The sequence below is a fragment of the Bacillus sp. BHET2 genome, assembly GCF_005938125.1.
GTDB lineage: Bacteria > Bacillota > Bacilli > Bacillales > Bacillaceae_B > Rossellomorea.
In genome coordinates, this window is sequence record NZ_VCQN01000004.1 from 173015 (window position 1) to 230685 (window position 57671).

The window sequence follows — 57671 nt, forward strand, 5'->3', positions numbered from 1 at the left end:
TAAAGAATTACATACATTTAATACACGCCCACCAACTACCAACAAGTTCCCATTAACGAACCACCTATTTTAATGTAGAATAAATAAATGGGAGGTTACGAATTATGAATTTGAAAGCAGGATTATTTCAAACCCAACAATTAAAACTTCAAATGACGCAACAGCTTTCACAAGCGATTACCATCCTCCAATATTCTACGATGGAACTGAATGCTTACTTAGAAGCGAAGCAATTAGAGAATCCCCTCATACAACTGGAAGCACCTAAGCAAGACCATCTTCATCATCGTGACCCTCATACGTATAAGCGGACTGCCGGCAAAAGCCATGACAATACAGTAGATTGGTATGAATATGTATCTGTACCAAAGGGATCGATTTCAGATGCACTAACTTCTCAATTACATTTGAAATCGCTTACTTATTCAGAACGGAAGATAATGGAAGAATTAATATACAGTTTGGATGATAACGGGTACTTAAGGATCGATGAAGAATCGTTTATCAGAAAACACCATCTCGAAAGCAATCAACTAGAACGCTATATTAACAGCTTGCAGCAAATGGAGCCGGCAGGGATTGGAGCCAGGTCATTACAAGAGTGTATATCTCTGCAACTCAAGAAAAGGGCAAACGTTCCATCATTAGTTATGTCGATTGTAGACGATTATTTTCAGGCGCTCGCAGAAAAAAAGTGGAAAAAGATCGCAAAAGATCTGTCCGTTGAGCTAAAAGATATTCAGCAGGCAGCGGATTTCATTCAGCATTGCAATCCGAGACCTGGGTCAACATATTCTCAACATGTTTCGGAGTACATTATCCCTGAACTTGTGGTGAAAGTGCTCAATGATCGGAGGATATCTGTCTCCCTGAATGACGGGACGACAATCAACGTCACCTATAATGAAGAATACACGGATTTTCTGAACCATCATCCCGATAAGGAAGTCCGGTCTTATCTCCAGGAAAAGGAGCAGGACTTCAAGTGGCTGCTGCAAAGCCTAAGGCAAAGAAAGCAAACGATTCTGAAGGTAGGGAAGATGCTTGCTGAAAAGCAGAAAGCATTCTTTTTTAAGGGTCCATCAGCCATTCAGCCCCTGACCTTGAAGCAGGTGGCAGACGAAATCGATGTTCACGAATCCACCATCAGCCGTACCGTAAAAGGTAAGTATATGCAAACCCCTTATGGGATTTTTGAGCTAAAGTATTTCTTTACCTCGGCCATCAAATCGGTCAAGACCGATGATTTAGAAACAGCATCTGCTACCACAGTGAAAAATGAGCTTCAACAGTTGATAAATGAAGAAGATAAGAAAAAGCCCCTTTCAGACCAGAAAATCGTCAATCTACTATTAGATAAAGGCTATGATGTTTCAAGAAGGACAATTGCCAAATACCGTGATCAATTGGGGATCGCTTCTTCTACGATGAGGAAAAGGTATGAATAGAACAGTTTCTGTTGGTGCCTGGGACTAAAACAGTGTTAGGTGCCTGGCACCAGGTTGTGAAAAAGTGTCAGGCACCGGACAGAATCGCCGACAAAACCGACCAAACCAACCTAATATAAAGTGAGGTATGTACATGAACTCTGTTATATTCTACACCCGCACTCAATGCGGACTATGCGAAGACGCAAAAATCACCTTAAAACTACTTCAGGGTGAACTTGGATTCGAAATAACGGAAATCGATATCGATGATAGTGATGATCTTACAGAACGTTTTGGATTGATGATTCCTGTCGTCGAACGAGGCGGAGAGATCCTCCAGTATGGGCAAATTGATTATTTTACGCTTAGCAAGCGTTTACATGATAAAACTCGATAGTTTCTAGTTGTATTACGATTCATACCCTGATAAAATGAACTTTGAAAGCAGGGATGAATTTTTTTGGAGCTGGTGGGACATAATATGTCTATGTGGGACTTTTAAAGTCCATCATACCCACGCACTTCATTTGAAGGAGCTTTTAACTATGGAATCTTTCATTGACATACAAAAGCGATTATTACCTGACCTGCTTGAAGTTATGCAAAAAAGGCATCAAATTCTTCGTTCTATCCGGTTCATGCAGCCTGTCGGACGCAGAAGTCTTGCCCAGAATATGGGCCTGACTGAACGCGTACTGAGAAGCGAAGTGGAGTTCCTGAATAATCAAGATCTCATTGATATCAAAACCTCTGGCATGATCATGACGAAAGAGGGTATTCAGCTTCTAGAAAAGCTTGAAAGCATGATGAGAGAGATTTCAGGAATCAACGCAATGGAACAGGAATTAAAATCTTTACTAAATCTTCATCAAATTGTAATCGTTCCTGGGAATAGTGATGAGTCTCCTTGGGTAAAAGAAGAATTAGGACGTGCATCAGCTTCTAGTATGAAACGTCGCCTGAAAGGAAATACTATCATCGCTGTGACTGGAGGCTCGACGATGGCCGCTGTAGCAGAGATGCTGACACCTGATTTATCCGATGATACCTTGTTTGTTCCTGCACGGGGTGGAATTGGAGAAGACGTTAAAAACCAGGCCAATACGATATGTGCCAAGATGGCTGAGCATACAAAAACGCGTCATCGTGTTTTATATGTGCCCGATCAGGTTAGTAAAGAAGTATATAAGTCCTTCTTGAAGGAACCGATGATTAAAGAAGTTCTGAATCTGATCAAATCGGCAAACATGGTTCTCCATGGAATTGGAGATGCTATCACAATGGCTGAAAGGCGAAAAACCACTGATCAAGACTTTGAAAAGATCACAGATGGTCATGCAGTCGGAGAAGCGTTTGGTTATTATTTTAACGAAGCGGGTGAAGTGGTACATAAGGTGCCGACGATCGGTCTGCAATTAGAGGATTTAAGTCATATCGAGAACGTCATTGCCGTCGCAGGCGGCAGCTCGAAAGCGAAAGCGATTCGGGCGTATATGAAAAGTGCTCCACCGAAAACCGTACTTATCACGGATGAGGGAGCAGCGAGAGAGCTTTTAAAAGGGTAAGCCCTTTTGAAATATAAAAAAATCATCCTTAACATCTAAAGGAGGAAATTATTCATGGCAACAAAAATTGGTATTAATGGATTTGGACGTATCGGACGTAACGTATTCCGTGCTGCGCTTAAAAATAATGACGTAGAGGTAGTAGCAGTTAATGACTTAACTGATGCAAACATGCTTGCTCACCTTTTACAATATGATACAGTTCACGGAACTCTTCAAGAGAAAGTAACTGTTGACGGTGACTACCTTGTAGTTGGCGGTAAGAAAATCAAAGTATTAGCAGAGCGCGATCCTGCTCAACTTGGTTGGGGAGATCTTGGTGTAGATATCGTTGTTGAATCTACTGGACGTTTCACAAAGCGTGCTGACGCTGCGAAACACATCGAAGCTGGTGCGAAGAAAGTAATCATCTCTGCTCCTGCATCAGATGAAGATATCACAGTCGTTATGGGTGTTAACGAAGATAAATATGACGCGGCTAGCCACGATGTTATCTCAAACGCATCTTGTACAACAAACTGCTTAGCGCCATTCGCGAAAGTACTTAACGATAAATTCGGAATCAAACGTGGAATGATGACAACAATCCATTCTTACACAAACGACCAACAAATCTTAGACTTACCACATAAAGATTACCGTCGTGCTCGTGCAGCTGCTGAGAACATGATTCCGACAACGACAGGTGCTGCGAAAGCTGTATCTCTAGTTCTTCCTGAACTTAAAGGGAAACTAAACGGTGGAGCGGTACGTGTTCCAACTCCAAACGTTTCACTAGTAGACTTAGTTGCTGAACTTGACAAGAACGTAACAGCTGAAGACATTAATGCGGCTTTCAAAGAAGCTTCTGAAGGCGATCTTAAAGGAATTCTTGCATACAGCGAAGAGCCTTTAGTATCGACTGATTACAACGGTAGCCCTGCTTCTTCTACAATCGATGCACTTTCTACTATGGTTCTAGAAGATAACATGGTAAAAGTAATCTCTTGGTATGATAACGAGAGCGGATACTCTAACCGTGTAGTTGATCTTGCAGGTTATATCGCTTCAAAAGGACTTTAATTTATAAAGTTTTGTAAATTGACATCATTAGCATGGTGATTGATGGATAAATTTTGTCCCACCATCTATAATGAAGATGTGTTGAAGGGGAGCGGGGAAGATTCCCCTCTCCCTTTTCTTGTTGTATTTCTATTTATTTGAAAAAGATGTAGAAATTAAGAAACTAAAGGAGGCCTTTTACGATGAACAAAAAATCGATCAAAGATGTCGATGTAAGAGGAAAACGCGTATTTTGTCGTGTAGACTTCAACGTACCAATGTCTGAAGGCAAAATTACAGATGAAACTCGTATTCAAGCTGCTCTCCCTACTATCAAGTATTTAGTAGATGGCGGTGCTAAGGTCATTTTAGCGAGTCACTTAGGCCGTCCTAAAGGTGAAGTGGTAGAAGAACTCCGCTTAACACCAGTAGCTGAAAGACTTTCCGACCTTCTTGGGAAAAATGTAGCTAAAGCAGATGAAGCATATGGTGAAGCTGTTCAATCCAAGATCAGCGACATGGCTGAAGGCGACGTCCTTGTATTAGAAAACGTTCGCTTCTATCCTGGTGAAACCAAGAATGATCCTGAGCTTTCAAAAGAATTTGCAGCGCTTGCTGATCTTTATGTGAACGACGCATTCGGTGCTGCACACCGTGCACATGCTTCAACTGAAGGAATTGCGAAGCACCTTCCTGCCGTTTCTGGCCTTCTAATGGAAAAGGAGCTTGATGTTTTAGGAAAAGCGCTTTCCAATCCGGAACGCCCTTTCACAGCCATCGTTGGTGGAGCAAAGGTGAAGGATAAAATTGGTGTCATCGACCACCTATTAGATAAAGTGGACAACCTGATTATTGGTGGGGGACTTGCTTACACATTCGTGAAAGCCCAAGGCCATGAAGTAGGAAAATCCCTTCTTGAAGAAGATAAAATTGATTTAGCGAAGCAATTCATGAAAAAAGCAGAAGACAAAGGCGTTAAATTCCTTATGCCTGTTGATGTAGTCGTTGCTGATGACTTCTCAAATGATGCAAATACAAAGGAAGTGGATATTGATTCAATTCCTTCTGATTGGGAAGCCCTTGATATTGGACCGAAGACGAGAGCTCTATTCCAAGACACGATCAAAAGCTCTAAGCTAGTAATTTGGAACGGGCCGATGGGTGTATTCGAATTAGAAACATTTGCAAATGGAACGAAAGCCGTAGCAGAGGCGTTAGCCGATGCAACAGATACATATTCTGTTATCGGTGGCGGTGACTCTGCAGCAGCCGTTGAGAAATTCGGATATGCTGACAAGATGAGTCATATTTCTACGGGTGGTGGAGCATCACTCGAGTTCATGGAAGGAAAAGAACTTCCTGGAGTAGTCGCTCTTAACGATAAGTAATCGCTTTGTCAAAGACCAACATTTTTGAACAAACCGATAGAAAACAGAAAGGATGAGTATAATGCGTAAACCGATTATTGCAGGTAACTGGAAAATGAACAAAACATTATCAGAAGCAAAAGCCTTTACTGAAGAAGTGCAAGGACTTGTACCTGGTCAAGAGGTTGTCGATTCCGTTATTTGTTCACCAGCCCTATTTTTAGAAAGCCTAGTGAGTTTAACAAAGGATTCAAAAGTGGCAATTGGTGCTCAAAACATGCACTTTGAAGAAAATGGAGCGTTCACAGGGGAAGTTAGTCCTGTAGCCCTTACTGACTTAGGCGTACAATATGTCATCCTTGGACACTCAGAGCGCCGTGAAATGTTTAATGAAACAGACGAGTCAGTGAACAAAAAGACTCTTGCTGCTTTCAAACATGGATTGACGCCGATCGTTTGTGTTGGAGAGACGCTCGATCAACGTGAAAACAATGAAACAAAGGATCTTGTCGGAAATCAAGTGAAAAAAGCACTTGCAGGTCTGACAGAAGATCAAGTGAAACAAACGGTTATTGCCTACGAACCAATCTGGGCAATCGGAACAGGTAAATCGTCTACAGCTGAAGATGCGAACGAAGTATGTGCTCATATTCGTCAAGTTGTTGCAGGAGAATTTTCTGAGACAGTAGCAGAGACAGTAAGAATTCAATACGGCGGTAGTGTAAAACCAGCTAACATAAAAGAATACATGGCTCAATCAGATATCGATGGTGCCCTTGTAGGTGGAGCTAGCCTTGAACCACAAAGTTTCTTGCAGTTGTTAGAGGGAGCAAGTAGCAATGAGTAAGTCACCAGTAGCGTTAATCATCTTAGATGGTTTTGCTTGCCGTAACACAACAGAAGGGAATGCTGTGGCCCAAGCAAACAAACCGAACTTTGATCGCCTGTGGAATCAGTACCCTCACAATCAACTGACAGCAAGTGGCGAAGCTGTAGGGCTTCCCCCAGGTCAGATGGGGAACTCTGAAGTAGGTCATTTAAATATCGGTGCAGGACGCATCGTGTACCAAAGCTTAACACGTGTGAACCTGGCAATCCGTGAAGGTGAATTCGAACAGAATACCACTTTCCTTGATGCCATCAATCACGCGAAGGAAAAAGGCACGAACCTTCATATCTTCGGACTGCTTTCGGATGGCGGAGTGCACAGCCATATCGAGCATCTTTATGCCTTACTTGGTTTAGCGGCCAGAGAAGGAATGAAAGATGTCTACGTCCACGCCTTCCTTGACGGTCGAGACGTCGGCCCTCAAACGGCGAAGAAATATATTGAAAATGCTGAAGCAAAAATGAAAGAAATCGGAGTAGGTCAGTTCGCTACGATATCCGGGCGTTATTACTCAATGGACCGTGATAAGCGTTGGGAACGTGTGGAAAAATCCTACCGTGCAATGGTGTATGGAGAAGGTCCAAGCTACAATGACCCGATTGAACTCGTAAACGATTCATATGAAAAAGGAATCTACGATGAATTCGTACTTCCGTCTGTGATCACGAAGGAAAACGGGGAGCCGGTTGCAACGATTCAAGATGAAGATGCTGTTATCTTCTATAACTTCCGTCCGGACCGTGCTATCCAGATCTCGAATACATTCGCGAATGCAGATTTCCGATCATTCGATCGCGGGGACAAATTCCCGAAAGACCTTCACTTTGTGTGCTTAACACGATTCAGTGAAACAGTTGATGGATTTGTTGCCTTCAAACCAACAAACCTTGATAACACTCTTGGAGAAGTCCTTTCACAAAATGGACTGAAACAATTACGCATTGCCGAAACGGAAAAATATCCTCATGTCACCTTCTTTATGAGTGGTGGACGTGAAGAGGAATTCCCGGGTGAGAAACGGATTCTGATCGATTCTCCTAAAGTGGCAACGTATGACTTGAAGCCTGAAATGAGTGCGTATGAAGTGACGGATGCTTTACTGGAAGAGATTCGCGAAGATCGTCAGGATGCGATTATCCTGAACTTTGCAAACCCGGATATGGTTGGTCACTCAGGCATGCTTGAGCCAACGATTAAAGCAATTGAAACGGTGGATGAATGTCTTGGGAAGATCATTGACCTTATCACCGAAAAAGGTGGTTCAGCCATCATTACAGCGGACCATGGGAATGCGGATGAAGTACTGACTGAAGAAGGTAAGCCTATGACAGCCCACACAACGAACCCAGTTCCTGTCATCGTGACAAAAGAAGGAATTGAGCTTCGTGACGGCGGGAAACTCGGTGACCTGGCCCCAACAATGTTAGATTTATTGAATGTTAATCAACCAGAAGAAATGACTGGAAAATCATTAATTAAAAACTAAGGAGAGATTCTAAATGCCATTTATAACAGACGTATACGCACGTGAAGTATTGGATTCACGCGGAAACCCAACAATCGAAGTAGAAGTTTATACACAATCTGGTGCTTTCGGACGCGCGCTTGTTCCATCTGGAGCATCAACTGGTGAATACGAAGCAGTTGAACTTCGTGACGGTGACAAAGACCGCTACCTTGGTAAAGGGGTACAAAAAGCAGTCGATAACGTAAACAATGAAATCGCTGAAGAACTTATCGGTTACGACATTACTGAGCAAGTAGCAATCGACCAAGCAATGATCGCTCTTGACGGTACAGAAAATAAAGGGAAACTTGGTGCCAATGCAATCCTTGGTGTATCCATGGCTGTTGCACGTGCAGCTGCTGACTTCTTCGGAGTAGAATTATACCAATACCTTGGTGGATTCAACGCGAAACAGCTTCCAGTACCAATGATGAACATCGTTAACGGTGGAGAGCACGCTGACAATAACGTAGACATCCAGGAATTCATGGTTATGCCTGTAGGTGCTCCTACATTCAAAGAAGGCCTTCGTATGGGTGCTGAAATCTTCCATAGCCTGAAATCAGTTCTTAAAGAAAAAGGTTATAACACGGCTGTTGGTGATGAAGGTGGATTCGCTCCAAACCTTAAATCGAATGAAGAAGCACTTTCAACAATCATCGAAGCAATCGAAAATGCTGGATACAAGCCAGGCGAAGAAGTTCTTCTTGCAATGGACGTTGCAGCGTCTGAAATCTACAACAAAGAAGACGGTAAATATCATCTTTCTGGAGAAGGCGTTGTTCGTACTTCAGCAGAAATGGTTGATTGGTACGAAGAAATGTGCAATAAATATCCAATCATCTCGATCGAAGACGGTCTTGACGAAAACGACTGGGATGGTTTCAAACTTCTAACTGATCGTATCGGTACGAAAGTTCAATTAGTAGGGGACGACTTATTCGTTACGAATACGACTAAGCTTTCTCAAGGTATCGAGCAAGGAATCGGTAACTCGATCCTGATCAAAGTGAACCAAATCGGTACACTGACTGAAACATTCGACGCAATTGAAATGGCGAAACGCGCTGGTTACACAGCAGTCATCTCTCACCGTTCTGGTGAAACAGAAGACAGCACAATCGCTGACATTGCTGTAGCAACAAACGCTGGTCAAATCAAGACAGGTGCTCCATCACGCACAGACCGCGTAGCGAAATACAACCAACTACTTCGCATCGAAGACCAATTGGCTCACACAGCTCAATATCTTGGCGCGAAAACATTCTATAACGTAAATCGCTAATATGTAATGATTAGGCAGCCCCGTCTTTAGACGGGGCTGTTTTTTATCTAACGATGTCCATGCTGCGCTTTGGACTCAGAACATTCCAATCTCCATCCAACTCTTTCCACAATTCAAACAATATTACCTTGTCCACTCCATCTTTCCTATGGTAAACTAGTAGTAATGTTATGTTCGTATCAGGAGGTGGGACTCATGCACACAATACTCGTCACTTTACTTATTATCGTATCCATTGCACTTATTGCTCTTGTATTACTTCAATCAGGTAAAAGTGCTGGACTTTCAGGGGCCATCTCTGGTGGTGCAGAACAACTTTTCGGAAAACAAAAAGCGCGTGGTATTGACTTAGTACTTCACAGAATCACAATCGTATTATCAGTACTATTCTTCGTACTAACCATTGCTATCGTAGCTATCTAATACGGACAAAAACCTGATCATTAAGGTCAGGTTTTTTTATTTAAATAGATTCCTGCTTTCTTCAACCATTTAAAGAGCTGCGGTTATGGATTAGCAAAATCGACAGTTTCTTTCTTCTCTAGCTCATTAATAATAGGGGTGAGAAACTGAATATGCTGTTTACCAATATCTATTTTTCGACAAAAGGCTCAAAAAGATTGAAAACCGGCTCATAAAAGAGTGTGGACCTTTATAAAGTCTTCATGTGGATCATTAGGGGAGATATGTCAGCTGAAAATGGAACAGGTTTAACTTATTTATATCAAAATCAAGTAAAAATTGAAGATAATCTGTACAAAATCAGAAGAACCCTTCCTTTCAGGGGATTCAAATATGTCAGAATAACGATTCAATTAAGTGAGTGCTAAGTGAAGATTAATTGCAACAACCTTTGCAAAAACAGTCTTTAACCAAACATTTTCAAGCGAAATATTGGATTGTCTGACCAATGTTTGCTAAAAATAAAGATGAAGAGTGAACTAAACGATCGTTTAATAGAAAGAAGCCTATGTTATCAAGCTTCTTAGTTCCTAATCAAACGTTTGTTTAACCAAAAAACAATGAAAATCCGAATACATACCAAAAACATTTAAACAACTGTTTAACATGATTGAGCCCGTTAAATTGAGCTTTCTACTAGTTAATCAAACGTTTGTTTAAAATGAGCTAAAGGAGTCACTAGATATGAAAACTGTATTACCCAAACCATTTACATTTGAAGCAGGCCCACGTGCCGTTCTTTTGCTGCACGGATTCACTGGGAACTCAGCTGACGTCCGGATGCTCGGACGTTTCCTTGAGAAGAAAGGCTATTCAACCCATGCCCCTCACTATAAAGGACATGGTGTCCCACCTGAAGAATTAGTCCATACTGGACCTGTTGATTGGTGGCAGGATGTCATGGACGGCTATGAGCATTTAAAGAGTAAGGGATACGAAGAGATCGCTGTAGCCGGGCTCTCGCTGGGAGGGGTATTTTCTCTTAAATTAGGTTACACTGTACCTGTAAAGGGTATTGTCCCTATGTGTGCGCCTATGTATATAAAAAGTGAAGAAATCATGTATAAAGGGGTAGTAGACTACGCCCGTGAATTTAAGAAATTTGAAGGAAAACAAGAAGAGCAAATTGAAAAAGAAATAGAAGAGTTCAAGAAAACACCGATGAATACATTGCAGGCCCTGCAAAAATTGATTGCGGATGTCCGTGAAAACGTGGACATGATCTATTCACCGACGTTTGTGGTACAGGCAAGACATGACCATATGATCAATACGGATTCTGCGAATATCATTTATGATAACGTTGAGTCCGACGATAAAGAGATTAAGTGGTACGAAGAGTCTGGTCATGTCATTACATTAGATAAAGAAAAAGAACAGCTTCATGAAGACGTCTACGATTTCTTAGAGAAATTGGATTGGACGGTTTGATGAATTCGATGATCAGGAGGGATTATCATGGACGAAAATATTAAAGAGCATGTGGATAGGCTCCTTTCCTACATGAAGGAAGAAGCATATAAGCCATTGACGGTACAAGAGTTAGAAGAAGCATTCGGAATTGAAGGATCTACGAACTTCAAGGATTTTGTAAAGGCTCTTGTCGTAATGGAAGAGAAAGGGTTGGTTGTGCGCACAAGAAGCAATCGCTACGGCCTGCCTGAGAAAATGAATCTGGTAAGAGGGAAAATATCTGCACATGCAAAAGGATTTGCGTTTGTGATACCTGAAGAATCCGGAATGGATGACATTTTCATCCCTCCGAATGAAACAAATAACGCCATGCATGGTGATATTGTATTAGTGAGAGTTTCTACATCTTCTTCAGGTTCACGACGAGAAGGAACCGTAGTACGCATAGTAGAACGTGGAGTAGACCAAATGGTTGGTACGTTCACTGAGAGTAAACATTTCGGCTTCGTTATTCCGGATGATAAGAAGTTTGCCAGTGATATCTTTATCCCTAAGTCAGCCCAAATGGGTGCCACCGAAGGACATAAGGTTGTCGTGAAATTAACCTCCTATCCTGAAGGACGCAAAAGTGCAGAGGGTGAGGTCATCGAAATACTTGGTCATAAAAATGATCCGGGAGTCGATATTCTATCCATCATCCATAAACACGGGATCACCGTTGAATTCCCGGAAGAAGTAATGGAGCAGGCGAATAACGTACCAAGTGAAATCGATGAATCAGAAATTCCGAACCGGAAAGATCTTCGTAACCAGACGATCGTTACAATTGATGGGGCAGATGCAAAAGATCTGGATGACGCCGTGACGGTTACGAAACTCGACAATGGAAACTATAAGCTTGGGGTACATATTGCTGACGTCACCCATTATGTCACTGAAAGCTCTCCTATCGATCAAGAAGCATTTGACAGAGGTACCTCTGTCTACCTGGTAGACCGTGTGATTCCAATGATCCCCCATCGACTGTCTAACGGGATTTGTTCTTTGAATCCTCAAGTGGATCGCTTAACTCTTTCATGTGATATGGAAATTTCACCTGAAGGGGAAGTAGTCAAACACGAGATATTCCAAAGTGTCATTAAGACGACGGAAAGAATGACGTATTCAGACGTGAACAAGATTCTTGTCGATAAAGATGAAGAACTCCGCGGGAAATATGAGCCATTGGTGCCAATGTTCGAGGAAATGGAAGACTTAGCCCAGGTTCTCCGTACGAAACGGATGAAGCGAGGAGCTATCGATTTTGATTTCAAAGAAGCGAAAGTGCTTGTCGATGAAGAAGGCACACCTACGGAAGTCGTCCTCCGTGAAAGGTCAGTTGCAGAAAAGTTGATTGAAGAGTTCATGCTGGTGGCTAACGAGACGGTTGCAGAGCATTTTCACTGGATGGAAGTTCCGTTTATTTATCGTATCCATGAAGATCCGAAAGAAGACAAGCTCCAACGTTTCTTTGAGTTCATTACAAATTTCGGCCTAATCGTAAAAGGCACATCCAATTCAATTCATCCTCGAGCGCTTCAGGAAATTGTTGAAGATGTTCAGGGAGAACCGGAAGAAATGGTCGTTTCGACGATGATGCTCCGTTCCATGCAGCAGGCGAAATATGATCCTGAAAGCCTGGGTCACTTCGGACTTGCCACAGAGTTCTATACTCATTTCACATCACCGATTCGCCGTTACCCTGACTTGATTGTTCACCGATTGATCAGAACTTACCTGATTGAAGGAAAGATTGATCAAGCCACCCGTGATAAGTGGGGAGCCCAAATGGGCAACATTGCACAGCATACGTCAAGCCGTGAGCGCCGTGCAGTGGATGCGGAGCGTGAGACCGATGAGTTGAAAAAAGCAGAGTACATGGAAGATAAGGTAGGCGAGGAATACGACGGGATCATCAGTTCCGTAACGAATTTCGGACTGTTCGTCGAATTGCCGAATACCATTGAAGGTCTTGTCCATGTGAGCTATATGACCGATGATTACTACCGGTTTGATGAGCGTCACCTTGCTATGATAGGGGAAAGAACCGCTAACGTATTCCGGATTGGAGACGAAATCACGATTCGTGTCGTGAGTGTCAACAAAGATGAACGTGCCATCGATTTTGAAATCGTAGGAATGAAGAATAATCGCAAGGAGCGTGAAGGTCGCGTTCGCTCAGTTCAGTCCGACAAGGGGAAATCAGACCGGTCGAATTCAAATCGATCATCATCCCGTAAAAAGGATGGAGAGTGGTCAACACGCCCACCTAAAAATAACAAGAAGAAAAAAACGAATAAAAAACATTTTGAAAATGCACCTAGGAGCAAGCGTAAAAAGAAGAAATAACAGATCAGGAGCATTGGGACATCCTTTGCTCCTTTTCTTTTCCAAGTGTCCCAATACAATTTTTCTTCAATATATGAGATAATAATAACTAAACGAATGGAAAGTAACTAGGGGGATTCCAATGCCAAAGGGAGAAGGCAAACTTATTGCCCAAAATAAGAAGGCACGTCATGACTATGCCGTAGAAGAAACCTATGAGGCAGGACTTGTGCTTCAAGGAACAGAGATTAAAGCGATCCGAGGAGGCCGCGTAAACTTAAAGGATTCCTTTGCCCGTGTTCAAAATGGAGAAATATTCATACACAATATGCATATCAGCCCATACGAGCAAGGAAATCGGTTTAATCACGAACCACTAAGAACACGTAAGTTGCTTCTTCACCGTAAACAGATCAATAAGCTAATCGGTGATTCCAAAGAAGCAGGGTATTCCATCGTACCATTGAAGATGTATATCAAGAATGGTGTGGCGAAGCTTCTGATCGGTCTTGCTCGTGGTAAGAAGAAATATGATAAACGGGAAGATCTGAAGCGAAAAGAAGCGAACCGTTCCATTCAAAGAGAACTGGCTCAGCGTCAAAAAGGAATGTAACGCTACAGATTTCCGGAATATGGCATTTGCAATTATCTCTGGATTTGTTATACTAGTAGATGTCGCGATGATATTGCGACTGTAAGGACAATTGAATAAGTGACTTACACGCTGAACTTATTCTTTCCCGTTCTTCCCTTTCTATCATGGGGACGTTACGGATTCGACAGGGATAGTTCGAGCTTAGGTCGCGAGCCGTAGGGATCGTCTACGTTAAAACGTCAAAGCCAATATAACTGGCAAAACTAACAATAACCTAGCTTTAGCTGCATAATAGCACTTTAGCTGTTCCTCCCTCCATCGCCTATGTGGTAGGGTAAGGGACTCACTCTTAGTAGGCTACGCCGGAGTCCACCGTCTGAGGACAAAGGAAGAGATCAATCAGACTAGCTACACGGACGCCCGTCGATAGGCAGAAGCTGTAGCGAACTTGCGAATATATCGACTACGCTCGTAGACGCTTAAGTGGCGATGTTTCTGGACGTGGGTTCGATTAGTTAATAGTCGCCTTATGTGGTAACACGTAAGTGAAAATTTGGCTTTATCGGTGAAACCTAAGTCACACATTGTGTGATATGGCAATGCCGAGCGGTATGTGGAGCAATCCAACAGCCGTGTATCGACTTATAGACTGCCGAAACTCGGTAGTACTAGGATGCGGAATCCTATCTGAATTTAGATAAATATATATTTCGCATAAGACGCCAAAGGACCTAAAACTACAAGGTTCAAGATATAGTCAGTGCCATGTCGAAAGCATGGAATTGCACGTCCCACCGTCTCCACCAAATACATATTTGGTGGTTTTTTATTTTGTGTAACAAAATTGTTCAAATTAAAGCGATGTATTTGCAGTAATGCAAAACATGGCTTTTTTTCGTATGGATTTAGAGTTTTAAAAGAAAATACTTTTGATAAATAGTGATTAAAATTCAAAAAACTTATCCTCAAAAGCTAATTTTTGTTTTAGCATATCTACACTGTACTTTCCATTTCTAATCGTTACACGATCATAATGTTTGAGGATCCAGGCAGCGCGTTTTCTTTTTTTCTGTACTCTCAAAAAAGGAAGAGTGTAATTTAATGTATCTAAAACTTGTTTTTTAGTCTTTATAGATAGTGTAAATGAATTTTGGTGACGGTCTGGGTGGTAGTTTTTCTTTTTAGTGATGTGTCCGTTTGTTAGCATTTTGAGGTATTCCAAAAGTTCAAGATCTGTAGAGGCAACAGTGATACATGGGCGTCTATGTTCTTTTTCATGCAACCGAGTTAATGTTATAGAACCTTCTCCATCAATAATCCCTGCTAAATACGCTGCTTCCCAATCCTTCATCATTTACAACTCCTAATTGTTAATATTCGGACAGTCCCTAGTTAACTATACCTTCTTTATATTAATGAATAACCTGAAAAAAGTCCTTCAAAAAGACAGTGTTGTTTCTAAGGCTAGGTTTAGGAAGGAATTGTGAGATAAAGCAAATGGTTTCCTAAAATAGAATTCTCCTAGATTAAAAGAAAGGCCATCAACCCGTTATGGATTAGAGTAAAAGGGTATAAGATAGCAAATTTTCAACAAAATAATTTCAAAATGATGATGATAATTAGAATATCCCGCTTATTTTTATTTTTGCATTGTATTTGCACATTTTCTGGGTATTGTATTATAACACTAATATAAAAGGAGATGATTTTTTTGTTAGATCTAATCGGGGAATCAGCCAAGACCTCCCTGGGGTACTTTTGGAAATCGGGATGGGCATTTGTCCTGGGTTATTTGATTAGCTCTATGATCCAAGCATTTGTCCAAAAGGATAAGATGGTGAAGTACATGGGAAATCCTAGCTTGAAATCAGTGGGATTATCCTCACTTTTCGGTGCGATCAGTTCCTCTTGTTCCTTTGCGGCACTGGCTGCTGGAAGGAATTTATTTAAGAAAGGAGCCCATTTCATACCTACACTTGCCTTTTTATTTGCATCAACAAATTTGGTGATAGAGTTAGGGATCCTTATTTACATCTTTCTCGGCTGGCAGTTTGTTGTAGCGGAAATGATTGGCGGTATCGCACTCATACTGATTACGTGGGTTTTAGTGAAAGTCACTTTCCCGAAAAAATTAGTGGAAGAAGCGAGAGAACATGTGGATGATGGGGATGAAGAAAACGAAGAATTTGATTGGAAAGAGAAGATAAGATCCAAAGAAGGTTGGCTCCAAGTCGGCCATGAATTCGTCATGAACTGGAAGATGGTATGGAAGGAAATTACGATTGGGTTCACGATTGCCGGCATGATGGCTACGTTTGTATCAAAAGACACATGGAAAAGCTTCTTTCTCGCAGATCATCCTGACTCGTTCTTAAAGGTATTGGAGAACGCACTCATAGGTCCACTGGTTGCCATGCTTACTTTTATTGGATCGATGGGGAATATTCCGATATCCACGATATTAGCCTCAAGTGGAGTAGCATTCGCAGGCATCATGGCATTTATTTATTCAGATTTGGTTGTTCCGCCTATTATAGCCGTTCATAAAAAATATTATGGACTCAAAACGGCCCTTTACATTGCAGGCGTATTTTATGTCTCCATTATTTTAACCGCTTTAGGGATGCATTATGGTTTTACAGCGATCGGGCTGCTTCCTGAGGATGCGAAGCAAGTGATGAACGAAAATCCTTTCAAAATAGACTATACGTTCTGGCTGAATATCGTCTTTGTGATGGTGGCTGGTGTGTCCATCTATTTAAATAGATTATTTAAAGAGTCGGATGTGAAGGTTCCGATGATGATGATGGAAGGGGATTCGAAGTTTAAGACCATTTTTACTTACTTGTGTTTACTATATCTAGCGATAGGGACAATCATTTTTATTATGTAGTATCTCTCACTTCCCGATAAAGATTGTTTCATCACTTTTGGACGATTATTATTGCGTTTTAGAGTTTAGAGAAAGAGTTGAAATTATTCTTTATTCCCATAAAATATGCACAACCTTTGCAAATGAAAATATACTTTCTACCATTCATAAAAATGTTATTTATCCGTTTATTGGTAGAATTACTGGATATAGTAATGAGGTAACCAATAACTTAAATACTAGGAGGAATATAAAATGTCACACGAAAAGTACCAATCCGCGATCAAAGCACTGCACGAATGTATGGAGGCTTGTAATCACTGTTTCGATGCTTGTCTAAAGGAAGAAGATATTAACATGATGAAAGAGTGTATTAGGTTAGATCGTGAATGTGCGGATATTTGTGCATACTTAGAACAATCACTAGTAAGGGGAACACCATTTGCGTCTGAACTGGCCCAAGTGTGTGCGAAGATTTGTGAAACATGTGGAGAAGAATGTAAGAAGCATGATCATGATCATTGTCAAAAATGTGCCGATGCTTGCTTCAATTGTGCAGAAGAGTGTAAAAAAATAGCGTAAACAAAGAAAAGTGGTGGCAATTCGATTGTCTCCACTTTTTTTAAATGTAATGGTTTCCTAATAGCCTATTTCATTATCTTTCCTTCATCTACAATTTCATCCCATGTTCCGCCATTATCAGTCGTGGTATATATATCATTGTCGTATGTCACGATTGTCCACTCACCTGAATGAGTAAGGTTAGATGAAATGTACATAATTGGATTATTTTGAGATAAATCTGGAGTAGGATAGGGCTGAATCTGATTTGAATTAAGCTTTAGCTCATATAATTGTATTTTTCCTTCTTCAATACTGGCGAAAAGCCCTTTCTTTTCAGTTAAATAAATACTTGTTGTAGCCTTAGTATTATCCACCTTTTTAAAGGAGTCGCCACTATCCTGTGATACAAATACGCCATCCTTACTGGAAATAGCCAGCATTTCTTTATTGGAAGGATGGACGGCAATATTTCCGATCGAAGTAGAATCGAATCCCTTCATATCGCTCTTTTCCCAATTTTTCCCCTCATCCATCGTTCGATAGAGTCCAGTATCCAGTTTCGAATTGGGCTCTTGATTAAGGGCATATATGACCTTTGATTGGTAGCCGGCTGCGAGATAATGGAAGTCTGTTTCTCCATAGAATGCCAACTTGTCCAATGACTTGCCTCCATCAGTACTCTTGACTAATCCCAGAGGGTTTTCTAAATCTGACCCTTCTTCGGGATGTCCACTGGAATAGAATCCATCTTTATAAGATTGAAATCCCATATAATCATGCTTTTGACTATTCGCTTCGTACCAGGTAGAATCTTTGTATTTCATTAATCCATCATGAGTGGCAATGAATAATTCTTCTTTATTGTTTGGATATCCAATTCCATGAATGTGGTCGATAGTCGTATTTTTTGCTTCAGTAAATGTATATTTTGTATCTTGAGAGCACCCTGATGCTATGATCCCAAAAGAAGTTATTAGTGATACCAATCTCAACCTTTTCATCGTTTCTCCTGCTTTCCATTTAAATTTTCCATTGGTATCCGATGCCCCAAATGGTCTTTAAGTGGTCTTCGATCGGGAAACCGGCTCTTTTAATTTTATCTCTTAGGTTGCGGATATGGGAATCAACGGTTCTGATATCGGTTTTGGAATTGATATCCCACACCATTAGAAGGAGTTGTTCACGAGTGTAAACACGCTCTGTATTTTTCATTAAGGAATGGAGAATGCTATATTCTTTTAACGTGAGGGACAGGATATCATTTTTATATTTTAACGTGTAGGAATACCCATCTAACGTGAATGAACCCCTGTTCAGGTGGAGATCATCTTCTATCTGATCAAATCGTTTATTTCTTCTGAAAAGGGCATTTACCCGTGCGACAAGTTCTTCTTCGTCAAACGGTTTCGTGATATAGTCATCTGCTCCCACGTTTAAACCTTTCACGATATCATCTTTATCTCCCCTGGCTGTTAACATGATTATGGGGACATGTGAAAACGCCCTGATTTTTTCACATGTCTGCCAACCATTTAATTCTGGCATCATGATGTCTAATATGACCAATTCAATCGAATGATCTTTCATATACTGTATGGCGTCATAACCATTATTCTTCTTCTCGCATTGATACCCGTGAGGAGTAAGGTAAAGCTCTAACAGATTTAACATTCTTGATTCATCATCAATTAATAAAATCGTATTCACTAGTCAAACCTCCAAATATTAAAGTATGATTTTAATCGATGTTCCGTTACCCACTTCACTTTCAATAGAAATATAGCCACCATGCGCTTCTACCAATTCTTTCACAATCGCTAACCCTAGACCCGAACCACCCAATTCCCTAGAACGTGATTTCTCTACTCGATACAGCCTGTTAAATACAAGAGGAAGCTCATCTGGTGGAATGCCCATTCCTTGATCGTGAATTGTAAGGACCACTTTATCTGCCTCATTTTGTTCAATGGTGACAGTGGTCGTTGAACTAGCTTTCGAGTATTTCAGGGAATTATCTAACAAGTTCATGATGATTTGTTCCAGACGTATAGGATCTGCCTGGAATGAAAATTCGTCGTTGATAGATAAGACGAGGTGTATTCCCTGACTTTTAAAAGCAGGAGTGAATCTGCTGACAATCTTCTGGAAAAATGGGGTGGAGACGATTGTTTCCATATGAATAGAGAAATTGTTTTCATCAATCTTCGCCAGATCAAATAAATTTTCGATTAATTTTACAAGGGTTTTAGATTCTTCTTGGATAATCTTTAAATGTTCCTTCCTTTCAATCTCTAAAATGTCACTTCGAAGTGCGACATTCGTATACCCTTGGATGTATGTAAGAGGTGTTCTGAGCTCGTGAGAAATATTGGCCAAAAATTCATTGCGGTCATTTTGAATCGTTTCTAAATCATTGGCTAATGTTTGGATAGAAATGGAAAGATCCCCAAGCTCATCCTTCCCCAGTAAAGGAAGCTTCACCTCAAAGTTTCCTTTACTCAATTCCTCAGTAGCCTGCTTCATTTTGATTAATGGACGGGTCAACATTTTCGATAGCAGAAAATGGATACAAGCCAATATTATGAGGCTCATAATTCCTGCCAAAAGAAAATGTCCATTTAATTTACTGATTAAATTCCGTAATGGAGAGGCGCTCTTGAACATATAAACATATCCTTCATTGCCATCTTTTTTAAAAGATGTAACGGTAGCTAAATAGTTCACGTCCCTCCAGTTTGCTTCGATGACCCTTCCTTCACGGGGGAAGGATTCGGGGCTGTCATTTATTAATTCACTCATTCCATCCGTTAATTTCTTTGAGCTGATAATGACGTGATGATTCTTATCTGTGATCACGACTTCCGTTTCTGTTTTGGATTCCATGAGGGCGATATGATGCAGGGTCGTTTTGGAATAACGGTCTTCCAGTACATCACGATGGCTGTTACCTCGGGATAGAATTGATTGAAACTCCTCTTGTATCCTGGAATCAATAATATTGTCATGGAGGTAAAGCATCAATAGCCCTTCCATGATGAATACCGCAAGCGTAAAGTAGGCAGCTAACTTTGTTGAAATTTTATTCATAGTGGATACCTCATTTTGGGATTTTCTTTCTCTAGTTTACCGTGAAAATATGAAAAAAGTATGCACAAAGGTACGTTTAAGGCGTTTTCATCACATACAAGAATTCTTCCACGTAGCATTTGTCATGAAAATATCACACTTTTACACACTTTCTTCATAGAATCTGCAATTTTACAGGATAAAATTATGGATATATTACTCGAAAGGAAGGGACTACCATGATGAAACATAGAATTAAATCGTTCCTTTTCATCCTAACACCATTATTTCTCATACTGGGTGCTTGCTCAAATATTGAAAACAAACATGATGGTGAGATGGCGGAAGAAATGGAACACGGTGAAATGAATCACTCTAGTTCAGGAGATGTACCAGATGGCTTGAAAGAAGCATCAACTCCCAAATATGAACTAGGAAGCAAAGCAATCATTAAAGTTGATCATATGGAAGGGATGAAGGATGCGAAAGCCACCATTTCAGGTGCTTATGAAACAGTTGTCTATACCGTTACTTATACACCAACTACGGGTGGAGAAAAGGTGGAAGACCATAAATGGGTCATTCATGAAGAGCTGAAAGATTTCAGTGATCAACCATATCAACCTGGTGAAGCGGTTGTCATAAATGCCGATCATATGAAAGGGATGAATGGGGCGGCAGCTACGATTGATTCTGCAGAAGATATGACTGTCTATATGGTAGACTACATGCCCACTACAGGTGGAGATGAAGTCAAGAATCATAAATGGGTAACTGAAAGCGAATTAGAGCCAGTTGAATAATAAATAATAAAGTGATGATCTGTGTTTCTGCGGATCATCCATTTTATTGACTAACCCCGTAATTGTCGAGTCTATTCAGTGGCTAAAGAAGTTTATAGAATATCGCCAGTGGTACAGAATAAAAAACATGTGACAAGGAAAAAGGTCCATTATATTAAAAATCCAGCTCAATAAGTTGACTATAATCGATTACAGTTGTAAACTAAAAGCATAAAACGATTACAAGCGTAAACGATAAGGAGATGATCACCTTGCCCAAAGAAGAAAAACCGGAAATTACAGATTCCGAATGGGAGGTCATGAGGGTGGTTTGGACTCTTAAAGAAGTGACCAGTAAGGATATAAGCTCTATCCTGCAGGAAAAGAAAGAGTGGAAGCCGGCCACGACGAAAACGTTTATTGGGCGCCTGGTCAAAAAAGGAATGCTGACAACCGAGAAAATCGGCAACCGGTTCATCTACAGGGCAGGAGTTAGTGAAGAAGAAAGCCTGAAGACACTGAAGTCAGGATTATTCGCTCATATATGCAGCCGGGCAGTCGGAGGGACGATCGCGGACCTGATTGAAGAAGCTACGCTGAGTCATGATGATATTGCCCTGCTCCAGCAAGCATTACAAACCAAGAAAAAGGATGCTGTCGACCACATTCCATGCAATTGTGTGCCTGGACAGTGTACTTGCAAAAAAGATCACGGCATAGACTGCCAACATTAAAAAATCTCAAGGAGTGTTGAACAATGGAAAAAACATTATTAAACGTATCTGGAATGACCTGTGGAAATTGTGTGAAAAAAGTAGAGACGGTTCTGAATGAACTGGACGGAGTCGAAAAAGCAAAAGTGGATCTGGAAAATGGAGCGGCAAAAGTAAAGTATGACGAAACCAAGCAATCACCTGACAGCTTGAGCAAAGCGGTTACGGATGCGGGATACGAAACAGAACCAACGAAATAATAAAAGGTGGTTGGCACAATGACGGACAAAACGTTAAGCATCGAAGGGATGACCTGTGCCTCATGTTCCCAGGCCGTTGAGAAAGCAACGAAGAAATTAGCTGGTGTTCAACAAGCAAGCGTAAACCTCGCAACGGAAAAATTAAATATAACCTATGATGAAAATGAGCTATCCCTTGAAGAAATCAAGAAAGCCGTCGATGACGCAGGCTATAAAGCGGTCACAGAAATGGAGAAAAAGACATTCAGTGTGACGGGCATGACCTGTGCATCCTGTGTGCAGTCTGTAGAGAAGGCGACAAGGAAGCTTGATGGCGTTAAGGAATCGACGGTCAATATGGCGACAGAGAAAATGGTCATTGAGTACGATCCTGCTGTTGTATCGGTTTCTGATATCAAGGATGCGGTTTCCGATGCCGGATATGAAGCGCATGAGGACACCGACGCAGAAGATTCAGTGGACGAAGACAGAGACAAGAAAGAGCAGCACATCAAGACCATGTGGAAACGCTTCTGGGTTTCAGCTGTCTTCACGGTGCCCTTGCTCCTCGTTTCTATGGGGCATATGTTCGGCATGCCGCTGCCACAAGCCATCGATCCGATGGTGAACCCGTCCGGATTTGCATTACTGCAACTCGTACTGACGATTCCTGTCATGATGATGGGGAAACCTTTCTTTACTGTAGGGTTTAAAACATTGGCAAAACGACATCCTAACATGGATTCATTGGTGGCACTCGGGACAGGTGCTGCGTTCTTCTACAGCTTGTTCGCAACCATTATGATTATAACGGGTAGTGAAAACTATGCCCAGGATCTCTATTTTGAATCGGCAGCTGTCATTCTAACCCTCATTACATTAGGGAAGTATTTCGAGGCTCTTTCGAAAGGGAAAACGTCTGAAGCGATCAAGAAACTGATGGGCCTCGCCCCTAAAACGGCCACAGTCGTAAGAGATGGAGAAGAAGTGGAAATCTCAATCGAAGAAGTGGAAGTCGGAGACATCATCATCGTCAAACCTGGTGAGAAGATTCCTGTGGACGGAGAAGTGATAGAAGGAAAAACATCCGTCGATGAAGCGATGCTGACCGGTGAAAGTATCCCTGTTGAGAAGACGCCGGGTTCTGTCATTATCGGTGCAAGTATCAATAAAAACGGTACCATTCGATACGAGGCTACGAAGGTCGGGAAGGACACGGCATTATCGCAAATCATCAAGCTCGTTGAAGATGCCCAAGGATCAAAAGCCCCGATTGCCAAAATGGCGGATATCATTTCAGGTTATTTTGTCCCCATCGTCATCGTTCTTGCCATTCTATCTGGTCTTGCCTGGTATGTTGCAGGGGAGTCAGGACTCTTTGCCTTTACGATTGCCATTTCGATTCTCGTCATCGCCTGCCCATGTGCCTTGGGGCTTGCGACACCTACAGCGATCATGGTTGGTACTGGGAAGGGTGCTGAAAACGGCGTCTTGATTAAAAGCGGAGGCGCCCTTGAAACAACACATAAAGTAGACACCATCGTGTTCGATAAAACGGGGACCATCACAGAAGGAAAGCCTGTCATGACAGATATCGTGACGTCAGGCGACATGTCCGAAGAAGAACTACTGACCCTTGCCGCATCAGCTGAAAAGGGATCCGAACATCCCCTGGGAGAAGCGATTGTCAGGGAAGCGGAAGAGAGAGGACTCACTATCCGCAAGACCGACTTCTTTGATGCCATTACAGGACAGGGAATTGAAGTGACGGTCGAAGGAGACGATCTTCTCCTTGGTAACCGCAAGCTGATGGATGAAAATAACGTCGAAGTCGGTGAACTCGCGAAAGTCTCCGACCGGCTTGCAGCCGAGGGGAAAACACCGATGTTTATCGCGGTGGAAGAAGAAATCGCGGGTATCATTGCCGTCGCCGATACGGTAAAAGAAACAAGCTTCAAAGCCATTGAAAAGCTTCACAGAATGGGGATTGAAGTGGCGATGATCACGGGAGACAACAAGCGGACCGCAGAAGCGATCGCCAAGGAAGTCGGGATTGACCGCGTGCTGAGTGAAGTACTGCCGGAAGACAAAGCAAATGAAGTCAAGAAGCTTCAAGAAGAGGGCAGGAAAGTGGCGATGGTCGGAGACGGAATCAATGACGCCCCGGCCCTTGCCCAGGCAGATATCGGGATTGCCATCGGTTCTGGTACGGATGTGGCGATGGAGTCTGCAGACATCGTCCTGATGAGAAGTGACCTCATGGACGTACCGATAGCCGTCGAGCTAAGTAAAGCGACCATCCGGAATATTAAGCAGAACCTATTCTGGGCTTTTGGGTATAACATCCTCGGTATTCCTATTGCCATGGGGATCCTGTATCTGTTCGGAGGCCCCTTACTCAACCCAATGATTGCAGGAGCAGCGATGAGTTTCAGTTCCGTATCCGTCCTGCTGAACGCCCTTCGTCTGAAAGGCTTCAAACCTTCAGGGAGTTAATTTTTATAACTAGCCTGAAGACGAAAAAGATTTTAAATATCAAGAACATTCTTTGGAAAGTGATGTAATAATGTTTGAATCCCTTAAACTATTAATGAATATTGTTATTCTAAAATAATTTTCGTGATAAGCTATATCTATAAAAAGTCGAGTGATAGTTTTCGTAATTATCAACTAATAAAACGCTCTCAACGTTATTCTCGGATAACGTTGAGAGCGTTTTTTGGTCCTAAGAGAAATTCTTTCCAACATTGTTACCGTTCTGTGAATAAAATGCGTCTAAATTTCGAAAATCTGTTTAAACATGCAGTTATTAAGGGTACCTGTTTAGAGAATTTGATAGTATAGGTCTACGAGAGTAAATTCTACATAAAGGAAGGTGATTTCTTTTGTTTAATAAATTTAAACCGTATTTAATTGTCCTAATAAGTCTGGTTTCTTTATTTTTCATTATTATATTCAGTACTGATAGCGAGTTAATCGTTCTAGATCCTAAGGGTCCGGTTGGAGCTGTCCAAAAAGATCTTATTATGCTGTCGATATACTATATGCTTGCCATTATGGTTGTCGTTCTTGGTTTCTTTACGATTATATTATTCAAGTATCGAAGCAGTAAAAAGAATGGTGACTACAAACCGGATATGCACGGAAGTACGTTTCTTGAGATTATATGGACACTGATTCCTGTCCTGATTGTTATTGCATTATCAATCCCAAATACAAAAGCTCTTTATGAATTAAGGGACGCACCAGAGGCTACCTCTCATAAGGATCCAATCGTCATTCATGCGACGGCTGTCGATTGGAAATGGATCTTCAGCTACCCTGAAGAGGGAATCGAGACGGTAAACTACGTAAATGTCCCTGAGGATCATCCGATTTTGTTTAAAGTAACGGCTGCAGATTCCATGGCATCATTCTGGGTGCCACAACTTGGTGGTCAAATCTATGGGATGCCTGGCATGGTCAATGATTTATATCTACAGGCCGATGAACCAGGAACATATGATGGAAGAAACTCAAACTTCACTGGTGAAGGTATGACGCATCAAACGTTTGATTTTGTTGCGTTGAAAGAGGATAAGTATGAAAGCTGGGTAAAAGAGTCACAAACAAACCAGCCGAAATTAACAGAAAATGTATATGAAAAACTGATGCTTCCAGAGACGGTTGATAAGATGACATTTTCATCTACTCACCTAGCATTCGTCGACCACGGCAAGAATTCCGAGTATGGAATGGCGATACGTCAGAAATACGGACTTGATACCACTGTAGGTGGTGCGGATAAAGATGCGAAGTCGGTTCATGGAAATATGGACATGGACGGTCATGGTGAAATGGAAGATAACGATCATATGAATGGTCACAAAGATATGGAACATGATGATAAGATGAATAAAGATGAAGATAATGATAGTCATGAGCACTAAGAAAGGAGGACTTTAAATGTTTGATTTTATAAAGGATAATCTTATCCTCAACGATCCGTTGATTATAGGAGCCAACATTTCGATCGTTTTCACCGTAATCGGAATCGTTGCAGTCCTCACTTACTTTAAGAAGTGGAAATGGTTGTGGAACGACTGGATCACAAGCGTTGATCATAAAAAGATTGGTATTATGTATATTCTGGCTGCACTTGTTATGCTCTTCCGTGGAGGGGTCGATGCACTCTTAATGAGGGCACAATTGACAGTGCCAGATAACTCATTTTTAACTTCAGAACATTACAATGAAATCTTTACGACTCACGGCACGATCATGATTTTATTCATGGCGATGCCTTTCTTACTTGGATTGATGAACGTAGTGGTTCCTTTGCAAATTGGCGCAAGGGACGTAGCGTTCCCGTACTTGAATAACTTAAGTTTCTGGGCTTTCATGTTCGGTGCAATCCTTTTCAATATGTCATTCGTATTCGGTGGGTCACCGAATGCAGGTTGGACGAACTATGCACCACTTGCGATTGAAGGTAGTCCTGGACCGGGTATTAACTATTACCTGCTGGGTTTACAGATATCGGGGATTGGTACACTCTTGACAGGCATTAACTTTGTCGTCACTATCATTAAGATGCGTGCGCCTGGCATGACGCTTCTGCGGATGCCGATGTTCACATGGACAACGTTAATCACGGCTTTCATCATCGTATTTGCTTTCCCGATTTTGACTGTCACTTTGGCACTGATGACATTTGACCGTATATTCGGTTCTCACTTCTTCACGCTTACAGCAGGTGGCGACCCGATGCTATGGGCAAACTTATTCTGGTTATGGGGACATCCTGAGGTTTATATCGTAATCTTACCGGCTTTCGGTATATTCTCGGAAATCATTGCCACGTTCTCAAGAAAAACGCTATTTGGTTACAAATCTATGATTCTTTCCCTTGTAGCGATTTCAGGGCTAAGTTTTGTTGTATGGGTCCATCACTTCTTCACAATGGGTGGAAGTGCTGCGGTGAACAGCGTCTTCTCAATTACGACGATGGCAATTGCCATACCGACCGGGATTAAGATATTCAACTGGCTTGGTACTCTGTATAAAGGAAAGATTGAATTTACAGTACCGATGATGTGGTCTGTTGCGTTTATTCCAACATTCCTGATCGGTGGAGTCACAGGAGTTATGCTTGGAATGGCAGCAGCCGATTTCCAATATCACAATAACTACTTCCTGGTTGCTCACTTCCACTATACGTTAATTGCCGGTGTTGTATTTGCCTGCTTTGCGGGACTTGCATACTGGTATCCGAAAATGTTCGGGCATAAAATGGATGAACGAATCGGAAGATGGTCTTTCTGGCTCTTCTCGATCGGATTCAACCTTTGTTTCTTGCCACAATTCGTGTTAGGATTTGCCGGTATGCCAAGACGTGTGTACACGTATGGACCGGAAGACGGCTGGACAGCATTGAATGTGATCTCTTCTGTCGGAGCGTTTGGAATGGGTGTTGGATTCATGGTACTCGTCTATGGCATCTATTACAGCTTCCGTTTTGCAAAGAGAGAAACAACAGGAGATGCTTGGGATGGACGTACCCTTGAATGGGCTACAAGTTCAAGCATTCCACCACATTACAACTTTGCATATGTACCTGAAGTGAAGAGTCATGATGCATTTTATGATATGAAACAAGAAGGAATACCTGTCACGCCTGATAACTTTGAATATAAACCGATCCACATGCCAAGCAATGCCGGTACACCTTTCATCATGGCTGCTCTATTCTTCGTTGGAGGATTCGGATTGGTGTTCGAACTATTTTGGATGGCTATAATGGCACTAGTCGGTATCTTCGGGTGCATGGCGTATCGCTCATTGATGTCTCATAAGCAAGATGAAGGGTATTATGTAAGTGTGGAAGAAATAGAAAAGACTGAAAATCCGTATAAGAGGGAGGCGTGAGCATGGCACATAGTACGAATATAGATCCAAACACGCCATTAGAGTATCAATCGGATATTGGCCGACTGAATATTTTCGGATTCTGGGTTTTCCTGGGCGCGGAAATTGCATTATTTGCCACTATTTTCGCAACGTTTTTCGCTCTGAAAGTAGGCACCATGGGTGGCCCGCTTCCAAGTGAAGTGTTTGATATGAAGAATACGATCATCATGACGCTGCTACTATTAATCAGTAGTTTCACGTCTGGTTTATCAATAAATGAATTAAGAAAGAGAAACGTCAAATCCATGATAGTTTGGCTAGTCATCACATTATTATTCGGATTAGGATTTCTCTACTTGGAAATCACGGAATTTGTCCATCTGATTCATGAGGGAGCAGCGATGACGACGAACTCATTCTGGTCATCCTTCTATTTACTGACTGGAACCCACGGGCTCCATGTGTCGGTTGGGATCTTATGGATCATCCTTGTGATGTTCCAAGTGAAGAAACAGGGATTGAATCCTGATACCGCTAAAAAACTATTTGTATCCAGCTTGTATTGGCACTTTCTGGACTTTGTCTGGATCTTCGTGTTCACAAGCGTGTACTTATTAGGGATGGTGGAATAATGGGACATAACACAACGAATCATAGTGGACTTCCTTGGACTCAGATCATTGGATTTATTTTATCCATCGGGTTAACGTTCTTAGCCGTTTGGTTTGGACTTTATACGAATCTTGCCTATGAACTTATCGTAGCAATCGTATTCGTTCTGGCATTTATCCAGGCTGCAATTCAGCTTTTCATGTTCATGCACGTAACAGAAGGTGAAGGCAAGTGGCAAGTTGGTAAAATGATGTCAGCTGCATTTATCGCGATTGTCATCGTGGCTGGTACGGTTTGGGTACTAAGCAATATGCATTAATCTTAAATCTATTTGGATTTCTGAATAGAGGTTGTTGAATTCATTCAGCAGCCTCTATTTTTTTTGCTCTTTTTTCAAGGCTATTTTCGTGAACTTTGTAGCTATGCTTTTATTGTGGGAGAGAAAGAATCGGTTGAGAATAAGATGAGACAAGAGGGCTTTCAAGTAGAGTGGCTGAAATCAATGAATCCCTCAAGGAATGATTTAGCCAGATGAAGGTGAAAGCGAACCTGAACCCTCAAGTGAGCAGTCTATTACATACGATTAATGAAAAAATGACTGAACTGAATCATCCCCCATTGGATGTCTTGACTCCAGAGCAATCAAGAGAGTTTTATAGCGTGGCCAGAGAATTTTTTCCCACAATGTCCGTTAATGGTATAGGTATCGAGGATACTTTCATTCCTTCTATAAAGGGCCATGATATACCTATACGTATCTATACACCAAGTGGACATGGTCCATTTCCTGTCATGGTTTATTCCCATGGAGGAGGCTGGGTCTTTGGCGACTTAGAGAGCGCGGACAATATTTGCCGGTATGTTTCTAGGTATGCTGGAATCATAGTCGTTTCAATAGGGTATCGCCTGGCACCTGAGCATAAATACCCTTCAGCTTTCCAAGATGTCATAGAGGCCATTAAATGGACGTTTAGGAATTTGGAAAAATTGAAAGGAGATAACACACGGATCGGGGTTGGCGGTGAAAGTTCTGGTGGGAATTTAGCTGCTGCATCTGCTATCTATTTTAGGGATTTTGAAGAATACAATCTGACTTTTCAAGTTTTCATTACACCAGTGCTAGACTATTATTTTGACACACTCTCCTATCGGGCAAATTATAGATATAATCTTACAAATGAAAAAATGAAATGGTTTTGGAATCATTATTTGAACAGCCCGGATGAAGGAAAGGAAATATTTGTTTCACCACTGAAAGTTCCCTCCACGAAACATTTGCCAAGAACATTGATCTATGAATGCTAGTAGTCGATTCTTCCATATTGTTCCCCCCCTCACCATCTATCGCACTCACTCATTGATTAGCCCTGGCAGCTCCAATGATAGTAAACACCAATCTATGCGTAAGAGAAACTAGTAACTAGAAAACCTGCACACATTTACACTTTAAAATCCATCCTAAATAGACAGCTTTAGTTTAGGAGATGTTATACTAAAAGAAAGCGGTATTCAAGATTAATGAATTATATTCGTAAGCATTCGTATATATCTTTTTTATAAGCAAAAAGAAAGGGTTGATTAGGTGGAAACGAGGACATCATTAACAGGGACCATTTTTTTAAGTAAACTGATCACTCAATACGCCTATATCCATCAAAAAACAGTTGGGAAAACGGCGGATGAATATATTCGTCAAATCGGTCTCCGTACTGGGGAATGGGTGGAAAGTCTGTATGGGAAAAAGGAAGAGGAATGGTCGGTTGATCAGTATGTGGAGGTCATTGTCGATTTGAAGAATTCCATCGGAGGTCATTTTTACCTTTCAGAAGTGTATCCTGATCATGTTGTGGTGAAGGCAACAGCATGTCCATTTGGCGAAGCGGTTCAAGATGCCCCTCATCTATGCAATATGACATCCAGTGTTTTCGGTGGCATAGCGTCCCGGAAATTCGGCTATTCGAAAGTAGTGTTAAGAAAAAGGATAGCAGCAGGAGATTCAGGCTGTGAAGTGGCAGTATACTTCCGTGAAACAGACTCAGAAGACGGGGACGTTTACCATGACTTAAGCTATACTCCAGATCACGGAAATCCCTTTCAATGGGAGGAAGAAACCATTCATTTACTAAGTGAGCAACTGAGGAAAAGCGATGAACTTGTCATGAAACTTGTAGGTGAGCTAGAGGAATTAAAGGCACAGGTGAAACAGGATTAATAGATTGATATTTTCAGAGGGAGCCCTAAAAGGCAAAAACGCCCGTAATAGAATTGGAAAACCCTTTAAAACCGTTGCCTCCCTGCCGAGGAATGGATAGAATCATCATTGAGAGAAAGAGTAAATCAGAATAGGGAGAATCATAATGATAAACGTTGCTACAGGATATAGAATTGAAAAAGATTTTCTAGGTGAAAAGCAAGTACAGGAAAATGTATACTATGGAATTCAAACCTTGCGGGCAGTGGAGAACTTTCCGGTTACAGGATATAAAATTCATAAAGAGATGATCGATGCACTGGCTACTGTAAAGAAAGCGGCAGCACTTGCCAATATGGAGACAACTCGTCTTTATGACGGAATAGGTCAAGCCATAGTGCAAGCCTCTGATGAAATACTCGAAGGCAAGCTCCATGAATTTTTCATTGTAGATCCGATTCAAGGAGGAGCAGGCACGTCCATCAATATGAATGCGAATGAAGTCATTGCCAACCGTGCCCTTGAAATCATGAATCATCATAAAGGAGAATATGGAAAGTTGAGCCCGAATAGTCATGTGAATATGTCTCAATCGACCAATGACGTATTCCCGACTGTCATCCATATTTCCACGCTTAAATTAGTAGAGAAGCTTCTGATTACGATGGAAAATATGCTTCATGTCTTTAAAAAGAAAGCACAAGAATTTGATCACATCATTAAAATGGGTCGTACCCATCTTCAAGATGCCGTCCCAATCCGTCTTGGCCAGGAGTTTGAAGCCTACAGCAGAGTCGTGGAACGTGATATTAAACGGATCAGTCGAACCCGTGATCATCTTTATGAAGTGAATATGGGGGCAACTGCAGTAGGGACCGGCTTGAACGCAGATCCTGTCTATATCGAGAGTGTTGTGAAGCATCTGGCTGATATAAGCGGATTGCCATTAACAGGGGCGGAGCATCTAGTTGATGCTACGCAAAATACCGACGCTTACACGGAAGTTTCGGCTGCTTTAAAGGTATGCATGATCAATATGTCGAAGATTGCCAATGACCTGCGTCTGATGGCTTCAGGGCCTCGTGCCGGATTGGGTGAAATTTCCCTTCCATCAAGGCAGCCTGGTTCATCCATCATGCCAGGTAAGGTCAATCCGGTCATGCCGGAGCTGATCAATCAAGTAGCCTTTCAGGTAATCGGAAACGATCATACCATTTCCTTAGCTTCTGAAGCAGGTCAGCTTGAATTGAACGTGATGGAGCCAGTACTGGTATTCAACCTTCTTCAATCCATCAGCATCATGAACAATGCGTTCAGAAGCTTTACCGACAATTGTCTTGCAGATATTGAAGCGAATGAAACACGTATGAAAGAGTACGTGGAAAATAGCGTCGGGATCATTACGGCGGTTAATCCCCATTTAGGCTATGAAGTCGTATCGCGAATTGCAAGAGAAGCGATTCTAAAAGGGAAATCGGTGAGAGAGCTTTGTCTCGAATATGATGTCTTGACCGAGGAAGAGCTTGATATGATCCTCAACCCTTATGAAATGACAAATCCAGGAATTGCGGGCAGAGCGCTTTTTGACCGCTCATAAATGATAAAACAACAACTTCTATAAAAGAAGCGGCATTTCTCTCAAAAGAAATGCCGCTTTTTCACGTATTTTCATTGGCATTAGGATAAAATTTATTTTCGATTTTTTTATAATCTTCAAGGTGATGGGTGAACCGGGCCAGCTTATGAACTTCTTGAAGTAGAAATGTCTTATCTAATTCATAGATTACCTCTCTTTCGATATGATCAATGGTATTGCAGGCGAATTCCCAAAGATCTTTATGTTTGGATGGTTGAATGGATTCTGCTATAAGAGCCAGGGCACGTACGATTTCCGTTATGATTAAATGATTGTCTTTTGCGTAATGTCGGATATAGCCGAATCCGCGATACAGATAAAAGTCAAATGGTTCTGATTGGAGAATGACTCTTATTCTGTCATCTTGATCGATTAAAAAAGGGGTGAAAGATAATTGATCCTCTACCGTCAGCATCAAGTCGGCCATTTGGTCGATTGTGTTCGAAGCGGTTTTAGGGTCGTCATTCCCCAGGGATTTTATCGCAACCTCGGCAAGTTTGTGGATCCCCATTTGCAAGTCTTGAATCTCTGTCTCCTTATGCCCCATTTCAATGAAACTAAGGTATGAATTAGTGGAAATGGTGTCTGTGTCAGGTCCCCATATGCTCACTAATTCGTTCCCCGCGAGAACAAAATCGCCCACCTTGTAATGAAGCTGAACGACAAGGTTTTCCTCATGTGCCAGTTGAATCATTCCCTGAAAATCGACTAATTGAATATAGCCTGATACTTTGGACTGCACATGAAGGATGTTTTTCTTTTCCTCTTCCATGACATCGCCATTTTCAGTGGTACGATGTGCTTCTAAATCTTTTTTCAGTGTCTGATGAATCATCACCTCGGAAACCTGTTTCATGTTATACGTAATATTATGGACCTGCATCCAAGTAGCGGCATGGTTAATGAAGAAGATAAAAGTAAGGGCAGAAAGAAATGCCAGCCCTATGGTCAGAACAGGTGTGGCCACAAACATTTCCTTCTCCGAGTTTCCGATAAATAAAAAAACAATGAGAACGTAGACAAAGCTTCCATTAAAAATACCAAGGGCGTGCTGTGTTTGTTTATCGGATATGAAATCCAAAAGCATCCTTGGCGAAAATTGACCACTGAACATTGTGAGGACAACGAGAAGGGAGTTCAGGGTGAACGCGCTGAGTGTAAGGATGGCACCGATAAGTGTGCTCACCAGGGTTCTGGTCACTGATGCATCCATACTTAATAAATCCCATGTATACTGTGAAACTTCCAAGTAGAGGTCAAAATAAAGTGTGACAGCTACCATGAATAAAGAGAGACCAATATACACGAGTGGCATATACCAAATCGTCAGCCGAATTTCCCGTTTGCGTTGTCGTCTTGACATCAGCATATATTTTCGGATTGATAAGGGCAGTAGTCTTTTTAGCATGATCCGAATCCTTTCCAGTAAAGAGATATGAATTAGTTTCCCTGCATGGGGAGGTTAAAACCTTTTCTAGTGATAAATAGTGAAAAATATGGTTTGCAAACGGAACATGAAGAACCAACACACCGAAAGGCATTCCATAAACTACAGTATACCCATCTGGAATCCTTTCAATTTTAATATCGAAATGATTTTTCAGAAAATACTAAAAATGGTATTGACGAAGGATGAAATCCCCGATATAATCCAATTCATACTCAAAAAGCAAGTCATACCAAAATGAAACATTATATCTCTTATCAAGAGCGGCGGAGGGATAGGCCCGATGAAGCCCGGCAACCTACAGATGAGTCTGTAAAGGTGCCAATTCCTACAGATCTCATTCGGATCTGGAAGATAAGGGGAGGAGCATAATCATCAAGCCCTCTTCTTAAAGGAAGAGGGCTTTTCTGCATACCTTTTTCTTTCCAGTCCATGATTAAATGCGTGCCTCATGTGGATTTCAGAAAGGAATAAATCAAACTCAACTGTATAACCTGCAAAGGGTTAAAGGAGGCTAAAATGATGTCAACGATTAACGTGGCCGTTCTCGGCTTTGGAACAGTCGGTCAAGGGGTCTGTGAAGCAATTGAGACTCATCAGGAAAGATTGGAAGAAATTCTCGGTAAAGAGGTAAAGGTAAGAGGGATCCTTATCAAAGATGCTACTAAAGAGAGAAATATTGACCCATCGATTGTAGTAACGACGGATTTCCAAGACATTCTGAATATACCGGATCTTGATGTGATTTTTGAAGCAATCGTAGGGGAAGAACCTAGTCATACCTATTTATCAGAAGCCATCCGGAATGGAATTCATATTATTACAGCCAATAAAGCGATGTTTGCTAAATATGGTCCGGATCTCTTAACGAAAGCGAAAGCACATGATGTGTCCGTTGGATTTGAAGCGACCACAGCGGGAGGAATCCCGGTCATCGGGAGCATCCGCCAATTGTTGAAGGTAAATGAGATAAGTAGCATTCAAGGAATACTGAATGGGACATCCAACTTCATCCTATCTCAAATGAGAAAGAAGGGGATATCCTTTGAGTTTGCTCTTAAGCAATCTCAAGAGAAGGGATATGCGGAAGCGGATCCGACAAGTGACATAGAAGGATATGATGCCTTTTATAAGCTTCTGATATTGAGTCAGACCGCTTTTGGCAGGCAGCCAGAATGGAAGGAAATTAGGCGGAAAGGGATTTCACATCTGACACCTGAGTGGCTGCAAGCGGCAGAATCCTTCCGATTGCGATTTAAGCATATAGGTTCCCTTATTCGTGATGGATCGGGTCGCATCAAGGGGGAAGTAGCACCCATTCTTGTTCACGACACCCATCCTTTTTACGGGGTGGAGGATGTGGAAAATGCGATTTCACTAAAGGGAAGTCTGGTGGGTAGAGTCACCCTACTCGGTCCTGGAGCTGGTAAATTCCCAACAGGAAGTGCGATGGTAGAGGATTTCCTCTCACTGATTGAAGGAAAGTATACCGACACTTCTGATAGCATTATTGGTGCAGGTGATAGTCAAAATGAAGAGAAGTGTCGTCAGTGGGTATTAAGAATCCATGAACATGAGGATTACCAAAGCTGGATTTCCTTATTCACATTAAAGGATCGCATTCAGCTTGGAAGGTATCTGTATATATTTGTTGAAGGGAAAAACGACGATATTGAATCCTTTCTTCAGACACATGAACAGATTCAGGCAGTGTCTATACTAAATGAAATTTCGCTTGAGAATGAAGCGAAAAAAGGCTTTGTTGTTTCCTGACCACTTATATTTAGTAATCAAAAAGATCTGATAGAAAGTAGGGGTGTCACTTGAGTATTGTTGTTCAGAAATTTGGTGGAACTTCAGTAGGTTCTACAGATCGAATTAAACGGGTGTCCGGTTATATCATGAAGGAAAAGAAAAAAGGAAATGATGTGGTGGTTGTGGTGTCAGCGATGGCAAAAACGACTGACACGCTTGTGAACCTGGCAGGAGAACTCTCTGAGGTGCCGAGAAAAAGAGAAATGGATATGCTGTTAGCGACAGGAGAACAAATCACAATTTCCCTCCTGGCAATGGCCCTTCAACAAAAAGGACTGGAAGCCGTTTCCCTAACTGGTCAGCAGGCTGGAATCCAAACTGATGAAGTGTTCGGCAATGCAAAGATTACCGCCATCGATACAAGTCGAATTCATTCGGAGTTATCACATGGACGAATCGTGGTCGTAGCCGGTTTTCAAGGTGTCACGGTTGACGGGGAGCTAACCACATTAGGCAGGGGAGGCTCGGATACGACAGCTGCTGCCCTTGCATCAGCCCTGAAAGCGGAGAGATGCGACATCTATACGGATGTTGATGGGGTGTATACGTCAGATCCCCGTGTCGTTCACCGTGCTAGTAAAATTGATCGTTTGTCTTATAATGAAATGCTCCAATTTGCAAGGATGGGAGCGAATGTCCTTCATCCTAGAGCGATCAAACATGCGAGGGAATACGATGTACCTTTGGTTGTCTGTTCTAGTTTAAAGGAAGGGCGTGGAACGGTCATCAGTGGGAGAACTCAGACGTCAGAAGCCATTGTCGGAGTGGCCTATCAGGAAAACATCTCCGTACTCACGATCCATGGCTGTGAGGGCGGGGAGTCATTGATTCTCTATGATCTCGATTCTCACCATATCGAAACGGACTTGATCAAGCATGAACAAAACATTGTCCTTATCGTTAAAGAACACGATATTCGTGAAGTACAGAAAATCGTGAGGCAGTACAGCCGGGGCTTCTCTTATGTGGAGGTTAGAAATGATCTGTCAAAAGTATGTGTAATCGGGCGCATCCATTCATCTGGAGAAGTGCAGGAAAAAGTCACCAATGTTTTTCATGACTATCATATTGGAAAGGTGTCGGTATGGGAATCATCAGTCGGTTTAAGCGCCCTTGTTGATCGATGTGATGTGAAAAAGGCAGCAAGAATTCTCCATATGCATTTTGGATTGGATTATGTTGAATCAAGAAGAGCGATTCTATAAAGTCGCTATAAATGAAAAAGTGTATAGTCTTCCTATACACTTTTTTGTTTACGGGCTGATTAAGACAGGGGTACCGATTGGAACGATATCGGCAAGCTCCTCTACGTCTTTGTTGTACATTCGTATACACCCTTTGGAGACCGCGTTTCCTATGGAAGAGGGATTATTTGTCCCGTGAATCCCATAACTTTCATTAGATAAACTCATCCACATTGTTCCAAAAGGTCCACCAGGATTCGGGGCCTTATTTATGATGATATATTCCCCGATCGGTGTTTCGAAGAGCACCCTCCCGACAGCAATGGGATATTGTTTGATTTGAATCCCATCTTTAAATAGACGGAGAGATCGGTTGTTAACAGACACTTGAATTCGGTAGGGGTTTCCGGTGGCATCGGGGATTCCAGGTATGGTGATGGTCTGCCCCGGATAAATTTGATCAGGGTCGATACCAGGATTGGCATCTAGGATGACGGGCAGCGGAGTCCTGTAATCCCTTGATATCTGACTAAGTGTTTCCCCTGTCTTTACTGTGTGAATCAATGAAAGACACCTCCCATTTCACTCTATTTACCATCTTATGTGCAAGTGCAGAAGGTGTTCAATCCCTTTAGAACATAAAAACGCCTGCATCCAAGGATATGCAGGCGTTTCCATACATTATTGACTATTGAGGCAGGTTCTGCTGTGGGACCGTGGTATAGCTCTGCAACATAAGGGCCATATCCTGATCGTTTAATTGGGGAACTTGGTAATAACCATGTTTATTTTGATACAGGTAAATTTCATAACTCATTTCGATGAAGTTCGGTACACTGTCTGCAACGACACGACGCAATACGGGATTGGTCATTTCAAGAGCCGTCATGGCAAGCAGCGAGGCAAGTGATTTGGTCTGTCCCAGCATATAAGCTGATAACCCTTTATCAGACAACTCATTGACCGATTGATTCGGTTTTTTGGGTGGACCAGGCTTTATACCGTAAGTAGACGTATGATTTTGGATCATCTTGTATTGCTGTGTTGGAACCAGAGGGTCGTGTCCGGTCGAAAAACTTCCGACAATCGTATTATACATTGTTGTCACAAAAGCGGTTTGGCGCTTTAGGATATCCTTTAACTCTGGATCTTGAATATGTTGATCATACATTTGATATTGATCCAGCATACTGATAATCCCAGCGATGATTTCATGAGCATCGAATAGTTCATGGCCACCATGGTTTTTGTTTTGTGTGGTCAGCATATCCGGTGGCATTTGGGCTCCTGTTTGTGTCGAGGATGGATCTTGTTTTTGCATAAATGTTCCTCCTAGCAAGGTAATGGTATCGATGATTAGATTAACCGCAGAAAATAATATTATGTATGCTCTTATCCGGATTGGTCTAATACTTCTTAACCTGTCCGAATACAATAGGGAGAAGTCATTTCGAAGGTGGTTGAACATGAGTATATTTGTTAGCTATGTTGTTTTAGGTTTATCTCTGTCTGCACCCATGGGACCGATTAATGCCGCTCAATTGGACAAGGGGATCCGCTTCGGTTTCTTCCATGCCTGGCTTGTAGGGGTAGGGGGGATGGTGGCGGACGGGATCTTTATGCTCCTCATTTATTTCGGAATCGCTCAATTTATAGATACGCCGGTCATTAAATTGTTTTTATGGACGTTTGGTTTTTTTATTTTGACGTATGCGGGAATTGAAAGTATCCAAAAGTCTGGATCCCTCATCTCATCCTCCGGTCAAAGCTCAAATGAAACGAAGGGGAAAGCATTTCGTACTGGCTTTCTTATGTCGATCTCGAATCCGTTGAGTATTTTATTTTGGCTTGGAATCTATGGGTCTATTCTGGCGCATACGTCCAGCTCCTATCAAACTGGTCAATTATTCTTGTATAGCTTAGGGATTTTTCTAGGGATCACTCTCTGGGATGTGACGATGGCCGGAGTTGCAACGGGTGCGAGGAAGCTGATGAGTCCCGGAATCCTTCGATTCATCTCCATTGTTTCCGGGCTCGTATTAATGGGTTTCGGCATCTATTTCGGTGTCCAAGCCTGCAGGTTATTATTAGGCTAGACAGACACCCACTGGGCACCCTCCTAATAGGATGAATGAGTAATCCTTAGGAGGGATCGGCTACATGTTATGTTCAAAAAGTTGGATCGATCAACACATGGAAGAACTCAACCCTTGGCAGCAGTCAGCCTTTACTCATTTCCGGGCAGTGATGTGTGATGAACAACATCCATATCCATGCGTACCTGGAAAACAAGGCTTTCAGACAGATACATTGCGATTCGGTTTTGCAGAGGATCCGAGAAAAGATGAAGCTGCAGTAAAGCTTGTATCTCTACTAAAACAATACGGAGAGATTTCAAGGGAGACTGGGAATTACGCCTCGCTTGTGGTGTTTTTTAATTCAGGGGAAATGGCAGGAGATGTTCATTCCGTTGAATCGTATCAACATATATTCTGGGACCTGTTAAACCGCGTACATGAAATGGATGATAAGCCATGGCCCGATGATATCGCACAGGATCCCCACGACCATACTTGGGAATTTTGTTTTGATGGTGAACCTTATTTTGCCTTCTGTGCAACCCCGGCTCATCATGATAGAAAGAGTCGTCACTTTCCTAATTTTCTCTTAGCATTCCAGCCCCGATGGGTGTTTGATGAAATCAATTCTTCAACGGCCTTCGGTCAGAAGTTAAAGAAGGTCATTCGTAATCGGCTCATTAAGTATGATGATATAGAGCCTCATCCAAGTTTGAAATGGTATGGCCAGGAAGATAATTATGAATGGAAGCAGTATTATCTTAGCGACGATGATTCTTCTATGAGCAAATGCCCCTTTTTAAATAAGCATAAGAAAATCAAGAGTTAAAGGCATCATGCTTTAACTCTTTTTTCTTTAATGAAAGCAGCTACTCCAATTAGCAGTACCAACCCGAGACTCACAAAGAAACCTATGCGGCTTACAGAATCAAGGAGAGTTCCACTGATTGCGATCAATATAAGAATCAATGAAATAATGGATTGCGTAAGGTCCCAAGGCGTTTTGCTGATTAGTTTATGGAAGGAAGCTAGAATAAAGATCCATGTATACAGAAGCATCAGTCCTGCAGCTGTTGTGACATATTCAAAGAGTTTATCAGGCAGCAGCATGGCTACCACTATGGAAGCTGCAACGACGAGTGTTGTTAACCCGAATGCGGGAAGAGGGACGTTCATTCTCCCTTTTTTGGCGAAGATCTTGGGAGCATCCCCTTCTTCAGCGAGTGCAACGAGCATCGTCGTGACGGCGTATAATGAAGCCACCATGGTAGAAAAGCCTGCAATGATTAAGATCGAGTTAAATACATGTGGTACCCAGGGAAGGTTATACTGTCTAAGAGCTGTAAGAAATGGGCTTTCATTAGGGGTAATTCCGTTTGCCGGCACAAGCTTTAAAACGAGATAAAAGGAAAGAAGATAAAGGATCGTCAAAATCAGGAGCATGATATTCCCTGACTTCGGTGCATCCTTTGGTTCCTTGAGTTCCTGCGCCATCAACCCCATAACCTCAATTCCTCCAAATCCATAAAAGGCAAAAAGAAGCGCAAGCCACAATCCCTTCCCATCATGTGGGAGTACCTCTATTAAGGGGGAGTGAAGTTCTCCAGGTAATGTCCCACCCCCCAGCCATCCAAACATGGCGGCCCCAGCAATGATGATGAACATCACGATGGCTGCCACTTTCATTATTCCAAACAGATTCTCCATCTGCTCTACTTTCTGAACTCCCATTAGGATGATCAACAGACCAAGACAAGCAAAGCCGGCTGTAAATATCCATAGCGGGATTCCGGGAAACCAGAATTGTGCGAAGAGAGCAAGAGCGGTTAATTGACTTCCCATAATCAGCATTTCTGCTGACCAATACACCCACCCATTACTGAAGCCTGCCCAGGCTCCGTATGCTTGCTTTGCATACGTACGGAATGAGCCTTTTTCCGGATGGTGCGCCGTTAATTTGGCGAGAGCCTGGAACACCATCCATGTACCGATCCCGGCCACCAAATAAGCAATGAGAACCGAAGAGCCGGCTCTTTGAATTGGAATGGCAGAACCTAGGAAATATCCGGTTCCGATAATGCAGCCTACTCCTATAAAGGAAAGCTGCCACCATGAAAGATTTGGTTGATTCGTACATTTACTCATATCATTTTCACCTGACCTTTAACCTTCATAGTTTGACGTTGAATCTCTTGAATTATGTGAAAGAGAACGGAATGATTTCCATGCTATAGGTGAAAATAAGGTGGACTGAAATCAAGGAGGTTAGCCGATGGTAAAGATTAACCCGAATTGCTGGAGCGAGCATGGAGAATTAAAGACGGTCATGGTATGTTCCCCCTCTTCAAACGATATTCCTGATCAAAGAACGGCGGATTATGTAGGGTGGGAAAAGCCGGTGAACCAGGATAAAGCAAAGGAAAACCATGAAAAGATGGTAAAAGCAATGGAAGATGCAGGCGTAACAGTCATCGATTACTCCCATCACCTAAATGACGAGGACGCTGAACTGAATCATCAACTGATCAACCGGGTATTTGTAAGAGACCTGGCATGTGTATGTGGAAATACGGTGATTCCAGGAGATGCCGGCATCACTATGAGGGCACCTGAATACATTCATAGTCATGGATTGTTTCAAACATGGTTTAACGAGAAGACGTTTTCAATTGGTGATAATAATCGATTAAAGGCTCTCGAGAATGGTGACGTATTCGTACTAAATAAGGATTCTGTCTTTATCAATACAGGAATGAGGACCAGTATTGAAAGCATAGAGGAGATCCAACAGAAAATCTTTCAAGCAGGATTTTCGGAGATTGGGATTATCGATTTACCGCGAACTGGTGAAACCATGCATTTGGACATGAACTGCAATGTAGCCGGATCAGAACTTATCATTGCCAAAAGCTATATGAGGCTCTTCCCCGTACAAATCATTACAGAAAAGGGTGGAAGGTATGTGATGATGGAGGAGTTTATCCGACGTCAAGGCTTCGATGTTCTGTGGACAGACGATGTAAAACATACAGTCGCGGATATCAATTTTTTGAACTTGGATCCTGAGACTATGTTAGTCAGTACCAAAGCCAATAAGAAGATATTGAAGGGGCATCCGAAATTGCAAGGAAAGAATTTAATAGAAGTCGAAGTGAACGAGCTTGAAAAAGGAGGTGGCGGCATAAGGTGCATGACGCTGCCACTTGAACGAATATGAATCATTTGTATAGAAAGGGATCAAGTGAACTGGAGGTTTTTTCTCCGGTTTTTTTTTTGAAATCAATCATTTTCATTTTCCTTAATGGATGAAAAATATTTTCATTTAAACTATCTTCACACTACTATTATCCTGGTTAACGGACTGGGAAGATTGACGTGTAAGTTGTTATACGTCAATCTGTAATCATTTTAATCTATCTATTCATATACGTGAAACCTATGTCTTTCAAAGGATAGGGATGGCATTGTTAGAAATGGTCCTTCCTCGGACTAATGGACTAGAAGATGATAAAATTAATTGAGAATAGTTATCAACTACTATTGACATTGATAATCATTATCAATTAAGATGACGTTGGAAGCAAAAGCAAATCAATCATGAAAGGAAGATTTGATTATGACGATACAAAATGCAATTTCAAATAGAGATTTACTGGACCAACAAGAAAGACGAGAGTCTAATGCGAGATCCTATCCGAGAAGAATCCCACTGGCAATCAGTGAAGCAGAGGGAATTTATGTAACAGATATGGAAGGGAATAAATACTTAGATTGCTTAGCGGGAGCGGGAACATTAGCACTGGGACACAATCATCCTACGGTCATAGACGCGATGGAGCAAGTGATTCGTGATAAACGACCATTACATACGTTAGATATTACGACGCCTGTTAAAGAGGAGTTTGTGAATGAATTATTCTCCTCATTACCGGAAGAATTTCGTGATCGTGCGAAAATACAATTTTGTGGACCTACAGGCGGCGATGCGATTGAGGCTGCATTGAAATTAGTTAAAACGGCAACTGGAAGACAAAGTATTCTCACGTTTCAAGGGGGATATCATGGAGCTACTCATGGGACGATGGCGATCAGTGGAAACCTGAGTCCCAAAAAGAACGTTCAAGGACTGATGCCTGATACTCATTTCTTACCTTATCCATATACATATCGCTGCCCATTTGGTCAAGGGGGAGAGGACAGTCACCGTATCAGCAGTCAATACATTGAAAACCTGCTTGACGATCCCGAGAGTGGAATTTTGCCACCTGCTGCCATGATTTTTGAAACGGTACAAGGTGAAGGTGGGTCCATTCCAGCTCCGATCGAATGGATTCAGGAAATGAGAAGAATCACTGAGGAGCGAGGAATTCCACTCATCATCGATGAAGTACAAACAGGAATTGGACGGACTGGTAAACTATTTTCCTTTGAGCATGCTGGAATCATACCTGATGTATTTGTCCTTTCGAAAGCAATCGGAGGAAGTCTTCCACTATCCGTCGTGATCTATGATCGTGATCTGGATGCTTGGGAACCAGGTGCACATATCGGCACATTCAGAGGAAATCAAATGGCCATGGCAGCAGGAACAGCGACATTAAAGTTTATTAAGGAAAATCACTTAGTTGCCCATGCAGGAGAAATGGGAGAAATACTTCTTCAATCCTTGAAAGAGACTCAACAAGAGTTTCCTGAGATAGGTGATGTCAGAGGCAGAGGACTGATGGTTGGAGTAGAGATCATTGATCCTACTAAACCCCTTTCAGCGAGCGGTAGTCAGCCAGCTAACCCTGATGTAGCGAGCGAAATCCAACGTGAATGCTTTAAACGTGGGTTAATACTTGAGGTAGGGGGAAGACATGGGGCGGTTGTCCGTTTCCTCCCACCATTGATCATAACAAGAGAGCAAGTGGACGAAGTGGTATCCATATTCAGAGAAGCTTTAATCGCCTCTCTTGCGGAGTGAAATCATGAAAACAATCGAAAAAGAAACCAAACAGATTATGGACTCCTTATTTTTACATCAAGGGGAGGAAGGAATCCAAGCATTTAATGAGCTGATAGATGGTGTAAGCGGGAAGCTGCAAAAGCTATATGAAGGCGCCAATATGCCTTTTGTCGGGAAATTGCCCGGTACAATAAAAGAAGAAATCAAACCGATCATGTCATTTACACGTGAAGGGAAATCGTTTGAAGACGTCCTTCATGAAATCGATGAACCGATATTGAAAAACAGTCTTCATATTTCTCATCAAAAGAGTATGGCTCATTTACATTGTCCGCCCCTTCTTCCCGGGGTGGCGGCAGAATTGATCATCGCAGCACTAAATCAATCAATGGATTCCTGGGATCAGAGTACGGCTGCAACCTATGTGGAAGCTGAAATGGTCAAATGGTTAACGGGAAAAATAAACCTCCCAGCAACATCCGACGGAGTCTTTACGAGTGGTGGAACACAATCCAATTATATGGGACTTCTGTTGGCAAGGGATGCCTTCTGTCACTCGAAATGGAACCACAATGTACAACGAGATGGCCTGCCCCAAGGCTTTAATCGATTAAGGATTCTTTGTTCAGAAGACGCCCATTTCACTGTGAAGAAAGCGGCTTCCCAACTTGGATTAGGAGAACGAGCGGTTGTGACGGTCAAGACGGATGAAAATCATCGAATGAGCGCCGGGGAAGTGAATGAAACACTTGGAAAGCTTGAGGAAGATAATCTCTTTCCCTTTGCCCTTGTGGCAACGTGTGGGACCACTGATTTTGGAAGTATCGATCCAATGGAAGAATTGGCAGAAATCGCCCGTGGGCAGGGGCTATGGTTTCATATCGATGCAGCATACGGAGGTGGGTTGATACTGAGCCATTCTTATGCTGACAAATTGAAAGGGTTGGAGGAAGCCGATTCAATTACAGTTGATTTCCATAAGTTATTCTATCAGCCAATCAGCTGCGGAGCGTTTCTCGTTAAGGAGCAGGAGGATTTCCGTTATCTTTCTTATCATGCTGACTACTTGAATCCCGTAAAAGACGATGAAGAGGGCATAGTAAACTTGGTGAATAAGTCGGTTCAAACGACGAGGAGATTCGATGCTTTAAAACTATTCCTGTCATTAAAAACAATAGGTACCGATCTTTTCGGAGAGATGATTGATGAAACAGTAAAGCTTGCAAGGTACACAGCTGACTATATGAAAGAGATAGAAGAAATCGTGATTCAGAACCCGATACCAGAAATCAACACAGTCATCTTTCGCTATCAGCCAAAAATGCTGGAAGGAAAAGAGATAGATATCAATCAATTAAACCGAATGATTCAACAGAGGCTCCTTTATAGAGGGAAAGGAGTTATCGCGAAAACAACCATCAACAATTATACTTTCTTGAAATTGACGTTATTAAATCCCAGAACAAAGCCGGAAGATATTCATTCTCTGCTACTTGAGATTGAAGAAATCGGAGTTGAACTAGTAAATGGAGGTTTACACATTGAGAGATTTTAAGGAAATTGCTGAACATGCTACGATGCAAAGCTTTCTAAATTGTTATTTAAGGGAAACCGGGAACTACTCCGAAGAGAGCCGCTATGAAAATCATTCGTCACTAGGGCAATTTGAGAAAGTCATTGTCTCTCATTTGGTACTTCAGCAGATTGAATTGATTATACCAGTAACATACTGGTCACTTACAGATCGACATCTATTCAGCTTTCCCCTTTATTATCGGGTGGGAGAAGGCTCGTTAGAACCCCTCGATTACGTTACCCTGACATCACTGATTGTGAAAGAGTTCTTACTTGATAAGCAACGACCTGGAGCAGAGGATGAACTGCTTTTACGAGTGATCTTAAGCTGTCGAAGTATCAAAAGGTATATTGAAAGTCGGGCACACGACAATGACGCACTTACCGATGAAGAATTCGACTATATAGATGCTGAACAGTCCCTGTTATTCGGACATATGCTACATCCTACTCCGAAGAGTAAGCAAGGGCTGACGGACCAAGAAGATCATTTGTATTCTCCTGAATGTAAAGGAGAATTTCAACTTCACTACTTCTGTGCAGAGAAATCATTGGTTGTACAGGATTCAAGTGTAGACATATCTGCTGCTTCCATTATTTTTGAAGAGTTAATGGACGATTCGGATGTTGATCAGAAATGGTTGCAGGAGCTGATAGAAGAGGGAGAGCGAATATTGATTCCTGTTCACCCTCTTCAAGTGACAACATTATTGGAGAAAGTGAACGTACAAGACCTGTTAGAAGAAGAACGACTGGAATACATCGGTCCGTTAGGGAAGCGATTCACGGCTACGTCATCGTTTAGAACGGTTTATAGCAAAGAATCGCAATACATGTATAAATTCTCAGTCCCCGTCAAAATCACAAACTCTCTTCGCATCAACCAAAAGAAGGAGCTGGCTAGAGGTGTAGAGGTTTCGAGATTGCTAGAAACAGAAATTGGAATTGATCTTAACAGAGAGTTCCCACACTTTAAAGTCATCCAGGATCCGGCTTATTTGGACTTGGGCCTGAAAGAGGAAGTCTCCGGTTTTGAGCTTGTTATCAGAGAGAATCCTTTTTATAAAAATAGACGGCAAACAAGCTTGATTGCAGCATTATGTCAGGACCATGCATATGGTGGGAAATCCAGAATTCATTCCATCGTGAAAGGAATATCCGAAAGAGAGAATCGAAGTCTTGATGAAGTAAGTCTGGATTGGTTTAATCGATACCTATCCCTGACGCTGGACCCGATGATCTGGTTGTTCCACACGTACGGCATTGCCTTGGAAGCTCATCAACAGAATTCTGTGATCCAGCTACGAAACGGTTACCCTGAAACTTTCTACTACCGAGATAACCAAGGATACTACTATAGTGAATCGAAAGTGGAAACACTCAAAAAGCTGCTACCGGACTTAAACCAAGAGAGTGACACCATTTGTTCCGATGAAGTGGCAGAGGAGCGTTTACGTTATTACTTCTTTTTTAACCATTTATTCGGACTGATCAATGGTTTCGGGGCCAGTGGTCTCATTGAAGAAGAACGACTTATTAATCTTGTAAAGGAACGTCTGGAATACCATGAACAGGAGTGGGGAGAAGATTCCAATCTATTAAGCAGTTTATTATATCAACCTGTACTTCCATGTAAAGGAAATCTATTGACCCGTTTTTATGACATGGATGAACTGGTCGGTCCAATGGAAGCTCAATCAGTCTACACGATGGTGAAGAATCCCCTTGCCAAAGAGGTGGAAATCCATCATGTCCTATGATTTTGAAGTGTTTGATCAAGTAATCCAGAAAACGATTCAATTTCAGAAAATCGACTTTGAGCGGGATGTAAATCGCATTCACAAATGGATGATGGAAGAGCATGTTCATCCATTTTGGAATTTGAATATCCCATTTAGCGAGTTTCAAGCTCATTTGAAAAAGGCACTGTCAGATCAACATCAGACGCTTTATGCAGGGTGTCTTGACGGTGTAGCCATGAGCTACTGGGAGGCATACTGGGTAAAAGGCGACGTGGTCGAGGAAGCGTATTCCCCTGCTCCTTATGATCAGGGTGTGCATTTATTGATTGGAGAAAGTGAGTATCTTGGTAAAGGGTTCTCCCTTCCATTATTAAGAGCAATGGTATCGTTTCAGTTTAAAGAAAGGAAGACAATGAAGGTCGTGGCGGAGCCTGATATTCGAAATGATAAAATGATCCATGTTTTTGAGAAATGCGGTTTTATACCCGTTAAACCGATTATCCTCCCAGATAAAACCGGACTGCTTATGTTTTGTGAGAGAAATGAATTTGAAAAGAGGTGGCAGAATGAACAACTTCACGAACACATCTAATGAATTATATGACGTCATCGGTATCGGATTAGGTCCATTTAATCTTGGATTAGCAGCTTTATTGGATTCAGTACCTGAAGTGAAAAGCATATTTTTGGAAAAAAGGAGAGCTTTCAATTGGCATCCGGGCATGTTGATTGATGGAACAACCCTTCAAGTGCCGTTTTTTGCCGATTTAGTCAGTATGGCAGATGTACGAAGTGACTACAGTTTCCTCCGCTATCTGGAGGCACATAACCGCTTATATCACTTTTATTTTCTAGAGAAATTTCACATACCGAGAAAAGAATATAACCATTATTGCCAATGGGTGAGTAAGCAGTTGGATTCTTGTCGATTTGGAATGGATGTTCAAGCGGTAGCCCCAGTCCAATTGGGGAGTGGGGACAGTGTATATGAAGTCACCGTATGGAACGAGACCTTACAACAAACAGAGACATTGTTTACGAAACATCTCGTACTGGGAATTGGTTCTGTTCCTTCTGTACCAAATGCATTTCAGAAAGCGCTTGGCAAAAGCGTGTTTCACAGTGCCGATTATTTATCCAATAAGGGGATATGCGCCGAAGCTGAATCGATTGCCGTGATCGGGTCAGGTCAAAGTGCAGCCGAAGTATTCCTTGATGTAGCTAAAGAGCAGGAGAAACATGGGTTTTCACTGCGGTGGTATACACGTTCAAAGGGATTTTTCCCAATGGAATATTCAAAGCTGGGTCTAGAATATTTCTCCCCTGATTATACCCGGTTCTTTTATCAGCTCCCACAGGAAAAGAAGGATCAGCTCCTGCAGGAACAAGGTCTTCTGTATAAAGGAATCAGTTCAGAAACGATCGCCGATATATATGATTATTTATATGAACGATCCGTTGGCTGCCATGATCCAGATATCGCTTTGCAAGCCATGACAGAGATTGTTGGAATCGAAAAAACGGAAACGTCCTTTGTGCTGCAGGGCTATCATCGGATCAAGGATGAACATTTCACGGATAAAGCAGATATCATCATACTCGGAACGGGCTACAAGCCGGCATTTCCTGAATTCCTTTCGAAAATGGGAGACTGGATTGACTGGGATGAACGTGGCAGATACAAAGTGAAGGAAGATTATCGATTAGAAACATATGTAGATGGACCTAGTGAAATCTTTGTGCAGAACGGTGAGATGCATACCCATGGAGTCGGGGCACCTGACCTTGGACTTGGTGCCAACCGTAATGCGATCATCATCAATACTATTACAGGAAGAGACGTCTATCCTGTTCAAACTAAAAATGTATTTCAAACCTTTGGAACGAAAGCAGCATCCATTCCGGTACCACTCTGATTGAAAGAAAACATAGACTAAGTGAAAGAAGGGATAATATGTTATTCAGTGAAGAAATTCAACGTGTTTTTAAGAATGATAGCTGGACGAAAGTTAACAAGAGATTGATAGGTAAAATGCTATCAGAGTATATGTATGAAGAGATGATCCAGCCTGAACTTCTTTCAGAAGAAGGGGGGAATATTGAATACTCCCTACAGGTCACGAGTTCCAAGCACTATCACTATATCGCACAAAAACGATTGTTTGATAGTTTCGATGTGAAATGGACAACAGTATATATTGTTGAAAATGGAGGAAGAAAGGAAGCTGATAGTGCAATAGAGCTATTGGTGGATCTTCAAGAGGTCATCGGGATGTCATCTGAGACGGCTGGACATTTAATCAAGGAAATGAACAGTACGTTAATAGCAGATGCTCACCTTCTAGAAAAGGAAACGAAAACATCCGATGAACTGATTCACGAAGACTATGCCCTCCTTGAAGGCTATATGACGGGTCACCCATGGATTACATATAACAAAGGGAGAATCGGATTCGGATATGATGATTACCTTGCCTTTGCTCCTGAACAACAGAAAGAGGTCCAACTTTCCTGGATTGCTGTTCATAACGATATTGCATCATTTCAATCTGTGGAAGGATTCGATTATCAAACGTTGATCGATTGTGAACTAAGTGAAGAAGAGCGACTTCGTTTTGATGAGATTATTAATCAAAATGGAAGCGAACCTTCCAGCTACTATTACTTGCCGGTGCACGAGTGGCAATGGAAAAATACACTTATTCAGAATTTCCCTGAGGAATTGGCAATGGGTAGGATCATTCCTTTAGGAGAGGGGAAAGACCGTTATCTTCCACAGCAGTCGATCCGCACTTTTGTGAATACAACGAACAAAGATAAGCATCATGTGAAGCTTCCAATGAGTATTTTGAACACGCTTGTTTATCGGGGACTTCCATCGGAACGAACCGTGATCGCTCCCATGGTAACAGAGTTTATTAAAGGAATGGCTGAAAAGGATACGTTCTTAAAAGACGAATGCCGAGTTATCCTTCCAGGTGAAAATGCCAGTATGAATGTAAATCATCCATACTACACACAATTAAAACAGGCACCATATCAATATTTGGAGATGCTAGGAACCATATGGAGAGAAAGTATCTACACGTATTTAGAAGAAGGAGAACAAGCGATTACACTGGCCGCCTTGTTATATGAAGATCATAATAGTAAACCGTATGTTGCCAGTTTAATCGAACAATCAGGGCTGGACTCAGAAGAATGGATGAAACAATTTTTCAAAGTCGTAATGGACCCTCTTCTACATTACCTTTACCAATACGGAACGGTTTTCTCCCCTCATGGCCAAAATACAATTGTCGTGTTGAAGGGCGTAAAACCGCACCGTTTAGCTATTAAAGATTTTGTAGATGACGTCAACATTTCAGATCAGGATTTTCCTGAATTAAAGGGTCTGTCATCTGAATTTAAGGCAGTACTTCGCACGGAGCCGCCTGAAGGACTTACACAGTTTATCTTTACAGGTCTCTTTATTTGTCACCTTCGTTATCTGAGCAACTTGTTACAGAACAATCAAATGATAAAAGAAGAAACGTTCTGGAGCCTTCTCGCTGACGCTATAGATAACTACCAGGATCGATTCCCGCAATTACAAGAACGCTTCAAGCTCTTTGACTTCTTTAAACCAGAGCTCACGAAATTATGCCTGAACCGGAACCGTATGGTGGATTACGGGTACTCTGATGACGATGACCGCCCACATGCGTCCGAATTTGGGAAAGTAACAAACTCCTTAGCCTTGTTTAAAAGAAACAGGACTATTGGATCGATCTGATTATTCAATCAACCATAAATTCTCAAATAGAAAGGAGGACCATTACTTGAGTACAATTGTTCAAAAATTCGGTGGAACTTCTGTTGGTTCTACCGAACGAATAAAACGCATGGCGGACAGAGTCATACAGGAAAGGAAACAGGGCCATGACGTCGTTGTTGTGGTTTCTGCAATGGGCAAAACCACCGATACACTCGTGAAATTAGTCAGTGACATCACTTGTGAACCCAGTAAGAGGGAAATGGATATGCTATTGGCTACGGGAGAGCAGGTAACAATTTCTCTCCTTTCAATGGCCATCCAACGGCAAGGAGTGAAGGCAATTTCTTTCACAGGATGGCAGGCAGGCATTCAAACGGATTCCATTCTTGGAAATGCACATATTCAATCCATTGATACAAGTAGAATCAGGAACGAACTGGATAATGGGAAAGTGGTTGTGGTAGCAGGCTTCCAAGGAATAACGAGGGATGGGGACATTTCGACGTTGGGAAGAGGAGGGTCGGATATCACGGCAGCAGCCCTGGCAGCGGCGTTACAAGCAGATCGCTGCGACATTTATACCGATGTCGACGGAGTGTACACCTCTGATCCCAGATTTGTTCCTAAAGCATCGAAGATCGTTTCCCTTTCCTTTGAAGATATGCAGAATTTAGCTGTCATGGGAGCAGGTGTACTTCACCCAAGGGCGGTTAAACATGCGAAGAAATTCGGAATTCCGCTTCATATAAAATCGAGCTTTGAAAATGGCAGGGGAACCATGATTCACAGTAATGTAAATCAGAAGGGATCATCCCATGTGATTGGCATCACATTAGAAAAGGATATTAATAGAATTGAAATGATTGGTTGTGAAGATGTTGCAGGATTCCAAGATGAATTAATGCGTGAGCTTGCATCCCGACATATTCAAGCAGATGTATACAAACAGAGTTGTAGAGACCTCTTGTCCTTATTAATCAAGGAACAAGACCTTCAGGAAGTATTATCTATCTTAGATAAAGAGAAAGAAATGTACTCACGAATTGAACGAAGAAGTGGTTTGTCAAAGGTGTCTGTAATAGGGAAAAATAAGAAAATACATCCAGCGATTAAAATTGAGATGTGCAAAATCTTATTAAAGAACGCAGTGCGAGTGAAAGTTGTTGGTAACTCTGCAATAAGCGTAACGGCAGTCATTGAGAATAGCCAAGTCCAACGGGCGGCAGAATGCTTACATACTGGGTTTGGATTGGATTTTGAGACTGTGATGAAGGCTTCAGTGTAAAGCAGAGGAAGACAGGAGTGAATCAACACTTTTTGACTTCAGTTTGGTACTCTCAATCATTTTCTGAAAAAGGAGAAGTGATCTAAATTTCCTTTTTTTCCGTTAGCATAGGAAAGAGGAGTGATATTATGAAGAATCGAGTGGAGTGGTCTTTATTAATCGGACGTGTCATTTTAGGGATTATTATGGTGGCACACGGCATGCAAAAAATTATGGGAATGGAAAAAACGATCGGAATGTTTGATCAAATCGGATTGCCTCCTGTCATGGCCTATATAACGGCGATCATAGAAGCAGTTGGGGGACTAACACTGATTATTGGATTCTATGTAATTCCGTCAGCTATTGCGATTGCAGTAACCATGCTTGGAGCCATCGTATTGGTGAAGTTGAAAATGGGTCTGATTGGCGGGTATGAATATCCATTAACGTTACTAGCGCTCTCTGTGATGCTAGCTATAGCCGGAAGTGATAAATGGTCATTAATGAATGTCATCAATAAACAACGGACTAAACTTTCATCTGAAGAACCTTCCTTATAATAACGAAAGGCTCTTTTCGTAAACTTTGTTGCTATTGAAGGTAGCGAGTGCTAGTTGATTTCCACTGCAGGTGCTCGCTTTCCGCGGGGCGTGAGTTGAGCCTCCTCGGGCTTGCCCTGCGGGGTCTCAACTTTCCCGCAATTCCCGCAGGAGTCGAGCACCTTCCGCTACAATCAACTTACTAAGTATGATGATTTATCTACTACCATACACGGCTAGAAAACATCATTTTTTATCGCGTGCAGTGGTCGATTTTAGCTTGAATAGTAAAATGCCATTTCATGCGTTTTTTTACTAGTAAGCTCTGTCACGACATCTCTTGTAGATGGTGAGGGGAACGGCGTAGACTCCTGCGGAAAAACGGGCGTGCCGAGACCCCGGAAGCGCAGCTGAGGAGGCTTGGCCGTTCGTCCGCCGGAAAGCGTAGCCGTTCCCCACACCATCTATCGCACTCACTCATAGACAGAGCCTTGGCAGCAGCTCCTATGTTTAGAAAACAACAATCTTTGCGAAAAGAGCCTAACGAAAAGAGGAGAAAAAATCGATTTGATCAAAATCAATTTTTTCTCCTCTTTTCTATGATAAACGACAGGTGTCAGCATCATTTCCTGGGAAAAGCTGCTGAACCTTGTCAAATAAAATCAATGAACGGCTTGAACCATTTGGAAATCGCATACTTTATTTCGTCCAGTCCTTTTAGCGAGATAGAGAGCTTTATCAGCTTGCTCAAAGATTTCTTCATTTTCAGGAGAAATCGTATCGGGAAAAGTGGATACTCCGATTGAAACAGTAATATGGAGTACTTGGTTTGTATGAATGGGAAATGGATGTTCTTTCACTGCAACGCGAATTCTTTCCGCTATCATCATGGCATGCTTGTGTGGGCAATCGAGTAAGAGGATGCTGAATTCCTCTCCCCCATTTCTGGACACAATATCAAATGTTCTCGAGTGAAGGGGCAATACTTTGCCCAGTTCTTTCAATACGTCATCACCTGCCTGGTGACCATGAGTATCATTTACCGTCTTGAAGTGATCGATATCGATCAATAGGAAGGAAAGCTTTTCATTTCTTTCCTTTGCTTGATTCAACGCTTGATTATAGCTCACGTCAAATTGTCGTACGTTATTTAGGCTCGTCAGAAAATCTTTCGTCGCATTTAGTTTCAGCATTTGATATTGTTCATTAGAACGCTTAATCTGTTCTGCTATGGAATAGGCAATAAAGCCTGCCAATAGAGAAGTGGTTGCATGGTAAGGAATCACATTCATTGTTTCAGAGAATCCTATATTAATTAATAATGCGAAAAAAATGAGGAATAAGCTGACTATGTTCATCGTTTGTAGCTTAGCCAGGTTCTGAAGTGGGAGACGGGTCATCAGAGTCGAGAGGACCCCGATTGAAAGCATCACAACACCTGCAACGATGGCTTGTGAACTCACCCCGAACATGAATATTCTACCTGCAGTAATGATGATGGCAGAGATCAAACCAGGGAGCCATCCTATATAAACAGCAGCTGTCACGATCGCCAAATGTCTCAAATCAACGATTGTATGATGATTCAGTGGGATGGAGAAATTCATGAGAGCAAGTCCAAGCATCCCGCAGAACATACCCATCAATAGAGAGAAGGGAATCGGGAATTTTCGATGGTTTCTCATGATCAATCCGGCACAATAGATGAAAGAGATAAAAACACAAACGTTAATGAATAAAGGCTCTAGCATGAACATCCCTCCTAGATAAAGGACCGGTTATGTGACATTGTACCTATATTCATTATATCGGTAAGATGAGAGCTTAGGTTAATTATTTTGAAAGAGTTTACAATAAATGACCTACAAAACAAAAAGCCGTCCTCACTGGACGGCTTTTTGTAAGAAAAGGTAATCTTAATTAATAAACTCCAACAGCATCCCAAGCTGATTTAACGGAGTTATACGTAGCACTGCCACTGCCGTAAAGGTCTGCAGCTGATTGTAGAAGGGCCGCACGAGCATAGCTGAAGTTACTTGTCGGTGTTAAGTAAACCGTCAGGGCACGGTAGTAAATCTTTTCTGCTTTCGCTTTACCGATGCTTGAGATCGTGTTGTAAGCAGCTTTGTTCGGGATACCGGAGTTCGTATGAACGCCCCCGTTATCAGAAGAAGTGTTCACATAGTTATTCATATGAGCAGGTTGTCCATATTGAGTAGGATTCGACAGACTGCGAAGGGCGTCTCCTGAGATTCCTGGAGTATAGACATCTTCACCCATTAAGTAATCGGCTGGATCTAAGAAATAACCGAAGACATCCGAGAATGACTCGTTAAGGGCACCAGATTGATATTGATATTGTAATCCGGCAGTACGTTCCGTCACAGCATGTGTCAATTCATGGGCAACGACATCGAGTGCTCCTGATAGGGAAGTGAAGGTAGAACCGTCCCCGTCACCGTAGACCATTTGGGCTCCATTCCAGAACGCATTATTGTAATTGGAACCATAGTGGACAGTGGAACGGATGGTTGCTCCGTTATTATCAAAACTATTGCGGTTATGCGTGTTCTTATAATAATCATAGACTTTTCCAGCGTAAGCATGTGCATCTACTTCAGCTGCTTGGGAGTAAGCAGTCCAAGAATTATTACTATCAACAGCATAGCTTCCTGGAAGACTTGATCCATTTTGAGCCGTAAATGTTTCAATGACACCGTTCATTGGTTTTGTTACATCATATAAGTAATAGGTTCCGTTTGACGAATAAGTATTAAGAGTTTTATAGTCATCTAAAACTCCGTAGCCGCTTCCTGTTGTTGCTCCCTCTGTTACAGCATTATAAGCTTCTAGGATAGAACCGTCTTTCGCATCAACATAAATCTGCCAGTTCGCTCCATAAGGTTCGATGAATTGAAGTTGAACTTTATATGCGAGGGCGAACTTTCCATCTTTTTCATGAATCACAAGATCATTTTTTTCGGTTGTGCTTTCAACGGCACTGTCTTTCGGAGCATCAATGGCATGCTCGTCATGAGTACCAGCGACTGTCTCTGCTTTTGACACACCGATGTGCTTCCATGCTAAATCGGTAGCTGATTTTTGATTAATTTTTGATTTTGTCTTGGTAACCTTTTTAGAAGCTTCTTTATAAAGTTGACCAGTTGTAGCAGTCACTTCATTTTTCTTGTTTGTATGAACGATAAAGATGGCACCGTCGACAGGGACACCGTCAACTGATTGGGTGAATTTATAATGTGACATTCCTAGATCATCTGTCGTCTTTTCCAATAACGTCAGTTCGGAATGAGGATCGACAGCGAAAAGGCCTTTGTTGTCTTTTAAGAAATTTTTAACATCTTTGTCATTTTTGACGATACCTTTTGATAGTTTACCAGATAAGAAGCTAGGTCCTTTTTTATCTACGTTCATGACCTTTTGATGAATGTCCATTTTTGAAGTAATTGAATCTGAAGACTGAGCAAATGTGGTGGCACCTGTAAACGATGCGCTGAATACTAGAGAAGTACCTAGTGCTAAACTAACGAGTTTCTTTTTCGACATAATTACAATTTCCCCTTTTGATCATAGATTTTGGAAATAGCTATTCCTTTTGGCCCCGGTGGCTAATTAGAAGTCTAGTAAAAAATGATAGGTTTGACAATGAAAAAAATGGTAATATTCAGTAAATTTAAAATATTTAGTGTTTGCGTTTTTCCGTATGAAGCAATTTGAAGGGGAAATCCTGCACTTTTCTATCCATTTCGACGAAAAATATTTTTCTAGGCATATTTCATTATTGAATAGTCCATGAGGAACAGGGAGGAATTAAATCGAAAAAAGGACTTGACCACTATGGCAAGTCCTTTTGGTGTCAGAGTTTATGATGTCGAAGGTAGTCAAGACTCATACGCACGCCGCCACTGTTTGCAGTGTGCCTGGCAAGTCTAGTTTAAGCTCATTTCGCAATGTATACATTTGCAGGATGATTGGGATTTTTTGCATCTTCACACTCCTATCCTCTAGTCATGTTCTCATTGATTTGGGAAAGAACTCTCTTATATACTTCTAAGTCCTCCTCGGATATTCCTTTCAGAATCCTGTCTTCATATAAGCCTTCAATAAAAGGGGACAATTCATCATTTACTGACAACCCTTTCTCTGTAATGAAAATAAGGAAAGATCTTCTATCCTCTTTGTTTGTCTGTTTAGAGATCAGTTCTTTTCGTTCCAATATGTCTAATATCCTCGTCAAGGTAGGCTGATCTTTTTCTGATTTCAACGCCAATTGTTTTTGACTGATACCATCCTGTTCTGCCAGTCGCCTTAATACGGTCCACTGTTCGGGTGTCACATCAAAGTCCTTCATCTGAAGGGTAAGGAATCGAATGATATTCTTTACGGTATGGCTGGCATACAAGCCGATCGATTCATCTCGGGACATCGTCATTATATTCACCTGCTGCATTCATTTTCTTCTCTTTATCATACATGAAATTCAGGAGGATTTGAGCGTTTCATCAAAAGTCCTTCAATATAATTGTCATAACAACTATATTTACAAGTATACATGTTATAGATATAATTAGTATAACAACTAATTGAACGAAGGAGATATTTATGAATCATTCCAATCAATCCACGATATGGACACGACCATTTTTTATGGCATTAGTAAATAATTTTATTATCTTTTTAGTATTTTATTCGTTACTAACCGTCTTGCCTCTCTATGTAACCGATGAACTGAATGGTACGGAAGGGGAGGCAGGTCTTGCTACAACGATTTTTTTACTTTCGGCGATTATCGTTCGACCTTTCTCTGGGAAAATCA

51 protein-coding genes, 1 other RNA gene and 1 riboswitch (1 of these 53 cut by a window edge) are annotated in these 57671 nt (G+C 41.8%); of the genes, 40 read left to right on the top strand and 12 right to left on the bottom strand.

All coding sequences use genetic code 11. The features are described 5' to 3' along the window. Positions 1–104: 104 nt before the first annotated feature. The 13 genes from rpoN (at position 105) to ssrA (ending at position 14435) form a co-directional block, all read left to right on the top strand. Positions 105–1448 carry an RNA polymerase factor sigma-54 gene (gene rpoN / locus FGG79_RS16015; RefSeq protein WP_138780148.1) on the top strand — a complete coding sequence of 448 codons (1344 nt, stop codon included), beginning with the start codon at positions 105–107 and terminating at the stop codon, positions 1446–1448. 133 nt (positions 1449–1581) lie between these two features. Next, positions 1582–1827, top strand: coding sequence for a glutaredoxin family protein (locus FGG79_RS16020; protein ID WP_138780150.1), 246 nt, complete (start codon positions 1582–1584; stop codon positions 1825–1827). Positions 1828–1975: 148 nt separating this feature from the next. Then, positions 1976–2995 (top strand): sugar-binding transcriptional regulator, encoded by a 1020-nt coding sequence (locus FGG79_RS16025; RefSeq protein WP_138780152.1) that lies wholly within the window; start codon positions 1976–1978, stop codon positions 2993–2995. Between the two features lie 54 nt (positions 2996–3049). After that, a complete protein-coding gene (gene gap, locus FGG79_RS16030; RefSeq protein WP_060672583.1) occupies positions 3050–4057 on the top strand; it encodes a type I glyceraldehyde-3-phosphate dehydrogenase in 1008 nt (335 codons plus the stop codon). A 182-nt stretch (positions 4058–4239) separates the two neighbouring features. Continuing rightward, positions 4240–5424, top strand: a complete 1185-nt coding sequence (locus FGG79_RS16035; RefSeq protein WP_138780154.1) for a phosphoglycerate kinase — start codon at positions 4240–4242, stop codon at positions 5422–5424. A 61-nt stretch (positions 5425–5485) separates the two neighbouring features. After that, positions 5486–6250, top strand: a complete 765-nt coding sequence (tpiA, locus tag FGG79_RS16040; protein ID WP_138780156.1) for a triose-phosphate isomerase — start codon at positions 5486–5488, stop codon at positions 6248–6250. Continuing rightward, positions 6243–7778 (top strand): 2,3-bisphosphoglycerate-independent phosphoglycerate mutase, encoded by a 1536-nt coding sequence (gpmI, locus tag FGG79_RS16045; protein WP_138780158.1) that lies wholly within the window; start codon positions 6243–6245, stop codon positions 7776–7778. The genes tpiA and gpmI overlap by 8 nt, the downstream gene beginning before the upstream one ends. Positions 7779–7791: 13 nt before the next feature. Beyond that, entirely contained in the window at positions 7792–9084 is a 1293-nt protein-coding gene (gene eno / locus FGG79_RS16050) for a phosphopyruvate hydratase (RefSeq protein WP_138780160.1), read from the top strand. A gap of 195 nt (positions 9085–9279) precedes the next feature. Next, on the top strand, positions 9280–9507 hold the full coding sequence (secG, locus tag FGG79_RS16055; RefSeq protein ID WP_060672588.1) for a preprotein translocase subunit SecG: 228 nt from the start codon (positions 9280–9282) through the stop codon (positions 9505–9507). 723 nt (positions 9508–10230) lie between these two features. Beyond that, positions 10231–10977, top strand: coding sequence for an alpha/beta hydrolase (locus FGG79_RS16060; RefSeq protein ID WP_138780162.1), 747 nt, complete (start codon positions 10231–10233; stop codon positions 10975–10977). Between the two features lie 27 nt (positions 10978–11004). After that, on the top strand, positions 11005–13347 hold the full coding sequence (gene rnr, locus FGG79_RS16065) for a ribonuclease R (RefSeq protein ID WP_138780164.1): 2343 nt from the start codon (positions 11005–11007) through the stop codon (positions 13345–13347). Between the two features lie 121 nt (positions 13348–13468). Then, complete coding sequence (gene smpB / locus FGG79_RS16070) at positions 13469–13939, top strand: SsrA-binding protein SmpB (protein WP_138780166.1); 471 nt, start codon at positions 13469–13471, stop codon at positions 13937–13939. Between the two features lie 156 nt (positions 13940–14095). Further along, positions 14096–14435: a transfer-messenger RNA gene (gene ssrA, locus FGG79_RS16075) on the top strand. A 429-nt stretch (positions 14436–14864) separates the two neighbouring features. On the opposite strand, the gene FGG79_RS16080 is transcribed toward ssrA, so the two are convergent. Then, complete coding sequence (locus tag FGG79_RS16080) at positions 14865–15272, bottom strand: LAGLIDADG family homing endonuclease (protein WP_138780169.1); 408 nt, start codon at positions 15270–15272, stop codon at positions 14865–14867. Positions 15273–15632: 360 nt separating this feature from the next. Here FGG79_RS16080 and FGG79_RS16085 point away from each other — a divergent pair, with 360 nt between their 5' ends. Both FGG79_RS16085 and FGG79_RS16090 read left to right on the top strand, forming a co-directional pair. Beyond that, positions 15633–16814, top strand: a complete 1182-nt coding sequence (locus FGG79_RS16085; protein ID WP_205688832.1) for a permease — start codon at positions 15633–15635, stop codon at positions 16812–16814. A 234-nt stretch (positions 16815–17048) separates the two neighbouring features. After that, entirely contained in the window at positions 17049–17375 is a 327-nt protein-coding gene (locus tag FGG79_RS16090; RefSeq protein ID WP_138780173.1) for a four-helix bundle copper-binding protein, read from the top strand. A gap of 65 nt (positions 17376–17440) precedes the next feature. Here FGG79_RS16090 and FGG79_RS16095 read toward each other — a convergent pair whose 3' ends face one another. From FGG79_RS16095 to FGG79_RS16105, 3 genes are read right to left on the bottom strand one after another with little or no spacing between them, the layout of a single operon-like run. Further along, on the bottom strand, positions 17441–18358 hold the full coding sequence (locus FGG79_RS16095) for a F510_1955 family glycosylhydrolase (RefSeq protein ID WP_138780175.1): 918 nt from the start codon (positions 18356–18358) through the stop codon (positions 17441–17443). Positions 18359–18377: 19 nt separating this feature from the next. Beyond that, positions 18378–19064 carry a response regulator transcription factor gene (locus tag FGG79_RS16100; protein WP_138780176.1) on the bottom strand — a complete coding sequence of 229 codons (687 nt, stop codon included), beginning with the start codon at positions 19062–19064 and terminating at the stop codon, positions 18378–18380. An 18-nt stretch (positions 19065–19082) separates the two neighbouring features. Continuing rightward, a complete protein-coding gene (locus tag FGG79_RS16105) occupies positions 19083–20444 on the bottom strand; it encodes a sensor histidine kinase (RefSeq protein ID WP_138780179.1) in 1362 nt (453 codons plus the stop codon). A gap of 218 nt (positions 20445–20662) precedes the next feature. Here FGG79_RS16105 and FGG79_RS16110 point away from each other — a divergent pair, with 218 nt between their 5' ends. The 11 genes from FGG79_RS16110 (at position 20663) to aspA (ending at position 32446) form a co-directional block, all read left to right on the top strand. Further along, positions 20663–21226: a YdhK family protein gene (locus FGG79_RS16110; protein ID WP_138780181.1), complete on the top strand. Its 564-nt coding sequence runs from the start codon at positions 20663–20665 to the stop codon at positions 21224–21226. A 251-nt stretch (positions 21227–21477) separates the two neighbouring features. After that, positions 21478–21939, top strand: a complete 462-nt coding sequence (locus FGG79_RS16115; protein WP_138780183.1) for a CopY/TcrY family copper transport repressor — start codon at positions 21478–21480, stop codon at positions 21937–21939. A 23-nt stretch (positions 21940–21962) separates the two neighbouring features. Next, positions 21963–22178 (top strand): heavy-metal-associated domain-containing protein, encoded by a 216-nt coding sequence (locus FGG79_RS16120; protein WP_138780185.1) that lies wholly within the window; start codon positions 21963–21965, stop codon positions 22176–22178. A gap of 18 nt (positions 22179–22196) precedes the next feature. Continuing rightward, positions 22197–24653, top strand: a complete 2457-nt coding sequence (locus tag FGG79_RS16125) for a heavy metal translocating P-type ATPase (RefSeq protein WP_138780187.1) — start codon at positions 22197–22199, stop codon at positions 24651–24653. 416 nt (positions 24654–25069) lie between these two features. Beyond that, positions 25070–26086: a cytochrome aa3 quinol oxidase subunit II gene (gene qoxA / locus FGG79_RS16130; protein WP_346764082.1), complete on the top strand. Its 1017-nt coding sequence runs from the start codon at positions 25070–25072 to the stop codon at positions 26084–26086. A gap of 16 nt (positions 26087–26102) precedes the next feature. Beyond that, the gene (qoxB, locus tag FGG79_RS16135; RefSeq protein WP_138780191.1) at positions 26103–28064 is read left to right on the top strand and encodes a cytochrome aa3 quinol oxidase subunit I; all 1962 of its coding nucleotides are present in this window, start codon (positions 26103–26105) and stop codon (positions 28062–28064) included. A gap of 2 nt (positions 28065–28066) precedes the next feature. Then, positions 28067–28678 carry a cytochrome aa3 quinol oxidase subunit III gene (gene qoxC, locus FGG79_RS16140; protein ID WP_138780193.1) on the top strand — a complete coding sequence of 204 codons (612 nt, stop codon included), beginning with the start codon at positions 28067–28069 and terminating at the stop codon, positions 28676–28678. After that, on the top strand, positions 28678–28977 hold the full coding sequence (gene qoxD / locus FGG79_RS16145; protein WP_138780195.1) for a cytochrome aa3 quinol oxidase subunit IV: 300 nt from the start codon (positions 28678–28680) through the stop codon (positions 28975–28977). The genes qoxC and qoxD overlap by 1 nt, the downstream gene beginning before the upstream one ends. Before the next feature lie 212 nt (positions 28978–29189). Next, on the top strand, positions 29190–29963 hold the full coding sequence (locus tag FGG79_RS16150; protein WP_138780197.1) for an alpha/beta hydrolase: 774 nt from the start codon (positions 29190–29192) through the stop codon (positions 29961–29963). A gap of 277 nt (positions 29964–30240) precedes the next feature. Next, positions 30241–30870 (top strand): methanogen output domain 1-containing protein, encoded by a 630-nt coding sequence (locus FGG79_RS16155; protein ID WP_138780199.1) that lies wholly within the window; start codon positions 30241–30243, stop codon positions 30868–30870. 145 nt (positions 30871–31015) lie between these two features. Beyond that, complete coding sequence (gene aspA, locus FGG79_RS16160) at positions 31016–32446, top strand: aspartate ammonia-lyase (RefSeq protein ID WP_138780201.1); 1431 nt, start codon at positions 31016–31018, stop codon at positions 32444–32446. A gap of 61 nt (positions 32447–32507) precedes the next feature. Here the strand turns inward: aspA and FGG79_RS16165 are convergent, their stop codons facing one another. Then, positions 32508–33893: a DUF2254 domain-containing protein gene (locus tag FGG79_RS16165; RefSeq protein ID WP_138780203.1), complete on the bottom strand. Its 1386-nt coding sequence runs from the start codon at positions 33891–33893 to the stop codon at positions 32508–32510. 290 nt (positions 33894–34183) lie between these two features. Further along, positions 34184–34293: riboswitch (SAM riboswitch) on the top strand. 161 nt (positions 34294–34454) lie between these two features. Between FGG79_RS16165 and FGG79_RS16170 the strand changes: the two genes are divergently transcribed. Further along, entirely contained in the window at positions 34455–35705 is a 1251-nt protein-coding gene (locus FGG79_RS16170; RefSeq protein WP_138780205.1) for a homoserine dehydrogenase, read from the top strand. 50 nt (positions 35706–35755) lie between these two features. After that, positions 35756–36952 carry an aspartate kinase gene (locus FGG79_RS16175; protein ID WP_138780207.1) on the top strand — a complete coding sequence of 399 codons (1197 nt, stop codon included), beginning with the start codon at positions 35756–35758 and terminating at the stop codon, positions 36950–36952. A 48-nt stretch (positions 36953–37000) separates the two neighbouring features. Here the strand turns inward: FGG79_RS16175 and FGG79_RS16180 are convergent, their stop codons facing one another. Together FGG79_RS16180 and FGG79_RS16185 are read right to left on the bottom strand one after the other, a co-directional pair. Next, positions 37001–37495 (bottom strand): L,D-transpeptidase family protein, encoded by a 495-nt coding sequence (locus FGG79_RS16180; protein ID WP_138780209.1) that lies wholly within the window; start codon positions 37493–37495, stop codon positions 37001–37003. Between the two features lie 124 nt (positions 37496–37619). Beyond that, positions 37620–38252: a spore coat protein gene (locus FGG79_RS16185; RefSeq protein WP_138780211.1), complete on the bottom strand. Its 633-nt coding sequence runs from the start codon at positions 38250–38252 to the stop codon at positions 37620–37622. A 145-nt stretch (positions 38253–38397) separates the two neighbouring features. Between FGG79_RS16185 and FGG79_RS16190 the strand changes: the two genes are divergently transcribed. Then, the gene (locus tag FGG79_RS16190) at positions 38398–39027 is read left to right on the top strand and encodes a LysE family transporter (RefSeq protein ID WP_138780213.1); all 630 of its coding nucleotides are present in this window, start codon (positions 38398–38400) and stop codon (positions 39025–39027) included. 64 nt (positions 39028–39091) lie between these two features. Continuing rightward, positions 39092–39838, top strand: a complete 747-nt coding sequence (locus FGG79_RS16195) for a YqcI/YcgG family protein (protein WP_138780215.1) — start codon at positions 39092–39094, stop codon at positions 39836–39838. A gap of 5 nt (positions 39839–39843) precedes the next feature. Here FGG79_RS16195 and FGG79_RS16200 read toward each other — a convergent pair whose 3' ends face one another. After that, on the bottom strand, positions 39844–41154 hold the full coding sequence (locus FGG79_RS16200; protein ID WP_138780217.1) for an amino acid permease: 1311 nt from the start codon (positions 41152–41154) through the stop codon (positions 39844–39846). A 127-nt stretch (positions 41155–41281) separates the two neighbouring features. On the opposite strand from FGG79_RS16200, the gene FGG79_RS16205 reads away from it, so the two are divergent. From FGG79_RS16205 to FGG79_RS16245, 9 genes are all read left to right on the top strand, one after another. Continuing rightward, positions 41282–42226 (top strand): arginine deiminase family protein, encoded by a 945-nt coding sequence (locus FGG79_RS16205; RefSeq protein WP_138780219.1) that lies wholly within the window; start codon positions 41282–41284, stop codon positions 42224–42226. 399 nt (positions 42227–42625) lie between these two features. Further along, positions 42626–43975, top strand: coding sequence for an aspartate aminotransferase family protein (locus FGG79_RS16210; RefSeq protein ID WP_138780221.1), 1350 nt, complete (start codon positions 42626–42628; stop codon positions 43973–43975). 4 nt (positions 43976–43979) lie between these two features. Continuing rightward, entirely contained in the window at positions 43980–45512 is a 1533-nt protein-coding gene (locus FGG79_RS16215; protein ID WP_138780223.1) for a pyridoxal phosphate-dependent decarboxylase family protein, read from the top strand. Further along, positions 45499–47292, top strand: a complete 1794-nt coding sequence (locus FGG79_RS16220; RefSeq protein ID WP_138780225.1) for an IucA/IucC family protein — start codon at positions 45499–45501, stop codon at positions 47290–47292. Before FGG79_RS16215 ends, FGG79_RS16220 begins: the two co-directional genes overlap by 14 nt. Positions 47293–47314: 22 nt before the next feature. After that, positions 47315–47866, top strand: coding sequence for a GNAT family N-acetyltransferase (locus tag FGG79_RS16225; RefSeq protein ID WP_138780547.1), 552 nt, complete (start codon positions 47315–47317; stop codon positions 47864–47866). Next, positions 47841–49190 carry a lysine N(6)-hydroxylase/L-ornithine N(5)-oxygenase family protein gene (locus FGG79_RS16230; RefSeq protein ID WP_138780227.1) on the top strand — a complete coding sequence of 450 codons (1350 nt, stop codon included), beginning with the start codon at positions 47841–47843 and terminating at the stop codon, positions 49188–49190. The genes FGG79_RS16225 and FGG79_RS16230 overlap by 26 nt, the downstream gene beginning before the upstream one ends. 38 nt (positions 49191–49228) lie before the next feature. Next, positions 49229–51049 (top strand): IucA/IucC family protein, encoded by a 1821-nt coding sequence (locus tag FGG79_RS16235; protein WP_138780229.1) that lies wholly within the window; start codon positions 49229–49231, stop codon positions 51047–51049. A 46-nt stretch (positions 51050–51095) separates the two neighbouring features. Continuing rightward, complete coding sequence (locus FGG79_RS16240) at positions 51096–52316, top strand: aspartate kinase (protein ID WP_138780231.1); 1221 nt, start codon at positions 51096–51098, stop codon at positions 52314–52316. A 128-nt stretch (positions 52317–52444) separates the two neighbouring features. Next, positions 52445–52858 carry a DoxX family protein gene (locus FGG79_RS16245; protein WP_138780233.1) on the top strand — a complete coding sequence of 138 codons (414 nt, stop codon included), beginning with the start codon at positions 52445–52447 and terminating at the stop codon, positions 52856–52858. Positions 52859–53112: 254 nt separating this feature from the next. Here FGG79_RS16245 and FGG79_RS16250 read toward each other — a convergent pair whose 3' ends face one another. The 4 genes from FGG79_RS16250 to FGG79_RS16265 form a co-directional block, all read right to left on the bottom strand. After that, positions 53113–53301 carry a hypothetical protein gene (locus FGG79_RS16250; protein WP_138780235.1) on the bottom strand — a complete coding sequence of 63 codons (189 nt, stop codon included), beginning with the start codon at positions 53299–53301 and terminating at the stop codon, positions 53113–53115. A gap of 198 nt (positions 53302–53499) precedes the next feature. Then, the gene (locus FGG79_RS16255) at positions 53500–54588 is read right to left on the bottom strand and encodes a diguanylate cyclase (protein ID WP_171050976.1); all 1089 of its coding nucleotides are present in this window, start codon (positions 54586–54588) and stop codon (positions 53500–53502) included. Between the two features lie 169 nt (positions 54589–54757). Beyond that, complete coding sequence (locus FGG79_RS16260) at positions 54758–56401, bottom strand: M4 family metallopeptidase (RefSeq protein ID WP_138780238.1); 1644 nt, start codon at positions 56399–56401, stop codon at positions 54758–54760. 451 nt (positions 56402–56852) lie between these two features. Continuing rightward, the gene (locus FGG79_RS16265; RefSeq protein WP_205688834.1) at positions 56853–57287 is read right to left on the bottom strand and encodes a MarR family winged helix-turn-helix transcriptional regulator; all 435 of its coding nucleotides are present in this window, start codon (positions 57285–57287) and stop codon (positions 56853–56855) included. A gap of 170 nt (positions 57288–57457) precedes the next feature. Here FGG79_RS16265 and FGG79_RS16270 point away from each other — a divergent pair, with 170 nt between their 5' ends. After that, positions 57458–57671, top strand: the beginning of a protein-coding gene (locus FGG79_RS16270; protein WP_138780240.1) for an MFS transporter. 992 nt of this gene lie beyond the right edge of the window; only the first 214 of its 1206 coding nucleotides appear in the window; the start codon lies at positions 57458–57460; its stop codon lies off the right edge, out of view.

What these genes read in the sequence shown, in the direction of transcription:
- rpoN (WP_138780148.1), top strand. Translation starts at nt 105, where the DNA reads ATGAATTTGAAAGCAGGATTATTTCAAACCCAACAATTAAAACTTCAA.
- FGG79_RS16020 (WP_138780150.1), top strand. Translation starts at nt 1,582, where the DNA reads ATGAACTCTGTTATATTCTACACCCGCACTCAATGCGGACTATGCGAA.
- FGG79_RS16025 (WP_138780152.1), top strand. Translation starts at nt 1,976, where the DNA reads ATGGAATCTTTCATTGACATACAAAAGCGATTATTACCTGACCTGCTT.
- gap (WP_060672583.1), top strand. Translation starts at nt 3,050, where the DNA reads ATGGCAACAAAAATTGGTATTAATGGATTTGGACGTATCGGACGTAAC.
- FGG79_RS16035 (WP_138780154.1), top strand. Translation starts at nt 4,240, where the DNA reads ATGAACAAAAAATCGATCAAAGATGTCGATGTAAGAGGAAAACGCGTA.
- tpiA (WP_138780156.1), top strand. Translation starts at nt 5,486, where the DNA reads ATGCGTAAACCGATTATTGCAGGTAACTGGAAAATGAACAAAACATTA.
- gpmI (WP_138780158.1), top strand. Translation starts at nt 6,243, where the DNA reads ATGAGTAAGTCACCAGTAGCGTTAATCATCTTAGATGGTTTTGCTTGC.
- eno (WP_138780160.1), top strand. Translation starts at nt 7,792, where the DNA reads ATGCCATTTATAACAGACGTATACGCACGTGAAGTATTGGATTCACGC.
- secG (WP_060672588.1), top strand. Translation starts at nt 9,280, where the DNA reads ATGCACACAATACTCGTCACTTTACTTATTATCGTATCCATTGCACTT.
- FGG79_RS16060 (WP_138780162.1), top strand. Translation starts at nt 10,231, where the DNA reads ATGAAAACTGTATTACCCAAACCATTTACATTTGAAGCAGGCCCACGT.
- rnr (WP_138780164.1), top strand. Translation starts at nt 11,005, where the DNA reads ATGGACGAAAATATTAAAGAGCATGTGGATAGGCTCCTTTCCTACATG.
- smpB (WP_138780166.1), top strand. Translation starts at nt 13,469, where the DNA reads ATGCCAAAGGGAGAAGGCAAACTTATTGCCCAAAATAAGAAGGCACGT.
- FGG79_RS16080 (WP_138780169.1), bottom strand. Translation starts at nt 15,272, where the DNA reads ATGAAGGATTGGGAAGCAGCGTATTTAGCAGGGATTATTGATGGAGAA.
- FGG79_RS16090 (WP_138780173.1), top strand. Translation starts at nt 17,049, where the DNA reads ATGTCACACGAAAAGTACCAATCCGCGATCAAAGCACTGCACGAATGT.
- FGG79_RS16095 (WP_138780175.1), bottom strand. Translation starts at nt 18,358, where the DNA reads ATGAAAAGGTTGAGATTGGTATCACTAATAACTTCTTTTGGGATCATA.
- FGG79_RS16105 (WP_138780179.1), bottom strand. Translation starts at nt 20,444, where the DNA reads ATGAATAAAATTTCAACAAAGTTAGCTGCCTACTTTACGCTTGCGGTA.
- FGG79_RS16110 (WP_138780181.1), top strand. Translation starts at nt 20,663, where the DNA reads ATGATGAAACATAGAATTAAATCGTTCCTTTTCATCCTAACACCATTA.
- FGG79_RS16120 (WP_138780185.1), top strand. Translation starts at nt 21,963, where the DNA reads ATGGAAAAAACATTATTAAACGTATCTGGAATGACCTGTGGAAATTGT.
- FGG79_RS16125 (WP_138780187.1), top strand. Translation starts at nt 22,197, where the DNA reads ATGACGGACAAAACGTTAAGCATCGAAGGGATGACCTGTGCCTCATGT.
- qoxB (WP_138780191.1), top strand. Translation starts at nt 26,103, where the DNA reads ATGTTTGATTTTATAAAGGATAATCTTATCCTCAACGATCCGTTGATT.
- qoxC (WP_138780193.1), top strand. Translation starts at nt 28,067, where the DNA reads ATGGCACATAGTACGAATATAGATCCAAACACGCCATTAGAGTATCAA.
- qoxD (WP_138780195.1), top strand. Translation starts at nt 28,678, where the DNA reads ATGGGACATAACACAACGAATCATAGTGGACTTCCTTGGACTCAGATC.
- FGG79_RS16150 (WP_138780197.1), top strand. Translation starts at nt 29,190, where the DNA reads ATGAAGGTGAAAGCGAACCTGAACCCTCAAGTGAGCAGTCTATTACAT.
- aspA (WP_138780201.1), top strand. Translation starts at nt 31,016, where the DNA reads ATGATAAACGTTGCTACAGGATATAGAATTGAAAAAGATTTTCTAGGT.
- FGG79_RS16165 (WP_138780203.1), bottom strand. Translation starts at nt 33,893, where the DNA reads ATGCTAAAAAGACTACTGCCCTTATCAATCCGAAAATATATGCTGATG.
- FGG79_RS16170 (WP_138780205.1), top strand. Translation starts at nt 34,455, where the DNA reads ATGTCAACGATTAACGTGGCCGTTCTCGGCTTTGGAACAGTCGGTCAA.
- FGG79_RS16185 (WP_138780211.1), bottom strand. Translation starts at nt 38,252, where the DNA reads ATGCAAAAACAAGATCCATCCTCGACACAAACAGGAGCCCAAATGCCA.
- FGG79_RS16190 (WP_138780213.1), top strand. Translation starts at nt 38,398, where the DNA reads ATGAGTATATTTGTTAGCTATGTTGTTTTAGGTTTATCTCTGTCTGCA.
- FGG79_RS16195 (WP_138780215.1), top strand. Translation starts at nt 39,092, where the DNA reads ATGTTATGTTCAAAAAGTTGGATCGATCAACACATGGAAGAACTCAAC.
- FGG79_RS16200 (WP_138780217.1), bottom strand. Translation starts at nt 41,154, where the DNA reads ATGAGTAAATGTACGAATCAACCAAATCTTTCATGGTGGCAGCTTTCC.
- FGG79_RS16205 (WP_138780219.1), top strand. Translation starts at nt 41,282, where the DNA reads ATGGTAAAGATTAACCCGAATTGCTGGAGCGAGCATGGAGAATTAAAG.
- FGG79_RS16210 (WP_138780221.1), top strand. Translation starts at nt 42,626, where the DNA reads ATGACGATACAAAATGCAATTTCAAATAGAGATTTACTGGACCAACAA.
- FGG79_RS16215 (WP_138780223.1), top strand. Translation starts at nt 43,980, where the DNA reads ATGAAAACAATCGAAAAAGAAACCAAACAGATTATGGACTCCTTATTT.
- FGG79_RS16230 (WP_138780227.1), top strand. Translation starts at nt 47,841, where the DNA reads ATGAACAACTTCACGAACACATCTAATGAATTATATGACGTCATCGGT.
- FGG79_RS16235 (WP_138780229.1), top strand. Translation starts at nt 49,229, where the DNA reads ATGTTATTCAGTGAAGAAATTCAACGTGTTTTTAAGAATGATAGCTGG.
- FGG79_RS16245 (WP_138780233.1), top strand. Translation starts at nt 52,445, where the DNA reads ATGAAGAATCGAGTGGAGTGGTCTTTATTAATCGGACGTGTCATTTTA.
- FGG79_RS16250 (WP_138780235.1), bottom strand. Translation starts at nt 53,301, where the DNA reads ATGGTGTGGGGAACGGCTACGCTTTCCGGCGGACGAACGGCCAAGCCT.
- FGG79_RS16255 (WP_171050976.1), bottom strand. Translation starts at nt 54,588, where the DNA reads ATGCTAGAGCCTTTATTCATTAACGTTTGTGTTTTTATCTCTTTCATC.
- FGG79_RS16260 (WP_138780238.1), bottom strand. Translation starts at nt 56,401, where the DNA reads ATGTCGAAAAAGAAACTCGTTAGTTTAGCACTAGGTACTTCTCTAGTA.
- FGG79_RS16265 (WP_205688834.1), bottom strand. Translation starts at nt 57,287, where the DNA reads ATGACGATGTCCCGAGATGAATCGATCGGCTTGTATGCCAGCCATACC.